The sequence below is a fragment of the Bacillus sp. FSL E2-8900 genome (assembly GCF_037966225.1).
GTDB classification, from domain to species: domain Bacteria; phylum Bacillota; class Bacilli; order Bacillales; family Bacillaceae_G; genus Bacillus_A; species Bacillus_A cereus.
Genome location: NZ_CP150193.1, coordinates 2,223,538 through 2,281,208, shown reverse-complemented (window position 1 = coordinate 2,281,208; position 57,671 = coordinate 2,223,538). Strand labels below are relative to the sequence as shown.

Here is a 57,671-nt window from a genome sequence, read left to right as displayed (position 1 = left end):
CTGTTCTTTAGGAGGATCACAATGGCTGATAAGTATAAATTTTTTATTCTCATTGTTACCGCATTTTTTTCATTCTTTTCTTTAATAAAAGATTTCCGCAACACTTCAAAAAGTTTCTTTTGGGGTAGTTTTATCATTCTTACAAGCTTCATGATACTATTAATACATTCTCTAGATTTAACTCAAATACTTTTTTATCCAAAGCAAATTGCGCTTGAATTTATTACAATACCACGTAAATTATTTCTACCATCTGTCACTGAGGCCGCCAGTTTCCCTCCAACACTAAGATAATAATTTGATTAAGAGCTCTTTCTAAAAGAGCTCTCTTTTTTAACATAAACATACCATATACAAAATCCAACCTTAACCACTTAATTACTTATAAGAACCTAACTTATAAAACGCATAATAATTATACTTATTTACTAGTATACAAGCCGTATCTCTTAGTAGAAGCACAGCATAATATACGATACAGGACAAAACTTTCAAAAAACTTGTCTAAGTTAATTCTCAAAAAGGGGTGAATATAAATGCCTATCGTTAAACCTTTTATAGCCGGAAGACGATTTGTAAGTACAGCCGCAACAGGAACTGCTGCTGGTGCAGATTTAACTTTTGCTAACACAGACTTCACTGATGACACTGGTGCTGTAACAACATTCCCTGCTTCTTATGCCTTTTTAACACTTTATATTAATGGTGTTATTCAAACAGGTGATACTATTACTGGTGTGACTACTACAGCTGCTACTATTGTAGGAGGAGCAGTCCTAGATGGAGGCACTCCTATCGCAATTGAATTTACTATAACGTAAATTTAGTTGTCTTTTTAGAGGTTTCATTAAAAGAAACCTCTAATTTTAAAAATTCACATCAATTTTAGTAGCAACTACATAATACAGTGCAAATACTAGATAGAATGATAGAAATTTATACTCACTCTCAAAAAGAGCACTTATCTGTAGTGATCTTTTTGAGAGTGCAATAATTTTGCGCCTATTTGCTCTTGGAGAACCTACTAAGCAGTTAGCTAACTGCTTTTTCCATATAGTATTTATTATTATTCATAGCTTTATCCGTAATAGTAATGCTTGTGCACTATCTACTATAAATTTTCATATATTGTATTATGCTTGTCCAAAATGTGAAGTTAATACTCACGAAATCTAAATACAAGAAAGGAGTGAAAATATGCGCTCATCCATTCGTAAATTCGCTAATTTTAATTGTGAAGCACAAGCACCTAGTACACTACCTGCCCTAGGTTTTGCCTTCAATGCTACTTCACCTCAATTTGCAACATTATTTACACCACTACTATTACCTAGTACAGGCCCAAATCCTAATATTACTGTCCCTGTAATCAATGATACAATTAGTACTGGAACTGGTATTAAAATTCAGGTAGCTGGTATTTATCAAATTAGCTATACATTAACGATTAGCCTTGATAACGTTCCATTAGCCCCGGAAGCAGCACGCTTTTTCTTGACATTAAATTCATCGACTAATGTTATTGCAGGATCCGGATCCGCAGTCCGTTCTAATATTATCGGAACTGGTGAAGTTGATGTATCAAGTGGGGTCATTCTAATTAACTTGAACCCTGGTGATTTAATTCAAATTGTCCCCGTTGAAGTAATAGGTACAGTAGATATTCGTTCTGCAGCGTTAACAGTTGTGCAAATTCGTTAATAAAGTGAAACTTTAATCAGCCCTCACCAATCGGGCTTTTATGGGCAGTCCGGCCCCCACCTAACTTCTTTGCTTCCGCTGAATTTTAAGGTGGGGGTCTTACTGTCCGGCAAATAGCAGGATAAAAACAAAAGACTTGGCTAATTAACATTTATTGTTCCTTATACACAATATCTTTTTATAGATTTGACACACATTTATATTAAACAAGCATATTTTATTGTATAACTATATAGTCATACAAATCTAAAGCGTTCATAAAAGCACACTTATATGTGTGCTTTATTTTTAATTAAAACCTACAACATTCTCACACAATATCCATATATTATCTTGATTCCTCTCTAAATGTATGGTTTGTCTCAGAGCGCTTTTAACAGCGCTCTTTTTATTTAAACTCCGATTTTTAAAGTTCGATTTTATGATTTACGTTATTATACACATGCTACGCTACTTTTGAAACAAGGTATACATCCAAAGACTGTAAGTGAACACTTCAGTTATAAAGATATGTTCATAACATTAAATCGCTATTCACATGTTTTGCCTGGAATGCAGGTGGATGCTGTTAAAATATGTAGTGAAAGGCCATTTGGATAGTAATATTTGCAAATATAAAAAATGCGGTTTCTCCTCTCAAGAGAAACCGCAACATATCAATGCTTTTACTATATTTTAAACTGACTCGTATACAAATCAAAATAAAACCCTCTATCTTCCATGAGAGATTCATGATTCCCTCTTTCTAAAATATTTCCATCTTTTATAACAAGAATTTGATCAGCTTTTTCAATTGTTTTAAGTCGATGAGCGATCACAAAACTTGTGCGACCTCTCATTAAATTATTTAGTCCTGCTTGTATTTGTAATTCTGTTCTTGTATCAATATTTGATGTCGCTTCATCGAGAATTAATATATCTGCATCTGCTAAAATTGCTCGTGCAATCGCAAGAAGTTGTTTTTGTCCTTGACTTAAATTCGATCCTTCTGAAGCAATTTCTGTTTCATATTGATTTGGCAAATGCTTAATAAAAGAATGTGCAGATGCTGCCTTAGCTGCAGTTATAACTTCTTCATCACTAGCATCTAAGCGTCCATAACGGATATTATCCATAATCGAACCAGCAAATAAATACGCATCCTGTAAAACTACTCCTATTTTACTTCGTAAAGAATTAATATCATAATCTTTTATATCTTTTCCATCAATATGAATTTGTCCTTGCTGTATATCGTAAAAGCGAGTTAACAAATTAATGATTGTTGTTTTCCCTGATCCAGTCGGACCAACTAAAGCAATTGTCTCTCCTGGCTGCGCTTTAAGACTCACTTCTTTTAAAATCGTTTTATTTTCTGCGTAGCCAAATGAAACATTCTCAAGTACAACATGCCCTTTTAAATTTTGTACAACGAATGCGTCTTTTTTATTTTGAATTTCTGGTACCTCATCCATAATTTCAAAAACACGTTCTCCACCAGCAACTGCCGCTTGAATTGTATTCATTAAAGTCGCAAATTGACTTAGCGGTCTTGAGAATTGACGAGAATAATTAATAAAAGCCGCAATAACTCCTACTGTTGTCATTCCGTTTAAAACCATAACTGATCCAGTCCCAATGACAAGCCCCATACCTAAGTTATTAATAAAGTTCATACTTGGAAAAATAAAAGCTGAAAATGTATCAGCCTTCGTAGCTGAAACTCTTAGCTGTTCATTAATTTTATTGAAATTTTGTACAGTTTCTTTTTCTTTTCCGTACAACGTTGTAACATCCGCACCTGTAATTGCTTCCTCAATAAATCCATTTAATTCACCTAAATCTTTTTGACGCTTCGCAAAGTTTTTACCACTATATGCAACTAGTTTTTTTGTAACGTAAAACATAATAGGTACTGTAATTAAAGTTACAATTGCTAAAATCCAATTTAAGGCGAACATTGCAATCGTTACACCTATAAAAGTTAACGCTGATGAAATGATTTGTACAACACTTTGTGTCAAAGCTTGATTCAAATTATCTATATCATTTGTCACACGGCTCATTAAATCACCTTGGGAACGCACATCAAAGAACCGTAAAGAAAGCGTTTGGATTTTCTCAAAAATATCTTGTCGTATTTTTTGAATTGTTTTTAATGCAACGTTAATCATGACAAATGTTTGTAACCATGTTAAAAGTACAGTTACACCGTAAATCACGATAAGTAACATACACATTCTTGCTGTACCACTTAAATCTTTCGGTACAATATATTGATCTATAATGACTCCCATAAAATAGGGACCTAATAATCCAAGTAATGTAGTAACAACGACTAGAAATATAACAAACATAAGAGCAGCTTTTTGATAGCCCATATAGTTCCATACCCGCATTACAGTTCCTTGAGCATTTTTAGCTTTTCCCATCTTTGGGGTGTTTCGTCCACCTTTATTAGCAAATTGCCCTTGAAAATTACGCATGTTCTTCCCCACCTTCTTTATCCAAATTACCACCTTGGGAAAGATAAATTTCCTGATAAACCTCACTTTGTTCTAACAATTGTTCATGTGTACCATTGCCAACTAATTCACCATTATCTAATACAAGTATTTTATCCGCATCCATTATGGAAGAAATTTTGGACGCAATTAATAAAGTTGTTGTGCCTTTATATTTTGTTTTTAAAGCTATTTGAATAGTAGCCTCTGATTTTGCATCAACTGCTGATGTAGAATCATCTAATATGAGAATCGGTGGCTTTCTCACAAGTGCCCTTGCAATTGATACACGTTGTTTTTGTCCACCTGATAGATTTGTCGCGCCTTGTGTTAAATTATATTGATAAGATTCTTCCAGCTTATTGATAAACTCAGTCGCACAAGCTGATGCAGCTGCTACTTCCAGCTCGTCATGTGTTGCATTTTCTTTACCATAACGTAAATTCTCTTCTATACTACCTGAGAACAACAAAGCCTTCTGAGGTACAAACCCTATTGAAGCACGGAGTTTTTGCAAATCATATGTTTTAACATCTATTCCATCTATACATATTTCACCTTGATCCACATCATATAGACGTGGTAACAGTTTCGCTAAGGTAGATTTACCACTTCCAGTTGATCCAATAATCCCTACTTTTTCACCTTTTTGTATGCTAAACGAAATATCTTTTAAAACGTATTCATTATTTTTCGTATAGCTATAACTAACATTTTTAAATTCGATATTCCCCTCGATTTTCTCAGGTTCGATTGCATTAGCTGCGCTTATAATATCAACCTCGGTATTTAACACTTGCTGTACACGATCCGCAGATGGAAAAGCTCGCGCAATTTGAATAAATACCATGCTAATCGACATAAGTGACATTAAAATGATATTCAAGTAATTAATAAATGCCAAAATCGCTCCTACTTGAAGCGTTCCATTGAATACTTTTTCTCCACCAATCCATAATGTTGCGACAATCCCACCACTTACAACTAGCATAATGATTGGCATCATTAAAGAAATAAGTTGCACAGCTCGAATATTTATCTTCGTTAAATTTGTATTTACACTTCCGAATTGAGCGATTTCATATTTTTGTCTTACATACGCTTTTATAACACGTACACCAGATAAATTTTCTTGTAACTTTGTATTCACTTTGTCCAATGCCTCTTGCACCTTTTTAAATGTACCACTTGCTTTGCTTGCAATTAAAATAATCGCAAGTAATAAAATCGGAACAACTACAAGTAATATTGGAAATAACTCTCTTGCTGTTACAAAAACAATAATTATACTTCCGATAAATAACAGCGGACCACGAACGAGAACACGTAATGTCATTGTCATTGCTGATTGAATGGAAGTGATATCATTCGTCACGATCGTTAATAATTTACCTGTTCCAAATGAATCACGATTATTACTAGAAAATGTTTCTATTTTCGCAAACACATCTTTTCGTATGTCAGTAGCGAAATTAACAGCTGCTTTTGTAGAATACATCATACACCCAAGCCCTCCAACTAAACCGAGTGCTGCTGCTCCTATCATAAGAAGCCCCATTTTTATTACATAATTTAAATCCCGATTTGCAATCCCAACATCAATGATATGTTGCATAATAGTCGGTTGAATTAAGTCCATCGCAACCTCAAGTACCATAAATAGCGGTCCAATAATAGCGAAGAACATGTATGGTTTTAAATACTGTAATAACTTACGAAATGATTTCATACATAGTCTCCTTTTCCCATGAAATTACCACTGAATAATTCATATCCCTCCTTATTTAAGCGATATTTTTTGTAATTTCTTCATTACTTCTATTATATTATGTAAATTAATATTTAACATTATTAAATGATAAGTATTAATGACTTTCTGGTCAATACATATGCTTTATATTATGTAAATACAAAAACCGCATTCTTAATGAAAAGAATACGGTTTTTCATCTATAATTCTTCAATTGTAAAATTTAAAAACTCAGTCTCAAATCCCTTATTTTTAGAAGGACTACACGTGTAAAAACCTATTTTAATAGGCTCATTTCCTATATCCTCCATTAAATGAGCGATTCTTATTTGTTCCCATTGATGGCTCTTTTTCACATATATTGTATAATCACCGCGTTTTCGAATAATTCGAAAACGCAGTTGTTGCTTAGCTGCTTCAGTTGGATAATCTTGCGTTGACCAATCAGAATATCCATTATTCGTTACGACAGCACCTAAGTGAGATGGCCCTTCGGGGATATATTCTAAAGATGTTTTTAGCCAACAGTTCTCCGAAATCATAACAAAAAGACCTGCTTGATCGAATTTTGAATTTGGATTCATACGTAACTGAACTTCAGCTTGAAAGTCTGTCATCATCTCATTATAAAACACATGACCATTCATTACTTCAAAACCATAATGTGTTTTTAGCCAAAAATCAGTTTCTGCTTTCGAACGGACAATAAACGCATGATTATCATTAATTTTATAGTAATCAGGTACATTCATTATAGTGAGTTGCTCAATATGTTCTGGTATATACGATATATTCATAGCTCCTCCATAATAAAGCATTTATATAGACATTTAAAACTCCGCTAATACTGGGAATTTATAACCTTTAAAATCTAACTCTTTATCACTTCGAACCATTAAATACTTGCTAGACTGTACTTCTGTAAACTGTACATCCTCAACCCCTAATTGATCCGGAGAAAAATAAAATTCGATTTCCGTAAACCTTTCATTGATTTCTCCACATAATTCATCTAAAACCGGAAGTACTGGCGCAAATACTCCAAATAATTTCAACTTTTCATTGTCTACTTCATAAACGATTAGAGCATCTAGTTTCTCTGAATAATACAATTTCTCATTCCATTCCGAATCATACATATTCAAATAAAATGAAGGATGGAAGTTTAAAGTTGAAAAACTATTTGAAAGTCTTTGGCTACTATCAATAGTTTCATGTATTAACTGTCTATTCTCTATATTATAGAAATCTAACTTTTTAAGTAGTGAATCGTTATTATTAATATTTTTATCATATGGTATAGTCATCAAATATTCCTGCACAACTTTAAACCCAAATGCTGTATATAGTTCAGGTTTTTCTGTAAACAATAATGCACAGTCACATTTCTTATCAATTTCTTCTATCATTTTACCCATTAATTGTGTCATTAGCCCTTGTCTACGGAAATTAGGGTGTGTCATTACTGATTGAATACCCGCTGCATTTATTTTTTCACCATTAATTAATAATGGGAGTGAAAATGCCGCAACATTTGCAATCACTTTATCTTCTTGTAAAAACGATAAAGCTTTATATGTATCATCCCAATATCCTTTATCCGAAAAATCATTCAATGTTTGAGTTTTAATTCCAAACACTTCTTCAAATAAAGGAAATAACTGCTCTCTTTTCGGTTCTTCTATTAGAAGACTTGCCAATTTTTCAACATTCCCCATGTTGTACCTCCAAATATTAAATTCCATTAAATTAGATATACTTATATGACCTACTCTTAAAAATAGAGGTCTTACCAATCAATATACTATCATAAAACATAAAAAAAAGTCTAATTAATTTTATGTTTTGACTATTTGAAAATAAGTCGAATAAAACAATATTAAGATTTCTGGATATTAATTAGTTTATTATATAAAAATAGCGCTTTCTAATTAGCTTTTACTAATAGAAATACACTATTTATAATAAAATATTTTTATTCTTTTATCCCTTCAAGTCTTTCCTTCGTATTAATTTCTTCTCCACTTATACGCTTTTCAAAAGACTTTCTCCAACTATTTGAAAGTGCATTTACTTCTAATATCCTTTTTACCCCTTCAATATTTTGTTTTTCCTTATGCATGATACGATTAGCAAACGCTACTGAAACACCTTTTGGATCAGACTGTAGTTTTTTTAAGGTATCGACTGATGATACCCATCCTTCTTTTAATACACGAAAATAAAATCCTGTATATCCTGTTTCTTGAAAATATAGTGGTAACTTTGGAATATTATATTTTTTTGCTAATTTAAAACAAGGTTGCCTTGGCTGTGTTACCTGTACGATTGCCTGTCCTAGCTCAAACGTATCACCAATACAAACATCCTCTTCGCGCATACCACTAACTGTTATATTTTCTCCGAAAGCCCCATATACAAAATCTTGATTCAATTCTTTTTTCCAATATGGATAGTGATCACCAGTATAAACACAAACTGCTTTATCTACTCCTCCATGATGAACTAAGTCAGCTTGTCCATCCCCATTAAATTTTACAAAGGATAAATATACCGGTTCCTTTACTTGTTTCTTATTTATGCCTGTATGAATTACTTTTCCGCCGTATGTAACCTCTTTTGGTAATCCTATATTTAAAGATAATAATTGATATTCATTAGCCATTCTATTTCCTCCTTTACAGGTGTTACATGTATTTTCTCTCGATTAATTTTTACAAACCTCTCTGTTATATAAAGATGATTATAAAACCTCTAAAACCATTGTTCAATTCAATTATTTATATAATAATGATAGGTATAACCTATTATTATACTTGAGGTGATTCCAATCGAATTACGACAACTTGAATACTTTTTAGCTGTTTCAAAAGAATTACATTTCACAAAAGCAGCTGAAAAATTAAATATTTCACAGCCTTCTCTAAGTCAACAAATACGTGCATTAGAGCATGAAGTAGGAATGCCACTTTTCGATCGAATTGGTAAAAAAATATCATTAACTGAAGCAGGGAAGATTTTATTATCACATAGTAAAACCATTTTTCATGAAGTCGAACAAGCTCGTTCAGCTATTCAAGACCTAAACGGATTACAGCAAGGTTCCTTAACAATAGGGGCTTTGTTAACCGTCGTAAATTATTTACTACCACCAGCTATTTTAAATTTTAATAATTTATATCCTAATATAGAGCTTTCTGTATTAGGGCTTCGTACAGGAGATATTCGTGAAAAATTATTACAAAACGAACTAGATATTGGAATTACATTTCTCCCGGTGCAAGATAAAGAGATTATCTCCATCCCTCTATACAAAAGCGATCTTACATTGGTCGTGCCCACTGGTCATCGATTAGCTGAACGTAATCATGTATCTATTGCTGAATTACAGAACTACCCTTTAATTCTTTTACCTAAAAATTTCTTTTTAACCGAACTAATTACATCTCATTGTCAAAAGTTAAACTTTAAACCAAGGCCAATTTTAGAAATTAGTACGATGGAATCTTTAATCCAAATGGTTTCCAAAGGAATGGGAATTACAGTGTTACCCAAACCATATATAGACTTTTTACAAAATAAAAACATTCAAGCTATTAAAATAGAAAACCCTACTCCAATAATTGAAATAGGGCTAATTTATAGAAAAGATAAATATATGTGTGCTGCAACTCGAGAATTTATTGAGCAACTAAAAATCACAGTACGTTCTTTCCAAAACTAAACAAAAGAGATTATCCTATGAAACCGTTTCACAACAATTTAGTAGAATAATCTCTTTTCAAAACAAAGTAAACATTATATTTAACTCCTATAAACTTTAATGTACCCTTTTAGATATTGGAATATATTTTGTAAAATATGCACCAACTAGCAATAATACAATTGAAAATAACCAAGTAAAAGCACCGCCAAAATGAAACCAATATGCAAACATATTTAAGATTGCAAGTGAAAAGAAGCAAATAGAAGTTACCGCACTTTTCAATCCTTTTATCCCAGACTTTTTTCTCTTTTGATAAGCAATATACATCGCAATGACAAGAAAAAAGATAAGAACAAATGGTAACATAACCTTTAGTATTGATAATCCCTCCAGTATAAATGCACTCTTTACATCACCATCTTATCCCATTTATCTTTTAGGTATCAATTCATTCTTATCTTCCTTCCAAAAGTCAGTATAAGTTTTATTTTTAAAGTTCACGTTCACCTCAGAAAACGGCATACTTCCTCCAACTTTCAATGGATACCAGTCGTTTAAAAGTGGTGATCCGAAACAAATCTTCATTGTACAATCATGTAAATCGAATAATACAGAATGTAAAGTTCCAAACCATTCTTCATAGTTATGCACAGTAAGTCCAGCAGGATATTCTTCTTCTACTAACTTTTTTAAAGACTCTATGCTTACTTGTTCACATCTATTTAAATGCTCATGTAAAAGGTAATATCTCTTTGTTGATTGTTCTAATTTCCTATTATTTAATTTCTGAATTGATGAACTAACTGCATGGTTTGTTGATACAATAAAAGCTTGTTTTTCACCATCAATCGTTATTGTCGATTTATGACCGTCAAATATTTCAATATATGCTGCACTTAAAGGATCAGCTATTATTAAATTAATATTACTAGCAATTGGTATTTCTTCTATTAGTGACTTAGCTTCCTGCACATTTTTACATTTCTCCAACAACAATCGAATTACCGCAAAACACTGTAAACCATTTACCATTGGCTTTCTTGAACCTGCAATGTTTCCTACTGGTTGACCACATGCTGAAAATGTAACAGCTAATCCATGCTCGTTAACCCCTTCCGTTCGGCCAAAATATTGAGTAGAAAAGCCACTATGTGCATACGCACCTTCAACATGAGTTGAACAAAAACGCATATCATCTATTTTTGGTGACAAATCATAATTTCTTAATACATATGTGTGTTTTGAATCTGTCTTTTTAGGTAATACTGCACAATGACTACAACCTGCTTTCAATAGTGTTTGATAGTAATACATCATATTTTTTGAAGGAATTTTTAACACTTCACAAAACCCCTCAATTTCTTCATTTATGCCTGGACAATGTTTGTTTAGTATATTTCTCGATTCTGTCCAATGGTTATTAGATATTACATTTTCTTCGTGTATAAATTGCGGGATGAGATACGGATTTTGTTTCACGAATTCCCCTTGTTGCTTTCCAATCTCATAATAACTTCCTTTTAATGATGAAAAATACCCCTTTACTTGATACATCAAACTCCCCCTCACATTGGATATATCCATATCGTACCAAATGGATTTCATTCATCCTTGATGTTTTTTACTATCTTTCTTTAACACCATTCCATTTTAATATCTCCACTAATAATTATTTACTAGACAATTAAAGTTTTGTTAATATTGCTGTAATAGCTTTATTTCAAAATAAAGTAGTTTGGATATCAAATGAGCAAAATACTTTGTTAAACCCACTTATAAGCAATCATCTAATTCATGAAATCAAAAAACTTATTTATCAAAATAAAAGGAGAATTTATGTATGAGTAGTTGCAAACCAATTGATAAATTAACTATTGAGGACCTAAAACAAAACCCCATTTGGGAATGGGCAATAGATGAAGAGGAAAACGAAGAACATGACGAAACATGGGTAAAACCAGCGGCAACTACTAATTTTACAGAAGAATTAAACGGTTCAATCGTACTAGGCGAATTATTCTTACATAATGGTGAAAAATTCCCTATGATGTGTGAAATTGATATTGAAGGTGACGAGGCCGTAATTCGTTCTGTTGTTTATTATAAGGAAGCAAAAAATGAGTATATTGCTATAGAAGATATTGTGAAAACGGTCGAAATGCCGTTATCGATTATTATTAATCTTACAATTCATGCAGAATCCAAAACCTTACGCTTCACTGCACATAAAGTAGATATTTATAAAAATTCAATAACAACTAATTTAAAGTAAAGTTGGTCGAAATATAGAAAACCATTATGAAATAAAAACTGGGAAATCATTAACGATTTCCCAGTTTTTTAAACTATATTAAAGTATCCCCTTTTCCACTAAAGTCTCTGCGATTTGAACTGAATTCCAAGCCGCACCTTTTAATAAATTATCGGAAACAATCCAGAGGTGGAATCCGTTTGGCGTATCAGGATCTTTACGTATTCTTCCGACAAATGTATCTATTTTCCCTTCTGCATATAATGGCATTGGATACAGCTGTTCACTAGGGTTATCCTGCAAAATAACACCTGGTGCATCCATTAGTACTTCCTTGATTTCCGCAACGGTTACTTCTTTTTCCAGTTCTATATAAACCGATTCTGAATGCCCTGATACAACTGGAACACGTACACAAGTAGCTGCCATTTTCAGGTTTTCATCTTCTAATATTTTCTTCGTTTCTTGAATCATTTTTACTTCTTCAAAAGTAAAATCATTGTCTGTAAATATATCTACTTGAGGCAGTACATTAAACGCTATTGGGTAATGTTTTTTATCTTTTTTCGCCGGTAATATATTACTTTTCACTTCTTCACCAGCAAGCATAGACTTAGCCTGCTCTTGTAATTCATGAATCGCATGAATGCCAGAACCCGATACAGCTTGATATGTTGAAACGATAATTCTTTCTAAACCGAATGATTTTCGAATCGGCTGAAGTGCTGTTACCATCTGTAATGCTGAACAATTTGGAACTGCAATGATACCTTTATGCTGTTTTAAAGTGTGCGCATTTACTTCCGGAACAACGAGCGGTACATCTTGCGCCATTCGGTACTCACTTGTGTTATCAATTACAATCGCACCACTAGAAACTGCATGAGTTACAAATTGTCTAGATACTTCTCCCCCAGCGCTAAAAAAGGCAATATCTACACCTTCAAAGCTAGTTGTTTTTGCCTCTTGTATAATTATCTCTCGTCCTTTGAATCTTACTTTCTTACCAGCGGATCGTTTTGACGAAAGCAATGTAACTTCAACTATATTAAACTTTATTTCATTCTCTAACAGTTCAATAATTTTTTGCCCTACCGCACCTGTAGCCCCAATAACAGCTACATGATAGCCCTTTTTGTTCATCTTTTCTCCTCCAATATCACCTAAATGAATATTTCTACAATTTCATTTTATACAGAATTTAATCATTTGGAAAATTAAAATACATGATATAATCATTCACAAATCATGATAATAAAAGAGGGATCGCTTATGGAAATGAGACATGTTAAAACATTTTGCGCCATTGTGAAGTATGGTAATTTTTCTAAAGCTGCTCATGCGCTAGGTTATGCGCAATCTACTGTTACAGCACATATGAAAGCTTTAGAGAACGATTTACATATTCCACTTTTCGATCGGTTAGGGAAAAAAGTGCTACTTACAAAAGCAGGTCATCAATTTCATCCTTATGCATTAGAATTACTTTCAATATATGAAAAAGCGCAAGAAATCCCCCAAAACACAGATTATTTAGAAGGTACATTAAGTATTACATCTAATGAATCATTAGCGGTATATCGATTACCACAATTATTACGTACTTACAAACAGAAAAATCAGAAAGTAAATATCATGCTTGAAACGAACACAAATGAACAAGCATTACAAAAATTACGTGAAGGAGAAACAGACGCTGTCTTCATAATTGGAGAAAGTATAGAACATAATGATTTTATTACGCGTACTTTTAGTAATGAAACATTTGGATGGATTTTACCAGCTTATTCCTCTGCGCATACAAATCCATTCCAGTTATTACAGGACACCCAGTTCATTTTTACAGAACAAAGCTGCGGCTATAGGCCAATGGTAGATCGTTTTTTACGTCAAAGCGGGAATATTCCAGATAAAACATTTGAAACTTCCAATGTTGAAGTCATTAAACAATCCGTTATGTGTGAGTTAGGCATTTCAATTCTTCCTTATATCGTTGTACAAGAAAGTTGTCAAAAAGAACAACTATGTTTTCAGCCTATCGAAACTCCAACAGTTATTCAAAGTCATGTAATCTATCATAAATCTAGATGGATTTCCCCGGTGTTACAGTCGTTTCTTTCCTTACTTGAACGAGACTAAAATATTAAGACGTACATATAAAAAGAGTAATTGCCTAATAAGCAATTACTCTCTTTCATTAATTAGTATACTATTTATTAGTCTGTCCCCCACCTGCAATTAATTTACTACCTGAATATGTACCTTTGTTCATAAACACTTGATTAATTAATTCTTTTTGCTCAGCTTCCGACATTACTCCTTTTCCTTCTCCTAAATTCCCACTTTGTAATTTCCAAATCTTATTGTGATCCCCATCAACCTTTTCATATTTCCCTTGTTTCCATCGTTCTAAAATTTCTACATATGTACTTCCCTGCACAAGATCATTACTCTTTACAATATCAATTAAGCTTTCAATCCGCTCTTGTGTAATAAAAATATAGCCCCACTTTTGATCAGCTTTCGCTTTTTGATGTGCCATTTCATGTAATGCTGTCTGTATGTTCTCATCTGTCCATTTAAAATTTTTATTAAAACCACTATTTGGCAATGAATAATTGCCATTTTCTAAAAGCTTTGCATCTTCTGCTTTTACGTTACTATCAGCTAATACTTCTACTGCTGGAGCAGCTGGTGATGCCTTTTTCGCAGCTGGTTTACTATTATTTAAATAATGCAGCATACCATATGTTAAACCTACTCCGATTACCGCCATACCAGCTATAACACCTATTATTTTCAAAAATGTTTTCATCTCGCTTGTTTCCTCCCAAATATCTCTGTTCTGACTACCTAATTATTTCTTATATAAAAACTGTTACTTCATTCAAAATATCGCATCCCCTATCATATTATTTATATATACTTCCTCATATTGTATTTCTTTTTCTTTAAAATTGAAAGATTATTCTGTTAAATAATGAAAATATTCTACAAATTTTTCCTTTATATTTATAAAGAAACAAAAAAACAACGAGCGCGTTCTACAACACTCGTTGTTTTTACTTTATGCACGATTTTCTTTTAACCACTTCGTAATAGCATCTAACCTCGAAACATCAAAACGTCTTTCTTCACACATGTTCAAATTTTTTGAGTTTCTCACTATTTCTAATTCATTATTTCTTACACTTTTCGCCTCAATTAATTTACAATACCCATCTGTAACAGTATTTAAATTTTCATAATAACGCTGAAACGATTTTGATATATGTAAATGTTTTTCAAAGTTTCTTCTTCTTTTCGTCTCATCAGATACTTTCCGCTTTCTAAGTTCTTCATCGTTCGTATATAAATAAAAATATTGATCTGGAAAACCAATTTCCCTATTTATCATCTTTTCTTTATAAAAATTTTCTATTAAAGATAATGGCTGATTAAATATATCAAAATGAAAGCACCAATTATAACTAAGTGGTTGATATATATCCCCATCGAGTATTACTAATTCATATTGCTCTGACTTCTGAACAGCTATATTCCAGCGCTCAACTTGTTTTTCAAAATACCATGTTCTATGTTCATTTTTTGGCCTTTCAAATAAAGAATTCACTTCAGGTATTATATAAGCACCATAATTCTTTTCTAATTCACGGCACGTGGTACTTTTACCAACAGCGCTTGCTCCCTCAAATGCTATTATCCCCATAGTTTCCCCCTCTTTCATTAACTAAAATTTCGTTGTTTCGCTTTTCTTCCCCATAACTTTCTCCATAAAACAATTGAAGCGATAGTGAGCATGATTGTTGTAATGATACTACCTTCAATTCCGAACGTGCCTCCATGCAATGTTTCTGGTCCATTTGTTATAGACTTAAAAATTGGAGTAGAATATACAGTTGTGCCACTAACTGCAAAGCCATATACATTATATTGAGCCCAGTTCCAAATTGAGTGCCATGCACATATTCCCCACAGACCATCTTCTTTCAATACGTATAAAGCTGCGAAAACACCCACTAATATTATATTCGATATAGATAATATTGTAATTCCCGGATTAAGTAGATGAAGAAATCCAAATAAAAATGAAGTTACAATTATTCCAACCCATATACGACTTCTAACAGAAAGAACCGGGAATAACCAACCTCGTACAATAATTTCTTCCGTTGCCCCTTGTATTAAAAATGCAACTAGAGATCCTACTATTCCTACTATTACTGTTGAGGTAATATGTTGTACTTGCAATTTCATACTCCCCATTAATAATAGTAGAATAACTGGCGTTGAAATAAATACAAACCCTATTAACGCACCTTTTAAATACTTTCTCATCCATTTCTCTTTCCAAAAGCCAATGGATGAAAAAGGTCTTTTTTCTACAAAACGAACCCATATAAATAAAATAAATATAGCTCCGCCAAACGTTAACACCATTCTAACATTGTCATAAATACCTTTCATGAATATCGTTTCAGCTTTTGGTAAAAATAACATAAATAACATAAAAAGTTCGCCTAAAGTCAAAAATATAATGGCTAATATTACAGCAAAGACTGGATGCACCTTTTTTCTCCCTGCTTTTGCTGCTTCAATTATTATAAATGAATTATTTTTCACTTTCTTTTCTCCTTTTATAATATTTAACTACCAACAGTTAACAACCATATTTTACCATAAAAAATGCAATATTAATATTTACTCTAAGTTTTTCTTACATGATTTTGCATAAATCCAAATTAGGAATAATATATAAATAAAAGAGGTGCCTTTGTGCCTTTACTATTATCACCCAGATTACTCAGTGGTATTACCAGCACTTGCTATTTCCCACCATTTGTTGTAAGATAGTAATTAAGGTCAATTTAACACTATATTTTCTTTGCATATTATCAAGTATCAATCAGGGACATTTTGTACTCCTTATGGGTTTTTGATAATATGTGAACTTTTATTTTCATTCAAATAAGGCCGATCATATTGTAATTTTTCTACTTTTAGGAGGCATTACCATGACATTAACAGGTAAAGTAAAATGGTTTAACAGCGAAAAAGGTTTCGGTTTCATCGAAGTTGCAGACGGTAACGACGTATTCGTTCACTTCTCAGCTATCACTGGCGACGGCTTCAAGTCTCTTGACGAAGGTAACCGCGGACCTCAAGCTAAAAACGTTGTAAAGCTATAATTCAAACAATAAAAAGGTTGTTACCAGCAAGGTTAACAACCTTTTTAATATATAACTAAAATTTTTTACATAAAAGGAGTGGTTACATGTATCGCAATCGAAAGAACGATGTAGCAGAAGTACCACCAGAACAAACCCCTGTTTGGGAATGTGAATCAGAGGATTGTTTAGGATGGATGAGAAAGAACTTTTCATTTGAAGAAGAGCCTAAATGCCCTTTATGTAAAAGTAGCATGAAAAGCGGAGAACGTTTATTGCCTAAATTAGGTTAATTTATAATAAAAAAAAACCTCTTTTAATTAAGAGGGTTTTTTTTATTATAAATTTATGTCTTCAATATCAGTTCGCACTATAGAATACAATAATGCATCGTGTTGCTTATTTCCTTGATGAATATATCCGCGCAATAGACCTTCCTTTTGAAAGCCGATTTTAGATAACATTCTACAAGAAGTAACATTTTCAGGATATGTAATAGCTCCAATTCTAAACAAACCCAAATCTTTAAACCCATAATCAATAATTTCTCGAGCCGCTTCTGACGCATAACCATTTCCCCAATAACGAGGATGCAGGTCATATCCAATCTCAGATCGTTTACTCCATAATTGTAAATTGTTTAGTCCAATTGTTCCTATTAAAACGTTCGTTTCTTTTAACACAATTCCCCATCGTATTGCCTTTTTCTCAAAGTAATTTTTCGAAAAAGATTCGATCATACGTGAAGCTTGTCCAAACTCCGTAAAAGAATTCATACCGTAATAACACGTTACTTCATCCAATGAAAAGATTTCATATATTTTTTGACAATAAGATTGTTCTATTTCAACTAAACGTAAGCGTTCTGTTTCTAATATAGGAAATGCCATAGGATCACTCCTTTCTCTCTACTCATTCATTATATCAGAAAAAATATTTATAATTACTAAAGTCCTTATTGTTCCATAAATCAAACATTTCTAATGACGCATTCCCTCTTTATTCTATATACACGAATTGGATACCTTCTGATTACTACTCAAACATGACGCTATAATTTCCATAAATCGAATTTCAAATTATCAAGAACTGTAAAAAAAATTGTTTCTTCATTTTCTCCTTCCAAACAACCACCCTACCCCATACATTTATGGTAAAATATAGTTAATATATTATTTTATTGTGGAGGTGTAAATTTCCTATGTATATATTCATCGGCTTATCCCTCTTACTCATATTACTTATTTTTTTATTCGCAAAAAAATTCACACCAAACTCTTTCATGATGACTAACTTTAAAGGCAATAGCTTTAAGACATTTTCAATCGGTATTTTAATCGCTGCCATACTCTCACTTTCATATGGAACTTATCATGCAGTAACATATCAACCTAGTTATTTAGATATTAAATTAAAAAATCAAAACTACACTGTTTTCGGTAATGTAGGCGAATTCGGTTATTTCTCCGAAGAATTATTAAAAAAAGATACTGAAGTTCAACTATATTTCGTCTCTTGGAAAAAAATGCAGTTAAAAAATCCGGTAATACTTATAGAATATCCTTCAGGAAAACAAGAAACATGGAAGCCAAATATCGTATTAATACCGATAAGTAAATTACAAGAAAAACATGATATAAAAGATATTTATCAACTATCACCGTATTCATTTAAAGAATCTGGAGAAATAACATTAACAATAAAAGAAAACAATGTAAAAAACAATAAAATTTCCATTCAAATAAAATAAATAAAAACTGTTCCTTCATTTTGCTGAAGGAACAGTTTTTATTTATTCTACAGTATTATTTATTTAATGTAGCCATTATTTCATTGGCAATATTCTTTCCATTTCCAATACACGCACCAATTCCAACACCGTAATATGAGGCACCAGCTAAATATACATTTGGATAAAGATTTGTCATTTTTTCTTGCAATGCTTGAACCGCTTGATTATGTTCTAAATGATATTTCGGCATTAAATCTTTCCAATTTGTAACTTCAACTACTTCTGGTTCACCTTTAATTCCGAGACTCTTTTCAATATCATATAAAGCTACTCGTACTAATTCTTCTTCATTGTAATCCTTGATTGTTTCATATACAGGATTGGTACTCTTATAAAACATTCTAACTAATAATTTTTGTTTACCCGATGTATGTTTCCACTTTCGACTTGTCCATGTACAAGCATCACAATGTAAATCACTGTTTTCCGTTACAATAAACCCCGTACCGTCAGCTGGTAGTTGTTCATCTAGTATGTCAAATCCTAAATAAATACTAATAAGAGATGAGTTTTTAAATGTATTAAACTGCTCATTTAACTCATTAGACTGTAATAAAGTTTGTGCTATATCATGTGGAGCTGCTAAAACAACATAATCAGCTTGTATTGTTTCATGATTTGCAAAAGAAATCTCATATCGATCTTCTTGTTTACTTACAGCCGTCGTTATAGCACCTTTTTTTACGACAGTTTCAGTCAGCACTTCTTCTAAGCGATTAATTATCGTAGATAGTCCACCTTTAAATGATACGAATTTTTTATTTCCTGCTGATTGAAATTGTGTTTTATTCTCTTCAAAACCTTTAATAATACTTCCATACTTATTTTTATAATCCAGTAAATATGGTAATGTAGATGCCATTGTAAGCTCATTCAATTTACCAGAATATACACCTGAAAGCACAGGAGCAATTTGTCTTTCCACTAACTCTTTCCCTAAGAAACTTTCTAAAAATAGAGCAAGTGATGTATCTTTCGTAAACTCTTTATTTTTCGTTATAAAATCTTTTAAAGCTACGATTTTCCCCTTCGTTGAGACTAGCGTACTGCTAAACAACGACCGGGCGCTCATCGGTATCCCAAATATAGTATCAGAAGGAATCGGATGTAACATGTTTTCAGAATATATGTAAGAAATACCCGTTTCATTATATACCATTTCATCTTCTAAATTTAAATCTTTTACAAGTGGCATAACATATTCATTACGAGCAACGATTGAATCCGCTCCTGACTCCATAATGAAATCCTTTTCTTCCACACTATGGATTTTACCACCTAAATACTCTTCTTTCTCAATAAGAATTAAATTTAAAGCGATATTATAATCCTTTTTTAATTTTTCTAAATAAAACATAGTAGAAAGTCCCGTTATACCTCCACCGATAACAACAACTGTTTTCATATGTGCTGCGCTCCTAACCGATACAATTAATAATTCCTTTTTATTATAACCAAAAGTCCTTATATTCGACTAGCAAGTTGTGCATTCTGTAAGAAATTAGACAATATATTTGAATATATTGTCTAATTACCTAATAAAAAGAACTATAACATTTACAAACCCCGTCATAGTTCTCTTTATTTTAAAAACATAAAGTAATTGATTAATTTATCTAGTTCTTGACTCAATGCCAATACTTTTTCATGTTGAATTCCATAATCCGATACTAAATATAAAAGTTCTTCTTTTTTTATTTCAATTACTTTTTCCAATTTCGCTAGTTCCATGTCGTTTTACATCTCTCCAAAAATAAAATGTATGTATTTCAGTATAGCCTACTTACATAATTAGTAAAAGTAAAATACACATGTAAAATCTTACATATTTGAAAAAATAATATACTACTAACAAAAAAAGAAACTAGATTAAACATCCTTTTACAGATCATTAACATTCATTAAGAATGAATAACATAACGGAATTTTTCTAATGTGATATCTTTATAATTTGGAGCTCTCTGTATATGATTAAAATAACTATATGAGAATTTAAATACATGACCAAAATCCCAATCGAATTCACTATAGTCTTTTATCCAAAATATATTTTCAGTTGGTAAAATATTTGCACGTTTAGATTGAATTAAAGGTAATCGATCTATAGGTGAGTGTAAAGTTATTTCCGTATTCAGCTTGAGCTTTTGGCTAGCTCTTAGTACGTATACTAGTTTTAACAGCGGACGTATCCCTCGTTGAAATATATCTATATGTCCTAAATCGTACATTATATTAATTGCGTGGGAGTATGTAAGCAAATGCCCAATTAAATCATGATGTGATTCCGCTCGATAAATACTATTAAATTTCGATAACTCATTTAAAATGAACTGAGATACTTGTGTTGGATTACTCAATTCACTTTGTATCTCCTCTTCAAAACTTAATTGTTTTACTTCTTTCGTCGTATAACCAATCCACGATCTACCCGGAATTGTTTTTCGAAATGATAAAATAAGAGTAGTAATCCCTTCAATTGCTTGATTATCACCCCATTTTTGTAGCTCTTTCATAGCTAATAAACTTAATGACGCATAAATGACGTTATGCCCCACCCAATGAAGCTCATCAATCGTTTGTTCTAAAGATTTTATAATCATATTTTCCGCAATTTTAAAATCTATTTCTTTTTTATCATCAATCATCTCACCAATTTTTTTCTTGTTCAGCATCATCCTTGTTTGCGAATACATATTACGAGCTGTTTCTTCATCAATATTATTATCTTTCATAAAAAAATAACTAGCAATTGCAGCTGCTCCAAAATGTGCATGCCAAATATCATTTGTTTCTTTTTTACATTGAGAAATAATTGAAAGACCGCCTTTTAAAATGCTTTTATTTTCCATTGTTTTCCATTTTTTCTTCTCCTAATAAAAATCACTATATTTTCATCCTAAAGATGGTGTCAGGACAAATAAAATGTGATTCGATTCATCACTTTTATTCAAAAATCGATGCTTCACATTCGGTGGAATACGTACAACATCGCCTTCTTCTAAAAAATATTCTTTTCCCTCCAATTCCACATACACTTCCCCTTTCATAATAACAGCAATCTCTTCCTTATCTTCATGGGAATAATGGCTTTCTGTTGTATTTGCTTGTTTATTTAAATCCATCATTAACATTTCAATACGTGCTTTCATAAAATCAGGTGTTAATACATCATATACAATGTGATCATTGTTTTCCCGATATACTTTTTTTCGATCTTTTTTCTTAGAAATGAGCGAATCTGTATCAATATCGTTAATAAAAAGTGTAAACAGCGGTACATTTAATGCTTTTGCAATTAATTCCAAAACATTTAAAGAAGGATTAGCATGTCCTCTTTCAATTTGGCTAATTAGTGATGTACTAATCCCCGCATAATCAGCGAAATCACGAATTGTCATATTATTTTTCTTACGATAACTTAATACTGTTTGTCCAAGCCTATCATGTATCATAGTAAAACTTCCTTTCGTCCATCATAATGCATGTTTCGTTGTCTTTGTGCTGACATACTAAACAAAGGCAAATAACCCTTCCCTATTATCTCCGGAACTTATATACTTACTTTTGTACATTATATCACATTAAGTTTATTATAATAAACATTCTATCGGAGGGACAAACTTTGAAATCAACTATTCTTTCATATTGCATCTTATTTTTTGGTGTATTCGCCTTATCAACTTCAGCAATTTTTGTAAAATTGGCAGATGCTCCTGCGACAATCATTGCTTTTTACCGATTATTCTTTGCCACACTAATTCTGTTACCGTTATTACTATTTAATAAAAATAGTCGAAATGAGCTAAAAACTTTAACGAAAAAACAATGGGCACTTGGATTCGTATCTGGGCTATTTTTAGCTGCACATTATGTACTATGGTTTGAATCATTACAATATACTTCTGTAGCAAGCTCTACAGTTATCGTAACGTTACAACCTTTGTTCTCAATGATTGGTGGTTATTTTTTATTTAAGGAGAGATTTACGAAAGGAGCAGTTATTGGTTGCCTCATCGCTATTTCAGGTAGTATCATCATTGGCTGGCAAGATTTCCAAATTAGTGGAGAAGCTTTATATGGAGATATTTTAGCATTTATTGCTGCCGGTATCATTACTGCTTATTTTTTCATTAGCCAACACGTTCGTAAAGATTTGTCACTTATACCCTATTCAGTAATTAGTTATGGAAGTAGTGCTGGCTTTCTTGGCATATTTGCTTTCACGCAACAAGAATCTTTCATCCATTACTCTACACAAACTTGGTTGTGCTTTATTGGATTAGCTTTCATTGCTACAATTTTAGGACAAACCATTTTTAATTGGTTATTAAAATGGATGAGTGCTACTGTAATTTCAATGAGTATTTTAGGTGAAACAATTGGCACTTGTATACTAGCGTACTTTATATTACATGAGACCATTTCTTTACAACAAGGACTAGGAATTACCGTTATTTTTATTGGTTTAGTATTATTTTTATTGCAGCCAAGTTCTAATAAAAAAGCATGACAGTATACTGTCATGCTTTTAACTATTCATTATGTACAATTAAACCATTCGGTCTAAAACGACTCATCATAATTTCATTAATAAACTTTCCATGAGCTTTCAAATTCCCTATCTTTACTCCCTCTTCTACAAATCCAAATTTTTCATATAAAGCTTTTGCTTTTGGATTCGTTTCTAACACACCTAGTTCTACTCTCTCTAACATTAACCAATTATCAGCCAGATCAAGCATCTTCGTAAGAAGTGCTCTCCCAATTCCTTTATTATGATATTCACTGTCTACTCCAATGAATAAATCGCCTGAATGAGATCTTCGGCCCGGACTTTGTGTTAAACCTACAAACCCAACAACTTCTCCATCATATTCTGCAACAAATTCAAATTGATTTGGTGCTAAATTTCGAATTCTATTTTCCATAGCTTCTACACGCATGCTAGGTAAGAAAACCATATACGGTAAAACGTCATCCTGTATACATATACGATGAATTGCTCTAGCATCTTGTATTTCTACTGCTCTAACGTTGATTCCCATCTTTCTCTCCTCCATATAAATAACAATATATTTGTGTGTATTCTAGAAACGTTCACGAATGACCTTCTCGCCCGTATTTCTTTATGTCATTTTTACATAATTATTTCGATATAATACTTAATTTCCAAAAATATTAACGACTATATGGATTTGGTTAACTTTTCACCTTGTTATATAAATCAAGCAAATTTTCAATCAGAATACCATTTAGTTTCATGCCGACTATATCACAATTTTCTATTTCAATATTTTTCAGATTACTATTACTTATAGTGCTACCTTCCAAATCACATTTATCGAATACAATAGGTTCCTTCTCATCTCCGAGACTTGTATTTTTAAATTGTACTCCACCTAAAGTCACCAAATTAAATTTACTGCCAGAAAGATTTAAATCTGCATATGATGACCTTCTAAAATTTATATTTCTAAACTTGGATTGACTTACATTACAATTACTCATATTCATATTCATTATATTGCTACCAACAAATGAACTGTTTTTTAAATTCACTTGATAATACTCTGTATTTGCTAAATTACAGTTTTCGTATTGACTATTTTTCATATCTTTATTTGTAACTACACTCGCTTTGTTTGAGCTTGTTTTTATTCTTTTCACGTAACAATACTCATCTTCCGATTCAAAAATCATTTGGTAACCCATCTTTTTATAAAAGTGATGATTGTTAATTTGTCTACTAGATGTTTCGAGATCCCAAATCTTTATGTTCGGATATTCCTTTTCTATTAATTTCATAACATGTGATCCAATTCCTTTTCCTTGATAAACAGGATCTACAAAAATACGATCAATTCGACCGTACGACTTACCAGAAATCGTAACTATTATCCCTCCTATTATTTCTTTATCCATTACAACTTTGAAAGAATCCAATTCTTCAATGGAATATTCCATCATTTCAACTGAAGAATATCCTGGCGGTTGAATGTTATAATCAATGACATCATCTTGGCCGTATAGCCATTGTTTTGCTTCTGCATCAAATGTTCTTTTCATTATTTCTGTTAATTTCTCAGCATCTAAAATTGTAGCTTTTTCTATAGATATTTTCGTCATTTTCGTTTTCCCCTTCATTATTACAAACCAACCATTTTTGTGAATGGCATAATTATCAATTCACTTTATTACCCCCTATTAAAACATTTATATCCTTATTTTTTTAAAAACAAAGAAAATTAACACTAATCACCCTCTTTACTATTAAACTACAAATCACCCTATATTTTCCACGATTACTTAATATTAATGAATAATAAAAAGAGACCATGTAATATAAACATGTTCTCTTCTTTTATTCATTTTCAATTTTATCCCGCTATTTGCCGGGCAGTAGGACCCCCACCTCAAAATTCAGCGAAAGCAAAGAAGTTAGGTGGGGGTCGGGCTAATAATCAGCGGGGGCTGACACCCCACTGATTAAAGTTTCACTTTATATAATTAAAAATTAGATATTACTTAAGCCACTCGTTGCAAGTATTACTTAACTGCTGTAAATCTTCTATAAATTGACTCGCATCATATCCATCACAAACCGAATGATGTACTTGTAATGAAACTGGTAGCATAACCTTGTTTCCATCGTTAAAATATTTCCCACAAGTTATAATTGGCAATAGAAAATTTTCATCATTATTAATATTAAGATTAAATCCAGTAAAACTAGTCCAAGGTATGCTAGAAATCGGAAATACATTAGGCGGAATATTTTCTTTCGTGAAAAGACCATGAACACTAGCATAGCATCTCATATCGTCTTCATAATTATTATAAAAAGTGCGGAAATCACTTGAATAATCCGTCCATATACTTGAAAAAGACTTATCATCTTTATGAAAGATTGTATAACTCGGTATCATTTCCTCCCAATAGCCTACAACTCCTTCATCGTTAAAACATGTTCGAAATTTTTTATGATTATTTACTACTCTAGAAATTAAATATATAAAAACGGGATAAAATTTTATTCCCTTTTGATATACTTCCCCTAATAACATCGTGATATCAACATTCACAGTCATACTAAATGTACATTTCAACTTTAAATAATGCTCAAAATGCTGCTCTCTATTCCAATCTTCTCTATCAATTACATGAAACTTCATTCTAATAGCCTCCTAAAATTTTCTTTTTATTTTAGAAGGCTAATTCCCTTGCTTTCACCATAATTGTTCACTCCTAACAGTTTATACATTTGACCCTAATTATTTATTTAATTATATAACATATGTAAGAATCAATTCACATATTTCTGGAAATCCATCCACATACTATAGATAAATCAAATGAAATTTGGAGGATACATACATGAATGAAAAAAATATGAATAAAAAAGAAAATGTTACTGAAAATACTACATCTATTCAAAATAATAATACTGCAAACCTTACTATTGAAGAACAAGCAATGAACGGCTTATACGGAATGCCCGAAACAACAATTGAAGATGCTGATCACGCTGCAGCTGATGATTTGACTTCAAAAAATTAATTAACTACATTGAAAAAAGCCAAGGGAAATATCCTTGGCTTTTTTCACTATGCATCCACCTTTTGTATTTCTTCACTCTTTCTTGAAAGTTTACCTGGCCAAAAAGCAAATCGACCTAAAACTACTGTAATCGCGGGTACAAGTAACGGTCTTACGATAAACGTATCTAGTAATACGCCAATTGCAGTTACAATACCAAATTGAACTAATACTTGAATTGGAAGTGTACCTAACACAGCAAAAGTTCCTGCTAAAATTAAACCTGCCGATGTAATAACACTACCTGTTTGTATTACACCATTTTTTACTGCATCCAAGTGATTTTGTGTCTTTCTGTTTTTCCATATTTCTGAAACCATAAAGATATTATAATCTTCACCTAAAGCAACTAAAAATACGAATGCGTACAACGGTATCGCACCTTGAATGGCCGGCGCTCCCATACCGTAATGAAGTAATATCCATCCTGCTCCTAACGCTGAGAAGAATGATAGGACAACAGTTACAATTAAATAAATCGTCGCAACAACCGATCGTAAATAGACAAGTAATAGTAAAGCGATAATGCTAATCATTACTGGAATAATTACTGATTCATCACGTTCCGTAATTTGCTTTGTATCATATAATGAAGCTGTTTCTCCACCAATCCACAATTGCTCTTCAGCATTACTAATCCCAGCATCTTTTAATACTTTTTCTACATTACTTTTCAATTTAGGAATTTGATCTAACGCTTCAATTGAGTATGGATTTTCCGCTAAAGAAACTTCATACATTTGTATTTGCTTATTTTCTTTTCCCTTTTTTGGCTCTTTCACTGTATTTACGAAAGAAAATTTCTCTAGTTCTTGTTTAATAGGAAGCTCTTTGCCTTTCGTATCAACAACAACTTTTACTGGTGCTAGTTCACCAGCTGAGAAATGATCACTAATTAACGTAAACCCTTCACGAGAAGGCATATCCTTTGGAAACGACTCTAATAAGTCATATGTGTATTGAATACGTGGTACGAATGAAGCCAATCCGCCTAATACAAATACAGTTAGCATAATTATTGTCCACGGTCTTCGTACTACAATATCTCCAAGTTTTTTACTAAAGGAGCCTTTTGATTTTTCAACTTTTACAGCCCTCTTTTTCTTTCTTGCAAACTCCTCATTCATTGAAGTTGTTCTCGGTATAAACGGGAAAAATGCAATTCTACCGAATATTAATAATAGTGCTGGTAAAATCGTTAAAGCAGCGATTCCCATTATAAATACAGCAACACTAAATGGTACTGCAAATCGATGAAAGGCTCCATAATGAGCAAGTAGTAATGTTCCTAATCCAAGTACAACAGTTAATGCACTCATTATAATTGCACCGCCAGAAGCTTTAATCGCAAGTTGTAATGCTTTATATTTACTTTCTTCTTCTAACAAGTACTCTCTATATCTCGAAATTAAAAATAGACAATAGTCCGTTCCAGCGCCAAACAATAATACTGTCATAATTGATATCGCTTGGGCATCTACTTTAATCCATCCGTGATCAGCTAAAAAACCGAGTGTAGGACTAATAATACCGTATGCAAAGCCAACAACAAGTATAGGTAAAATCGCTAAAATTGGTGAACGATACAGTAAAATTAACAAAACTAACACTAGTAGTACAGTAGCCACTAACAATTTCACATCTGCTTGACTAAATAAACTAACTGCATCCGTTTGAATACCTACAGGTCCTGATAATCGAACATGTAAACCAGATTCACTTATTTTTTGTTTAAATGGATCTTCATCCACCTTACTATTCACTATTTTTCTAAACTCTTCAAGATTTCCTTTTAATATATCCGTACCAGCAGATTTATTAAAAAATACCGGTGTAACAAATGATGTACCATCTTTTGACGCACTTTTTAATAATACTTGCTCTGGGATTGTATCAAATGGTGGTAACGTTGATTGTTCTTTTAAAGGACTAGATTTTAACTCTTTATAAACATCTTGTATGAGTTTATAATCCTGTGACTGTAATCCACCATCTCTATACCATACTACTAACAATGGATTCCCTGCATTATTCGGAAACTCTTTTTTCATAAGCGCTTCCGCTTGCTGTGACATAGCTGTTTCAGGTAAATTTTTCGGATTCGGTTCTTTCGTACTGTTTACTTGTGGTAACGTAAATGAAAGTAATAATGTAATAAGAACCCACACCGATAAAGTGATCCACTGCGTATTTCTCCCTGCTACAAGCCTCCCTAACATATGTAACGGGTGCTTTTTCATAAAAACCCACCTTCCTTTTTTCCTCCATTATTAATTATATATACTGGTCGGTTAATTAATCAAGAATGATTGAAAATTATGTTATAATTATCTCAATCATAAATGTCAGGAGCGAATGTATTTGGAACAAAAACAACGTCCTCTCGGAAGGCCGCGTCAAAATAAAAATACAAAATCTACAAAAGAAACCATTTTAGAAGTAGCAACCCGCTTATTTCTTACACAAAATTATCAAGTCGTTTCTATGGATGAGGTCGCAAAAGTTTGTGGTGTTACGAAAGCAACTGTCTACTATTACTATTCAACAAAAGCCGATTTATTTACCGCTACTATGATCGAAATGATGGTACGTATACGTGAGAATATGTCTCAAATACTCTCTACAAACAAAACTTTAGAAGAAAGATTATTAGACTTCGCTAAAGTTTACTTACACGCAACGATGGATATTGATATGAAAAATTTTATGAAAGATGCAAAACTGTCGTTATCTGAAGAACAATTGAAACAATTAAAAAATGCTGAAGATAATATGTATGAAGTACTAGAAAAAGCACTCGATAATGCGATGCACATCGGAGAAATTCCGAAAGGAAACGCTAAATTTGCGGCTCATGCTTTCGTATCTTTATTATCTATTGGGAATTTTAAAGATGAAAATCACAATCCTATTCTTGCAAATATAGATGAATTAGCACAAGAAATCGTTTCTTTTTATTGGAACGGATTAGGTCATTCATATTAAACTAATTTGCTTTAATAAAAGAGCATGTTTGAATTTTTTCAAACATGCTTTTTTATCATTTAAGTGTTTTATTTATATACCAACAATTAGACTACACTTTAGCATCCATTATTAAAAAATTATTATCTTTACCTTTTACAAATTTTGAAGTTGAACATTTATATTCTCCTTACTTAATCCCCCATGGTAACAAACTACAGATTCAATATCTAGATTTAAATACTTCTTCAAAGACTGCCGTGCTTCCATAATATTTAAAGTTGTTGGGGCATGAACTCCTCCTAACACTCCATTCACACTATACATCGAGTCTCCAGCGACAAGAATTTTACTTTGTTTCAAATATAAACTAATATGCCCCGGAGTATGCCCTGGAGTATGGAGAATTAGTATTCCACCGCAATACGGAAGTTCTTGCCCGTCAATCACAGTGTCACTCACTTTTCCTTTTGGTCGGTTCTCTATATTTCCGTCCTTCAATAAAGGTAAATCCCCCTCGATATATGGCTTATCTAGTTCGTGCGCATAAACTTTAATATTACTTCGACAGCGCTGCAACAACTCCGGAAGACTACCTATATGATCAATATCCTGATGCGTCAAAATCACGACTTTTAACTTATCAAATGATACCCCAACCTTTTCCATCTCTACTTGTATATCTTCAATTTGTCCTGGGAAACCCGTATCTATTAATACTGCCATTTCATCATTCCATAAAAGAATTGGATGAATAACAAATTCTTGAAATTCAAGTTGTAACATTTCTATCCCTTTAGCAATCTCCATACAGCCATTCTCCTTTATGTTGAAGTTTGAAAATATGTACGAGTAAACTGAAAATATAAAGTGAAACTTTAATCAGTGGGGGTTTTACTACCCGGCAAATAGCGGGATAAAGCACCTCTATCTTATAATATGTTTTGTCATCCCAATAGAGAATGCTTCAAACCCTATAGATTCATAGTAAGATTGCAACTTTTCTACACACATAAGTTGTGGAATAACCTTGTTTTGTTCACAGTGCTGGATTAATCGTTTCACTATTTCTTTTCCGATGCCACTAGACTGATATTTTGGCAATACACCAACTCCACAAATAATGCCTGTTATGACTCCATCTGATATGACACGCCCCATCCCTACCAACCTCTTATCATCAAAAACATAAATTGCATACCAACTTTGCTTACACATTCGTTCTAACTCGTTAACCGTTAATTTAAGAGAATTCCATCCTAAAGATTCGTATAAGGATAATAATCCATTAAAATCTGTAGGATGTTCACTTGTGTAGCGTATACTATTTTCCATGTAAATACTCCCTATTCTCTGGCTTGTTTATATTTCATAAAATTCCTTTTACACAAATCTGATCGATGTAAAAATAACTAGAACAAACTTCAATAAGAAAGATAGAATTCCTTCTCAATATAAAATAAAAAGAAGTTATCTCACTTAAGATAACTTCTTTTTATATAAGACTCTCATTATATTATTAACCAAAAAATATACAACTGCATACGATTAGCACAAACAAAACTAATAAACCATTTGAGAAATAACCCATTGAATACTACCCCTTTATTAAATTATGTAAAAGATTTTATCATAAAATGATTTACAACTTAATAACTGAAAAAGACATTGTATTCATTAGTTATATATGTTTAGTAATATTTTATTTTCGGTTATATTCTCGTTCCCTGAAAGTGCTTATCATACTCTTCTACTTCAGTTCATATAAGTTCAAAATATTAAATAATAAGTAAAAAAGACCTCCACCTTACGAGATCTTTTTTACTTATTTTCCAAATACACTAATTGATTCTTCCTCAATTACAAGTAAACAATTAGCATATTACATGATTTAATATCCCAATAGCCAATTCAACTCTATTAATTCGGTTCGACCTTAATATCCCCCTTTTATTCCAAAAACTCAATAATCGTTTCACATACTTTATCCATCTCCTCGATATCTGGGAAATGTCCACTATTTTCAAATATAACAAGTTTACCATTTTTCAATTGTCTCGTTATTCTATAACTCATTCCTACACCCGTGTTATAGTCATGCGCTCCAACTATGACACACGTATCAATTTCTAAACCTTTAATACGCTCAATAAGCGGTAAAGATGCTTTTGTTCCAAAAATAACTTTGCTCATCTTCCCTGTATTACTTAACTGACTTTCCTCCCAAAGACTCCGATTTAGCTTTGCAAATTCTTCATTTTTAAACAATAGTCGATCTACATTTTCTGTATCAACTATACTCCAAACTTGATTATATTTTTCTTTTAGCGCAATTTTCGACTTACTTATTTTCAATATTTGTTCTTTCATTTCCCCTTTCGTTACTTGTAGAAAACCTTCTATCTGCACAGTATACATATCATTTAAATCATCTAACGATGGTGCTTGCAATACCATTTTTTCAACATTTTTCGAATATTTCAAAGCATACTCTAAACAAAGTTGTCCACCAAAAGAATATCCTAACAAATTTATCTTCTCTACATGTAATTGCTTTCTTAATTCCTCTAAATCTTCGACTAGAGTATTGATTGAGTACTCACTGTCATCTTGTGGTGCCTCACTTCGTCCGCAACCTCTTTGTTCGTAATAAACTACAGTCATATTTCCTTCTAACTTCAAACCAAGCGCTCTTTCGAATACATAATGATTACCACCTGGACCACCATGTACTATAATAAGAGGGACTGTATTATGAGCTGTCCCTGCAACTTTACACCAATGCATAATCCCATTGATTTTCAAATAGTGTATACCATCTTGCAACATTAACTGATTCATTTATCCTCTCTCCTCATCGCTCACTTATTACTATCTAAATGTATAAGTTCTGACCATTTACACTTTTCCCCTTTATATTCTTTAGACACTATCCTCATTTATATGAATAGCTTTCTTATTCAAAAATAGATTTTTAAAAATTCCTACTCCCACAATTAATAAACCTATACCAACTAATTTATTTACTTGTAATGGAACACTCTCCATTCCAAATAATCCGAATGTATCAATGCATAACGCAACGACCAATTGAGTAATAAGACTAATTAGCACCGTATATGCTGGGCCTAAGCTCTTTATTGCACCCATTATACAAATAATTAACCCGATACCAAACAGTCCACTTACATAAAACAAATAATTTGTAGTATACACTTTAATGTTAATACTGTTTTCTGTAATGATATAAAATAGAATAGAACTAATGAGACCTATTCCAAGGACACATGTAGTTGTTAACCACTGTCCTACATTTTCATTTACTTTTGCATTAAAAACAGATTGTACGCTAATTAATATTCCTGCTAATATAGCTAAACTAAATCCAATCAAAATCTTCCTCTCCCTTTCATTGCTCATATATATTATCTTTAGCGACTTCCTTCATTCTAGAAAAATCTTTAATTACAATAACTCCATTACTCTTTTCAATTAGTTTTTCATTATAAAATCTTTGTAATACCCGAATTACGTGCCTATAACTTACCCCTATAAAATCTGCAATACTCGTTACTGAAGTTGCATCCAAATCCCCTTTATACATATTCCCGTTACTATCTGTTGAAATTGAAAGCAAATAACTAGCTACACGTACTTCTACAGGATAAAGTAAATTAAGAGCAGTAAAACGAGTCGATATTTTTAACGTGTTGGCAATGTTTTCAAGCAAGAACTTCATAAATATAGGATCATGTAATAACTTGTTTCTAATAACCGTATTAGAAATAGAGATTGCTACAACATCTGAACAAGCCTCAACGACATTATGTGCTTTGCTATTTTGAATTAATTCAATATCACCAACAATGGCCAATGGATTGATAAAGCGAAGGATTAGTTTCTTCCCTTCAGGTGTAATCGTGTAAACTTTTACTTTACCTTTAACAACAAAATATAAACGATCCATTTCGTCATCTATATTGCAAATAAGCTCGCCTTTTTCAAAGTGATTTAATTGAAAATAAGCTGTATCTATTTCTGAAAAAATCTCGAGCGTTTTATTGGTTCTCAAATAATGCGTAATTAAAGCTGATTTATCCTCCATATTCATTTCTCCTTTCATTTACATATTAAATACAACAATACCTATAATCATTACTATTGTTCCCACAATATGATATCTCTCCATCTGTATCTTTTTTATATGAAACAGTCCTTTCATTTCAATAACTGTTGCCGTTAACAATTGAGCAACCATTAGTGTGCCAGCTGTCAATGTAACTCCTAGTGAATATATCGCCATCGTTTCTGCACAAATAATGAATCCACCAAATGCACCCGCTGCTAAATATACTTTTTTCACACTCTTTAAATCTGTTACTTTCTCTTCTTTCTTTAACAAAAATACAGTTGTTGCAATAATGAATCCAATTAAATGGGTTATAATACTCGTCGACCATATACCGATATGTGAACTAAGTTTCGCATTAAAGGTTCCTTGAAGTGTTATAAATATCCCCGCAAAAACAGCAAATATAATACCTTTCAAAAAATCATCTCCTCATCCTTTATTTCTGACTTAATTAAAAACCATCATCCTATAATCGCAAAAGGACAAATGTCACATCACTATGAAAATAACTTGGAATGAACAAAAAACACACCTCAAAAATGCGAGATGTGTTTATGTTGATTATTCATATATAAAGTTTTATAAATTTAAATTACGCTACATTAAAAGATTTCTTTTTCATAACAAACTTTGCAAATAAGAAACGTACAAGCGGTCCCATAATAATTAATTGTAATGGATATGCCATTATGAAATTTTTAATAAAAATCGAAAAATAAATTGAAACAAATGAATCTCCTTTTAGTCCACCATGTAAATGCATCATAGCCATACCGAAAAATGACATAAAGAACACCATTCCAATTACCATAGTTGTCGCCATTGCAACGATAATATTTATTTTCTTAGATTTATCAAATGGCAACATGAATACAATTTTTTTCGCACAAGGTCCAACTATAAATATTTCAATTAATAGCGCAATAATAAAGCCAATTAATAGTTCTAATGCAATCTCTTTAATATAAATTGATCCTCCTGTTTCATTCATTAGTAAATTGTAAAACGTCATTACGATAACCATTCCAAGGCACATCATCATGCCAAATTGGAGGTTTTCCTTTCTTGTTGTTGGCAAATTTCATCATCCTCTCTCTTTGAGTCTTTGTCATTATATCGACATTGCCCCCCCCTTCGTAAGTGAACATTTTGTGAACAAATTTAAAACGTTTTCATGTATTTTCTTTACTTTCAACTCAAATTCTCACTTTTACTTATAAAGGTTTTATATATTTCAATGTTGAATTACTAAATTTAACATTGCATTACATTATTACTAGGAGGATAACCATGAATGAAGCAGAATTTTACGCATATCACATCGTAACAAGGAAAAAAATGCATATCGGACAAATCATTCCTTTTAACAAAAATCAACACAATACTCTATACCATTTCTTTTTTGAAAGAGAACAATTAAATGCTAATGGTGAAGATGGCATACAAATTTTAAATAAACACTATAAAAATAACGAATTACATATAAATAATGAAAATGCTAAAGTAGTTATGAATTATATGGATCAAACAATTAGAGCAGTTAGAGAAACAATTGTAGAAATGGTTAGACTACAAGAATTCCCTGAATACCCTTCCAGATTATCTTGTTTATACGCTGCTAAAAGCTATGAGGATGCTTTGAAATGGAGAGCGCTATTTGATTCTTACAATCGAGAAGTTTTGCAGATTGTTAAACTACGAGTAATCGGAAGTTCTTTTGAAGGTGACGGGAATCTTTTACCGAAAGAAGATGGTATTCCTTTTTCTCAAAAAATCGAACAAGCTAGAGAGTATTGGAAAGGAAATATTAGAAATGAGCTTCCTGAGCTACTGATTAATGGAGAAATTGAAGTGGTGGAAATTATTGATGACTTCTCCTCAATTCATATTTAATTTCTAACTAAATCATATAGGATGGAGATTACAATGAAGAAAAAAGTGTACTTCAATCATGATGGCGGCGTAGATGATTTAATTTCATTATTTTTATTACTTCAAATGGAAAACGTTGAACTTACCGGTGTATCTGTTATCCCAGCAGACTGCTATTTAGAACCCGCAATGTCTGCCAGTCGTAAAATTATCGATCGTTTCGGCAAAGGTAATATTGCCGTAGCCGCTTCAAACTCTCGCGGGCAAAACCCGTTTCCGAAAGACTGGCGGATGCATGCATTTTATGTAGATGCTTTACCAATTTTAAATGAGTCTGGAAAAGTTGTAACACCCGTGGTGGCAAAGCCTGCACATCACCATTTAATAGAAACACTTCTACAAACGGAAGGAAAAACAACTTTATTATTTACCGGGCCCCTAACTGACCTTGCTCGTGCATTATATGAAACTCCCATCATCGAAGATAAAATTGAACGTCTCGTTTGGATGGGTGGTACATTTCTTACAGCAGGCAATGTACATGAACCAGAGCATGATGGAACAGCTGAGTGGAATTCGTTTTGGGACCCTGAAGCAGTGGCTCGTGTATGGGATGCACAAATTAAAATCGACTTAGTGACACTAGAAAGTACAAACCAAGTTCCGTTAACTATAAACATACGTGAACAGTGGGCAAAAGAACGAAAGTATATTGGTATGGATTTCCTTGGTCAATGCTATGCAATGGTTCCCCCTCTCGTTCACTTCTCAACGAACTCTACCTACTATTTATGGGATGTACTAACTACCGCGCTTGTCGGAAACACTAACCTTGCAAAAACTGAAACAATTAATAGTATTGTTCATACATACGGACCAAGCCAAGGACGTACAGAGGAAACTACTAATGGACGACCTGTAAATGTCGTTTACGATGTAAAACACGATGTTTTCTTTGAATATATTACTAAATTAGCTAAAAAAGCTGCTACTTGAAACCTCAATAACACGAAAAAAATTTATTAAGAATGATATACTTTAATTAATATAACATGAGGTGATAAGATGGATTATGAGTTACTAAAAGAACGAATAGAAATTATAACTTCTAGAATTAAATACATAGGTGGTGAAGTTCAAGAAGTTTATATAGATGAACCATCTTCCCTTGAACAAATAATCCAAGTAGAAGAAAAACTGGATATTAAACTACCAAATAGCTTCAAAAAAGTACTTTTAGAGTTCTCAGGAAATTTTAGCTTACGCTGGTTTTTACCTGACGATGTAGAGCTACCAAATGAATTTACTGATATTTTTTGCGGAACACCCCACTGGAGTTTAGAAAGTCTTTCTAAATTCGAAAAAGAACGTAAAGACTTGGTTGACGAGTTTTTTTCAAATTTAGATGATGAATATGATGTAGTTTGGCACAACAAATTAGCATTTTGTGAAGTGGGAAATGGAGATTATTTAGCATTTGATATGAAAGATGATATAGATGCTCCAATAATTTACCTAAGCCACGACGATGGAGAAGGACATGGGTATAAGATTGCGAATAATTTCATTGAATTCATTGAGAATTGGTCAAGAGTAGCTTTTGTAGGATGCGAAGATTGGCAGTGGTTACCTTTCACTACCAGTTTTGAAAGTGGTATAAATCCAGATGATGAACCAGCCAAAAAATTTAGAAATTGCTTGGGACTTAATATTTAAAAGAGTATTGAATTAAATTTCAATACTCTTTTTGTGCAATTTAATTATATTTGATTAATGTAGTGTCTTACAGATTATTCATTTCATAACCATTGACAAAATACGTTATTGTTTCTAACTCATCTTCATTTAATTCTCTATCTAGTTCTTGTTTGTACGCTGCCTTTATCTTCTCTTCATCGCCCTTATGAGCTTCTGTATAAGTTCCTACTGCTTTTAACAAGCGAATCTCTTGTAAAAACTCCTCTCGATTTATCGCTTCCCCATGAGAAAGAATATATGTCTCAGCATCAAATTTTTCTAATTCATCTATTAATGCAAACGTTCTTTTCGTCGTATAGTTCCACTTCGAGGAAAAAATATCTGCATATATACAGTCCCCTAAAAACAATATCTTTTCTTCTTTTATGTACATAACAACTGAATCATGTGCATGATCTCCGCCCACATGTTTTAACACGCATGTCACCTCACCAAGATCTAATTCCATTTGATCCTGGAACGTTAAGGCCGGAGGAATAATGTTAATATTTCTCGCTTTTTCTTCAAACTCTTTCTTGATGCAATCCGCACAAAATTCAATTTCAGTACCCTCTTTTACGCGTGCATCCAACGCTTCATCTGTCCATTCATAAGATACTATTGTCTGCATTTCTTTTTTCGTTTCAGCGTGCGAAATAGTTAATGCATTCCGTAATACAGATAATCCAAAAATATGATCCCAATGCCAATGCGTTAGTGCTACAAAATCAGGATTTGATACATTTTGTTCTTTTAACATTTCTAAAAATAATTGTGCATGTTCTTCTGAATTCCCTGCATCGATCATTAACGTTTTTTCTTTTCCAACAACCATTCCTAATATAGGTCTATCTGTTTCAGAAACAGGTGTCATATACCAAAATGAGTTTCCTATTTTTTTAATTTGTTGCATAACCAATTCCCCTTTTCATTTCCTCACTTAAGTTTAATATATAGATTATAACGAATCACTACTTTTTTCTCTATACTCAAACACAATTACTTGGACTAATCTAACTTTTCTTTTCGTAAGCTAAAAATAAGGGAATAGAATCGGAGTGTGATACTATGGAACGTTTATGGATCCCAATGATTGTAACATTTTTTTCGTTCGGTGGATTGCTATTAGGCGGTGCTGTTGGAGTAGCAACACGCCAACTCATTGAAGAAAAGATGCATCGTTTATACGCATTATGTGGCGGTATTTTGTTTGGGTTATTGTCACTTGAAATTATTCCTGAAACATTTTCAAGCTATGAAATGATTGGACCTATACTTGGTATAGCTATCGGTATTTTAGTTATGGGCTTATTAGATAACTATTGTCACCATCCAATGATACATAAAAAAGATCAACAAGCATGGCAAACCTTTCTTTTTCTCTCTTTCGCTATATTTATTCATAATATACCGAGTGGATTTGCGTTAGGTACAGCTTTTATAAATCATAATGACTCTGCCATTCCCTTTTTAATAGCAATCGTCGTTCACCATATTCCAGAAGGATTAGCTTTAATTATTCCATTTCTTTTTACAAAACATAAATATATTTCCTTTTTATTAACAACTTTATTACTTTCTCTTATTCTCGGTACTGGCACAGTTTTTGGCATTTTGATGGAAGGAAAAGCTCTTCACCTGCAAGGCCTCATTATGGGAAGTGCTATTGGTTCACTTGGATATGTCACAATTCATGAAATGCTTTGGAAAGCTAAGAAACAGCTCTCTTTCCTTACATTTCTAATGTGGGCAACTAGTGGTTTTTTACTAATAACAGTGTTCACTTTATTCGCTGGTCATCATTAAAGTTGCTAAAGTGAAACTTTTGTTCCTCCCACACTGATTCTTGGATTACAAATAACCAGATAAATTTTCTTATTTGTATATTTTTCCTATTTTTCCAAAACATAATGTTATCTACCTATTATAAGGAGGAACAATTATGTTTGGGAAAACAGCCGGTGAAGCATTAGTTGATTTATTAATTGACTGGGGAGTAGAACACATATACGGCATGCCTGGAGATTCCATTAATTCTATCATTGAAGCTTTAAGAAAAAAACAAGATAAAATTAAATTCATTCAAGTTCGCCATGAAGAAGCTGGTGCATTAGCAGCGGCTGCCTATGCGAAATTAACAGGAAAACTTGGCGTTTGTATGGCAATTGCAGGACCTGGTGCTATTCATTTATTAAATGGTTTATATGATGCGAAACTCGATAAAGCCCCTGTTCTAGCAATTTCAGGTCAAGTAGAAACCGATTTACTTGGAACGGACTTTTTCCAAGAAGTAAATTTAGAAAGATTGTTTGATGATGTTGCGGTTTATAACCAGCGTATTATGTCAGCAGAGCAACTACCTGCCGTAGTGAATCAAGCAATTCGAATGGCTTATACGAAAAAAGGTGTATCCGTTCTTACAATTCCAGATGATGTCCCTAAATTCGAAGTAAAAAATGGTGCCCGTGTTACAAATACTTCTTTTACTTTGCCTGAGTTGTTTCCACAAAAAAACGATTTAGATGCAGCGAAACTCGCAATAAATGAAGCGAAAAGGCCTGTGATTTTAGCTGGAAAAGGAACAAAACATGCGAGAGAATCTTTACTTGCATTGGCAGAACATATTGGTGCTCCAATCGTACTTACATTACCAGCTAAAGGAATTATTCCTGATGAACACCCTCTTTGTATTGGTGGATTAGGATTAATTGGAACGAAACCTTCTTATGAAGCAATGAAGCATGCAGATACTTTAATTATGGTCGGTACTTCTTATCCGTTCACCGGCTTCTTACCTGAAAAAGCAAAAACAATTCATATCGATACAGATCCTGCCCAAATCGGGAAACGTTATGCGACAGATATTGGTTTAGCTGGTGATGCTGATAAAACATTACGATGGTTAATTGAAAATGTTGAAGAACACACAGACCATTCCTTCTTAGAACATCACCAAGAAATGATGAAAAAGTGGGAAGAAAAATTACACGATCAAGAAGAAGACTCTTCCATTCCAATTAAACCACAACGCGTTATGCATGCTCTGCAGCAAGTAGCACATGATGACGCAATTCTATCAGTCGATGTCGGAAATGTAACAGTATGGACCGCAAGACACTTCCGTATGACAAACCAGCAATTTGTCATTTCTAGCTGGCTCGCAACACTTGGTTGCGGTTTACCTGGTGCTCTTGCTGGAAAAATTGCATTCCCGGATAAACAAGTATTTGCAGTTTGTGGTGATGGCGGATTTGGAATGACGATGAATGACTTCGTAACAGCTGTAAAATATAAATTGCCAATCGTTGTCGTCGTATTAAACAATAATAAAATTGCGATGATTAAATTCGAGCAAGAAGTTATGGGTAATATCGAATTCGAAACAGATTTAACGAACCCTGATTTTGCAAAATATGCAGAGGCGTGTGGAGGTATTGGATACCGTGTTGAGAATTTAGATGAACTCCTTCCCGCTTTCGAAAATGCAGTAAAACAAAATAAACCGTGTATTATTGATGTAGTTGTAGATGCTAACGAAGCACCAATGCCAGCAAAAATCACATTTGGTCAAGCCGCTGGTTATACGAAGCATATGATAAAAGAATTATTTGAAGAAGGTAAGATTGATTTACCTCCACTTTAAACGAAAAAAGATAGCTGAAAACAATTTGTCTTCAGCTATCTTTTTTATTTTTGTATCTCTCTATAAAAAGAAAAGTCATTCATAGTTGGTTGTACTTGTTTCTCTACTTGTAATTCTTTACTTTCCCTCTCTAGCTTTCTCACATTTCCTAACTTAATCGCATCTTGCATGCTATTACTAATTAGATTTCCAGCTAAAATTGTCATACTATAAAAAGCAATCGGTATAAGTACAATCCATGTATGAGTAGTTAAATGACGGAAGTTTTGACCAATTAGGCCGGTCCATTCTTTTGTTACACTATCTGCCTCTGTACCAAAGATAATTGTTCCACCAAAAAATAACTCTAACAAGCCAAGATGCAAGAGAAGTAATAAAGTACTCACAAATTGTTGAGCAACAAGTAAAAAAAATGATGGTAATACGTGTGGCCATACGTGATTTTTCACTCTATGCCATTTACTGCCCCCAAGCACAGTTGCTGCCATCATAAATTCTTCTCTTTTTATCCGACGGACTTCCTGCGCTGTATATAACATAATTGTTGGTACCGCTAAACACGTAAGGATAACCATTTGAAATATTACCCTTAAATGAAACGGCTCTGGTACTGTCCCATTTTCAAACACTAAAACTTCCTTTAACACAAAAAAAGAAATCATAACCATAGGTACAATGCTGAACGGATCAAAAAAAGATGCTATAACTGGAAAAGAACGTTTGCTATACATACCAAGAAGCAAACCAATACCTCCTCCAACTATAACTCGTAGAATCGCTATAATTACGCTCGCACCAACTGTCCATTTCGCTCCTTCTATTATTAGCTGGAAAAGATCGCGTCCTTTCTCATCACTACCGAACCAAAATTTATTCGACGGTGAAAATGGAGCAGCCTCTAGTTCTCCTTTTTCGTTATACATCATCGTAAGTTCACGGATATTCCCATCGAAAAATAAAGTATTTCCAATACTAACAATCATAAGTACGCTTAAAAAAGTAACACCAAACCAAAATCTCACATCTCTTTTTACAACTTGCCACATGCTAAACACGCTCCTTTATTACATTTTGTAAAAACGTATGTAATAAACGAAATAGTATAAAAAGCGGTACGTATAATATAATTAAACTTACTGTAAATATTTCTAATTTCGAATTTTCTTTTACAAAAACAAACATACCGTACGTATTAAATATCCATTCAATAATATATAAATTTGATAACATAAATAAAATATTTGTTTTTGCATAATAGATTGTTGTTAACAAAACATTTCTTGAAATATGATTTGTTAAAATATGTCGTAAACTAAGCCCTTTACTTTTAGCAAATATACTATAATCTTTCTCTAATTCTTCTCTGAAACGTAATAGTAGTAGCTTAATAAATAATAGTGTTGTAGGCAAAGTTAGACATATTATTGGCAATAGGCGAGCCCTTTCCTCCCCAATCCCCGCTAGTTTTACTGGCATAAAGCCTGTCTTTTGAAAGATTATTACGACTAGAAGTTGCGATAATAAAATTATTAAAATATCTGGGATGCTTTCAAGTACAACAAAAATCCCATTCCACATTCGTTGCTTTGATTGAGACCGTTGTAATACCCACACAACGAGAACATACGCAATAAGTAATGACAGTAAAAATGCCGAAATAAATACAAACATTGTCTCTAAATAATGAATCCATATTTGCGGAAATAATTTCCTCGAATCTCGAAATCCATATGTAATTTCCCAAGGTTGGAGTAACTTTCCTCCAATAAACACAATCGTGTTCCAAAAACCAATTAAATCAATTTGTAATCCCTTAAATAATCGAGGGAGCGCACCTAAACAGATTATACATAGAATTGCAGCGAATAATTGTAAACAAGTAATCCCACACCACTTAGCAGTTCGCATCAACATAACTATTACCCCTTTAAAAAAGAATATTCAGAAAAAAACAAACATCTTCAACCATACCTTGAATTCGCTTTTTCCCACTTAGTAAAATAGCTTGGAATAAACACGTAACAAAAAATAATCAACCAAACACGATAAATCCCAAAAGTAATTTTTTTAAAGTTTCATTTTGGTATATATACCTAATCCCTTCTTTAAACTCTGTTATTAACATCTTCAAATTAACTTCTTTCCATTTTGTTCTACCATTTGGTAAACGAACTTTTTCTGGAATGGAGATCGTTTGAATCAAAATACCACTCGTAATAAAAGTAAGTGTATTTACTAAAATGCTCCCATAAATTCCAAAAGTCCAGTACACCATCGTTGCAATTCCTACACCAAACAAAGCATACAAACTATTTACCATTTGATTAATACCCGCTGCTGCACCGTATTGGTCTGATTCAACTACTCCCTGTATCATCGATTGTTCTGATGGAGAGAAAAATTGTATACATGCATTTTCCAAAAATAAAAATATAAAGACAAGTATAATCATCCCGTAATAAAGCGAAATTAGGATTCCAATATTACAGAGCGAACAACATATGTTACTTACTGTACATATACGTTGTCTATCAAAACGATTCACTACTGTCCCTACTAATAGAAAAAAGATTAATGCAGGTAATGCAATCATAATTTGTGTCATCGTTGCGTAAACTGGTTGTTTTCCGTATTGATCTAGCAAATAAAACATTAAAGAAATTCCAGCAATCATAGAACCGAGTCGCTCTAAAATATTTGCTAGAAAAAAACGTGCATACACTTTGTTGCGAAATAACTGTAGCATTTCTTTCATACTTCGTATCCTTTCTCTCGACAAAATAGTACTGTTTTAGTCATTTATTGGAAGTTACATTATATTTTTCGACCATTATCCAATCTTTTCCTTCTTAATAAAAAACATAAAAAAAGAGCCCTTATTCTCAACACAAGGACTCTTTTCATAAACTATTTAGCTACCTCTTCTTTCGGCATTACCATACCTTTATAAAGTTGAACAGTTATCCAGTAATAAATGAAATAAATGACTAAGAAAATTCCTATTGGCACCCACACTTTTACAAACGGGTCAACTAATATAAAGCTGAATAAGTTAAGCCCTACTAAAACGTGAGAAATGCCAATGATCGCTGGGAAGATAAATAAATATGAAATTTCTTTATATATACTTTTCGTTAACATGCTACGTCTTACACCGATTTTTCGTAACATTTCATAACGGCGTACATCACGAGAAGCACCTGTTAATATTTTGAACATAAGGGAACTCGCCATCATTGCTAAAAAGGCAATTCCGAGGAAAAATCCCATAAACATTGTTCCGCTCATGAAGCTGTTCATAAACTGATAAATTGTCATTTTCGTAAATAAGTCTACCTTTTCACCTGTTACTTTTTCAATTTGTGCTTTTTGTCTCTTGTCTATTTCGATCAATAACAGTTTATATTTTTTCATATCATCTACTTTTGCTAATGTTACAGTGTGTTCTGTTCCTTGAATTCCTTTATAATGCTCTTCGTCTGCAATTCTTACTGGTTTTCCGTTAAATTGATTATGCGTAATTTGTATCTCTCTTACAACTGCGTCTTCCCAATCCTTTGGCATACGAGGGAATTTTACTAATTCAGGAGCCTCTAAAGCTGAATATATAGGTTCTGTTAAAGGTTCAGTCACACGTTTACGAACAGGTTCTTTTAACGTTTTTGTATCAAAATGGTCTGAAACAAGTGGTGGTTTCGCAGTTAAGTCGTTACGTAAATAATAAACCGCTTCTCCATCTACTTTATATTTGTACTTGCTTTCTTCAACAATTTCCATTTCTTTCAAGGCAGCTTTGTCTTGATCATTCGGATCATGAATTACAACATCATATACACGAGAAAAGTCTGTCATAATACCTACATTTTTTTGGAAAGCCATACCTGCCGTCATCGCACCTGCCCCTAATGCAATTAACATCGCTACAGTACCTAATACTCTCGATAAACTATTTACTCGAAAGCGTAGCTGTGCATATGTAAAACTATTTAGACCAGTTTCATTTCGTTTTTTATTCCCCTTAATTTTCATCACAAAAAATGGGAGTAATGAACTAAAGATAAAATATGTTCCAAGTGTTGTAACGATGGTTGCTATAATAAAACCTAATTCAGCATATATTTTTACATTGATCATAAAATAGTACCCTATACTTACTAGTAATACACCAAGTACTGTCATTATAATAATGCGAGTTTTACTTTTCTTCACTTCATCTAGTGTTTCATCTTCACGAATTAACTCTAGTTCAGTTTTACGTAACAATCGGACACTGTTCATTAAGCCAGTAATGAAAAATAGTATTAAGAAGAAAATAGCTGTAACTAAAATTGCTGGTGTGTATACAGATGCATAACTACCTTTTGCTGAAATTTCCATTCCATTCATTAAAAAGTTTCCTGCTACACTTGCAAGTAACATCCCTACTAAAATACCGATAATAATACTGACAATCCCCATACCGAATGTTTCAATAAATAATAACTGTGCTACTTTTTTCTTTTTTGCACCAAGCATCATGTACATACCGAGTTCTTTTCTTCTTAATGTGAGTAAGAAAGAGTTGGCATATATAATATAAAATACAGTAATGAAAGATAATAGTATTGCACCTACCCAGAATACGAGTCTAATACTACTAATAAGACTATTATCCTTCGTAAATTCACTATTCATCGCCATCGTTTGGAACATGTAAAAAATACTAATGCTAATAACGAGACCAATAAGTAAAACCATATAATCTTTTAACATCTTTTTCATACTATGACGTGATAATTTAAATAACATAGTTTCGCCCCCTACTTAGACTCAGCAGCTGAGCCCATATGAGCGAGCACACCTAAAATGTCTTGATAGAAATTCTCTCTAGTGCCTTGACGATTTAATTCTTTATAAAGAAGACCATCTTGAATAAATAAAATACGCTCACAATAACTTGCACTAAATGCATCGTGTGTAACCATCAAAATACTTACATTGTGATTTTCATGTAAATCTTGCATCGCTTCTAATAAACTTTTTGCGTTTTTACTATCAAGCGCACCTGTCGGTTCATCTGCTAATACAATTGCTGGATTATGTACTAAAGCTCTGGCCGCCGCTGTTCTTTGCTTTTGTCCTCCAGAAACAGCCGTCGGATATTTTGTTAAAATTTCGGTGATGCCTAATTTCTTCGCAACGTCATTTACCTTTCCAGTAATCTCACTTGACGGTACGCCTTGCAAAGAAAGTGGTAAAGCTATATTTTCATAAATTGATAAGTTTTCTAGAAGATTAAAATCTTGAAAAATGAAACCTAATTTTTGAGAGCGAAAATCAGATAACGCATTGCCCTTCATAGAAGTAATATTTGTACCAGCTATCGTCACACTACCACCTGTCGCTTGGTCAAGTGTACTTATCACATTAAGTAAAGTTGTTTTTCCAGACCCAGAAGGTCCCATGATCCCGACAAATTCTCCTTCTTTAATACTTAACGATACACCCCTTAATGCTTTTGACTGATTCTCATTTCTTTTCCCATACGTTTTTTCTACACTTTCTACAGTAACTACATTTGTTGACATCTCTTTCACTCCATCCCTTTTGTATAAAATTAATTTCTCACATATTTCTTATTATTTTGTCATGTGAATCCTTAAGAATTTTTTAATTATTCATTTAAGAAGAGTTACACCTGTAACATGAACCTTTTTCCTACTTCATATTCTCATTTTTCTACAACTCGTTCCCTCGATTTCGCTTACATTTACCTTACATTTTTGTAAGATAAAAAAGAAAACACACTAATTTCTAATAGTGTGTTTTCTTTACAATCAATATTTTCTATTCTTTATTTCTTCTTCAATACTTGCCACAAATACATCTAGCGCAATAACTTCTGACTTCTCTTCCCCATATTTACGTACATTTACAGCTCCGTTTTCCATTTCCTTATCCCCAATAACAAGAACATACGGTACTTTTTGCATTTGTGCTTCTCTTATTTTATATCCTAATTTTTCATCTCGTGCATCTTGTTCAACACGAACTCCAGCTTGTGCTAATTTATGTGCAATCTCATTGGCATATTGTTCATGTACTGCATTTGAAACTGGAATTACTTTCACTTGAACTGGTGCCACCCATGCCGGGAACGCACCTCCAAAGTGCTCAATTAATATTGCTAAGAAGCGATCTAATGACCCTAAAACTGCCCTGTGAATAACAACTGGTCTTTTCTTTTCATTATTTTCATCTATATAATTTAAATCAAATTTCTCTGGCATTTGGAAATCAAGCTGGATTGTTCCGCACTGGTGACTTCTATTTAAAGCATCTTTAATATGAAAATCAATTTTCGGCCCGTAAAATGCGCCATCACCTTCATTTAGTCTATATTTATAATTTAGCGATTGTAATACATTTTCTAATGCCGCTTCTGCTTGCTCCCATAATTTATCATCACCCATTGAATCTTCTGGACGAGTAGAAAGCTCTACTTCATACTCGAATCCAAAAGTTTTATATACGTAATCAATTTGCGCCATTACGGATTTGATTTCATCTTCAATTTGTTTTGGAGTTACAAATAAATGTGCATCATCTTGGCAGAAAGTACGTACTCTTAATAATCCGTTTAACGCACCACTAAATTCATGACGATGTACTTGACCAAATTCACACATACGAATCGGTAATTCACGATAAGAATGCAATTTATTTTTAAACATAAGCATGTGTCCTGGACAGTTCATCGGTTTTAATGCAAAACTTTTATTATCTACTTCAGAGAAATACATATTATCTTTATAATGTCCCCAGTGCCCTGATCTCTCCCATACTTCTTGGTTCATCATGAACGGAGTGCGTACTTCTTGATAATTGTACTCTTTTTGAATTTCTCTTAAAAATGCTTCCAATTCGTTACGAATCATTTGTCCTTTCGGTAAATAAAACGGCATTCCCGGAGCCTCTTCAGAAAACATAAATAACTCAAGCTCACTGCCTAACTTACGATGATTTCTTTTTGCTGCTTCTTCAACGAAATGTAAATACTCTTCTAATTCTTTTTGAGAAGAGAATGCAACACCATATATGCGCTGAAGCACTTGGTTATTACTATCACCTCGCCAATATGCACCGGAAACGTGAGTTAATTGAAATGCTTTCAAATAACCTGTAGATGGTAAATGTGGTCCTCTACATAAATCTACAAATTCACCTTGTTTATATAGTGTTACACTTTCCCCACTAGGAATTGCTTCTAAAAGTTCTAATTTCAAGCGGTCGTTCATTTCTTGAAACAGTTTAGCTGCTTCTTCTCGAGAAACCTCAACTCGTTCTATCTTTATATTTTCATTTATGATCTTTTTCATTTCTTTTTCGATTCTCCGTAAATCTTCTATGTTTACACTACTTGGAAGATCCATATCATAATAAAATCCATTTTCAATAACAGGTCCTACTCCAAGATTTATATCACCATACAATCTTTTTACAGCTTGCGCTAAAATATGTGCCGCGGAGTGTCTTGCAATTTCTACCCCTTCATTTGAATCTATAGTAATGATTTCCACTTCCGCATTTTCTTCAATATTTCGGCGTAAATCATATAATCCATCATTTACTTTCCCCGCGACTGCTTTCTTTTTCAAACTACTGCTAATGGATCCAGCAATTTCTTCTAAAGTAACTCCATTTACAAATTCTTTAACGCTACCATCTGGAAATTTAATTTCAATCATTTGTTCTTTCATTTTTCATCTCTCCATTTCATAATAAAAAGCACACTCATCCCTAAAATAGGGACGAGCGTGCTTTTACCCGTGGTTCCACCCAGATTCCCATTGTAAATATACAATGGCTTCGTTTACGGTAACGTCGTTTACACGGCACTAGATACTTCATTTCCCTAGTGCAGCTCTAAGGTGGTAAGTTATTTTTCTGCGTTAGGAAGTTCTCAGCTTTCCTTCCTTCTCTGTATAACCGGGGAAAATAACTCGTGTCCTTTTCTTCGCTTATTATGAAATTGAATGCAAAAAAGCATATTCATCCCTAAATATAGGGACGAATATGCTTATATCCGTGGTTCCACCCAGATTCCCATCACAAAAAACATAATGGCTTCTTTTGCGATAACGTCGCATACACGGCACTAGATACTTCATTTCCCTAGTGCAGCTCTAAGGTGGTAAGTTATTTTTCTGCGTTAGGAAGTTCTCAGCTTTCCTTCCTTCTCTGTATAACCGGGGAAAATAACTCGTGTCCTTTTCTTTGCTTTTTGTAAAACATCCATTTATTGTTATTTAATATATCTTATTCATTTTATTTTTGCAAGTGTTTAAAAAAATTATTTATTTAATTTAAAAAAGTGAAACCAATTTTTTTTGGTTTCACTTCACAATTTTACCAATCTTGTGGTTCGTAATTTAAGTCTGCAAATAGACGTCTTTTCTCTTTCTTCGTTAAATCTCTCCACTGCCCAACTGGTAAATTATTCAATTCGATATTCATAATTCTCGTACGTTTTAACATGTATACTTGATAACCTAAAGCTTCACACATACGGCGAATTTGACGATTTAGCCCTTGTGTTAAAATAATTTGGAACTCATATTTTGATAACTGTGTAACCTCACAAGGAAGCGTTTTTGTTCCTAAAATTTTAACACCCGCTGCCATTTTCTCTAAGAAATCAGGTGTAATTGGCTTATCTACTGAAACGATATATTCTTTCTCATGTTTGTTTTCAGCACGTAAAATTTCATTAACAATATCACCATCATTCGTTAACAAAATTAAACCGTCTGAGTCTTTATCAAGACGTCCAATGTGACTAATTCGTAAAGGATGGTTCACTAAATCGATAATATTACCTTTTACTGATTTTTCACTCGTACATGTAATACCTACTGGTTTATTTAAAGCGATATATACGTGATCTCGAGCAATTCGAAGCTGCTCTCCATTTACTCGTACATCATCACCTGGGTTCACTTGGTCACCAATTTTTGCAACCTTACCGTTAATAATTACTCTTCTCTCATTAATTAGTTTATCCGCTCCACGTCGAGACGCTTTTCCAGCTTCACTAATAAATTTATTGATACGCAAATTAGGCACATCCTTTTCTAAAAAAAATTTCAAGCTCACACTGCTTCTACCGTACAATACAAAAGGGTAAGCCTCCTATTATAACTTAAATATATTAACATGAAAGGGTATATAACGTCTTCTATTAATTACTTGTTTATAAGAAAATATCTTTATTATACATTCATTTATCCACTTTTTCAGCGTTTAATATACAAGCCATTCTTCCTTACATACAGCTTGTTTTCCTTTTATCTCTTCTATCTCTTCATGAATATTAGCTAATTTATATAAACCTGGGAAAATCTCTTCCACATAATGTTGATGCGTCTTTTCATCTTTCCAATACGTTAACACTATGTAACGATTTTCATTTTTTAAAGACTTCCCAACTACTCCACCTAACATTCCTTTTGCTTTTTCCATTCCTTTATTCCAAATTGTTTCTTGCTTCTGTAAAAAATGATTTTCCTTTTCCACCTTTACATCACATATAGCAATTCTTACGAATGATCCTTCTGTAACAACGTCTTTCAAATGCGTATCAGTTATATCATACAACGTTTGAAATAATTCAATTTCACATGAAAGAAACGTATCCTCTTGATTACTATTTAAATAAATTGTATCGTGAGCACCATTCATAAATGATTGATATGTACTTCTATCTTCCCATAAAGTAAATACACATGCCTCATCTTCATACCATCCACCAAATTGTCCATGAAACCCATCTAGGTGCCGTATATCACACCATTTTCCTTGCGCATTTGAAAACAATTCCTTTTTCTCTTCTTCCACCTTACAGTAGATTGTTTTTAGTAGCATTTTTAATTCCCCCTTATGATCCAATCCATTTCCCACTCGCCATACTTTCTATTTTTCCATATACACAAACATTAATTTTTTGTTATCAACTCCATTACTTAATCAAAATTTGATGCCCTCCGTAAATGTTGTAAGTTGATTACGAGAATACTTACCGTGTAAAAATACATCTAAAATATAAAAATTAAAATCTCTTACTTTGTTTTCTTATCCCAGTTATAGTTTACATAATATAATTATGTATTGCTATTTATATCATTCAATAAAATATACTATTTTATTCTATACGCATACTATTTTAAATTCAAACAATTCAGAATTAAAATCCAAAAAAGATAGAAAGTAAACAATCCTACATTATCATCTACTCCCTATCTCTCTTATCATCAATTATTTTTCAAATAAATAATACGTAATTTCTCCTGGATAATGTAATACAGTTACCTTCCGCTCCTCTTTTTTAAAACTAACAGTATGCCCGTTTTCCCCTAAGTTCTCCCATCCATTTGCCTTTGTAATAGGCATTACACTTATATATTGATAGTCCTCTTCATTATCATCGTTAATATGGATTGCTGACATTGGCACTGGAAAATCTTTAATTTTAGATTCTTTGTCTACATATATGAGTGCAAATAAACCAACTAATAACATAGCCATTGAAATACTTAAAACCAGTTTTCTTCTATTCATTTTCACTAAAAACCCTCTTTTCTCGCATATAACTTTCATCATTTTACTAAATTTAATTATTCACGTATAGAAAAGACATAATTTAAATTATTTCTAACCTATTTTCTCTACTTTAAACAACATTATTGTTATATATTATAATTATAAGTTTTTAAATTTTGGAGGCGTTACATATTGCAGAAATTACTTTTTACTAAATGGACAGTTGTTATTTCTATTTTCATCATTTTTGGTACAATTTTCTACGTTACTAATGTTAATAATAACAGCGAAAAAGCAACTGTAGAAACAGCGGAGACAAAAACTTTCAAAACGAAATTACAACCTAAAATTAATGAATTGACTACTCATTATAATGACATCATCGAAAAAGATTGGTTACCTGCCTGGGAAGAGATTAACACGAATGGAGATTCAGTAGATCGAAATAAACTATTAGTTACAATGAGTGCTGTTTCCAAACAGTACGAAACAATTATGAACGAAATAGACACGCTTAAAATTGAAGAAAACATAACAGATATAGATATACAAAAACAACTACTTCAATTCACAACTCAGTTTAAATCCGCATCAAATTTCATGAAAAATGCAGCAAATTTAATTATAGACGGAGCAAATAACTCTACTCCAACCAATGAAACTATTGAAAAAACAAAACAAGCTTTAGGACTTGCGGATCAACATATTGTCATCGCTTTATCTACTTTAAATGAAGTTGAAGATAAATTAGGACTTACAAAAAAATAAAACTATTTACTATTTTAAAATAAAAAATGATTGCAATTCACAATTTGTATGTCTATAATGTTTTTATTGATTTACAATCAATGTGTTTATAAATTTTATAATTCGGATGAACCATTCAGGAGAAGGTCTATTGATCTACCGACGGGGCAAAAAGTTGTTATACCAACTTTGAAACTCTCAGGTCTTGGTTACAAGTAGAACTGCATGGGGACGAATCTCTGGAGAGACTCCCTCTCGCTTTCATAGAGCGCGGAGGAAAACGAGCACCGAAGGAGCAAATCCGCTACTTTAGCGGATAATCTCTCAGGTAAAAGGACAGAGACAAGCGAAAGAAAAAGCCGATTGTATCGGTTTATTTTTCTATCCCTTGTTTCTCCAGAGACCATTTCATTTACTTGAAGTGGTTTTTATTTTTTCTAAAAAAGGAGAATAAAGATGGAGACAGTAAGTAAAGTATTAGAACAACTAAATCAATACGTGTGGGGATTACCAACTTTGTTGCTACTCGTTGGAACAGGTATCATTCTCACAGTGCGTTTAAAAGGTTTACAGTTTAGTAAACTATTATACGCTCACAAACTAGCATTTAAAAAATCAGAAGATGCCTCTTCTTCTGGAGATATTAGTCACTTCCAAGCACTTATGACAGCTATGGCCGCAACGATTGGTATGGGAAATATAGCCGGTGTTGCAACAGCTGTTACAATTGGTGGTCCTGGTGCAATATTTTGGATGTGGATTACCGCTTTATTCGGTATGGCAACAAAGTATGCAGAGGCAATACTTGCAGTGAAATACCGTGTTAGTAATGAAAATGGTGAATATTCAGGTGGACCAATGTATTATTTAGAGCGTGGTTTAGGTAAGAAATGGCTTGCTATATTATTCGCTATATTTGGTACAACTGCTTCTTTCGGTATTGGTAATATGGTGCAATCTAATTCAGTTGCAGAGGCAATGCGAATTAATTTCTCTTTCCCTCCTGCTTTAACTGGTATAGTAATGTCATTTTTAATCGCAATTGTTATTTTAGGCGGTGTAAAAAAAATCGGGAAAGTGACGGGATATGTCGTTCCTATTAAAGCTTTCTTTTATATAATTGCTGGTCTTATCATTATTTTCTATCACTACGACCAAATTCCAGAAGCATTTTCACTTATTTTTTCTGGTGCATTTAATGGTACAGCAGCTGCTGGTGGTTTTATCGGGGCAACAGTTGCATCAGCTATCCAAATCGGAATGGCGCGTGGTGTATTTGCGAACGAAGCTGGTTTAGGGAGTGCACCAATTGCTGCTGCGGCTGCAAAAACTGATTCGCCTGCAAAGCAAGCTTTAGTTTCAATGACTGGTACTTTTCTAGATACGTTTATTGTATGTACAATTACAGGACTAGTATTAATCACTACAGGCGCTTGGAAATCTGGTAAAACTGGCGTTGAAGCTACAACACTTGCGTTCCAATCTGTATTTGGTACTGCTGGTAGTATGATTCTCGGTATCGCAATTATTTTATTTGCCTACTCTACTATTTTAGGTTGGTCGTATTATGGAGAAAAATGTGTAGCTTATTTATTCGGAGAAAGTGCAGTTAAATATTATAAAGCAATCTTTATTGTCATGATTGCAATTGGTGCTAATTTAAAGCTAGGAATCGTATGGACATTTGCTGATATTGCAAATGGACTTATGGCAATTCCAAACTTGATTGGTCTAATTGGATTAAGTAGTATTGTTGTTGCTGAAACGAATCGTTTTTTACAAGCAGAGAAATTGAAAGAAAATAATAAAAAACAGGCAAGTTAATCTATGAAAAAAGGAATGACTCATACATGATGAGCATTCCTTTTTTCATCCCCTCTTTTACTCAATTACTATCATTAAAAATATATTTATATCAATATTTACTCCTTTTTATTCCTCCAAAAGTTTTTCACATAAATGTCATAAATCGTATGGTCTAACTATATAGTTGAAAAGGAATGCGACATTAAAGTGTCGCTGAAAAACTCATCCAAGAAAAGGGAGGAAAAATCTTTTGAAAAACAAAATCATTGTTTTCCTATCTGTTTTATCATTTATTATTGGTGGTTTCTTCTTTAACACGAATACTTCAAGTGCTGAAACATCATCTACTGATTACGTTCCTAACCAATTAATCGTTAAGTTCAAACAAAATGCATCTTTAAGTAATGTGCAATCTTTTCATAAATCTGTCGGAGCTAATGTCTTATCTAAAGATGATAAGTTAGGTTTTGAAGTCGTACAATTTTCAAAAGGTACTGTAAAAGAAAAAATAAAGAGTTATAAAAATAATCCAGATGTGGAATATGCAGAACCGAATTATTACGTTCACGCCTTTTGGACTCCAAACGACCCATATTTTAATAATCAATATGGATTACAAAAGATTCAAGCTCCACAAGCTTGGGATAGCCAACGAAGTGATCCTGGTGTAAAAGTAGCTATTATTGATACAGGAGTTCAAGGCTCACACCCTGATTTGGCTTCGAAAGTAATTTACGGGCATGACTATGTTGATAACGACAATACATCTGATGATGGTAATGGTCATGGTACACATTGTGCTGGAATTACTGGAGCACTTACGAATAACAGCGTCGGAATTGCTGGTGTTGCCCCACAAACTTCAATTTATGCTGTCCGCGTATTAGATAATCAAGGAAGTGGTACTCTTGATGCTGTAGCGCAAGGTATTCGAGAAGCTGCTGATTCGGGTGCAAAAGTAATTAGTTTAAGTTTAGGAGCTCCAAATGGTGGTACTGCATTACAACAAGCCGTTCAATATGCATGGAATAAAGGCTCTGTTATAGTTGCAGCTGCTGGAAATGCTGGAAATACAAAAGCTAATTACCCTGCTTATTACAGCGAAGTAATTGCAGTTGCTTCTACAGATCAATCAGATAGAAAATCTTCATTCTCTACTTATGGTAGCTGGGTAGATGTTGCAGCACCAGGTTCAAATATATATTCAACATATAAAGGAAGTACGTATCAATCATTAAGTGGTACATCTATGGCAACACCTCATGTTGCAGGAGTCGCAGCTCTTTTAGCAAATCAAGGATATAGCAATACACAAATCCGCCAAATTATTGAGTCTACTACTGATAAAATTAGTGGTACAGGTACGTACTGGAAAAACGGTAGAGTCAATGCATATAAGGCTGTACAATACGCTAAGCAATTACAAGAAAATAAAGCTTCTTAATAAATAAAGTAAAATTTTAATCAGTCGATCTACCATTAATGCCGGATAAAATAGAAGGAGAGGCTTCTACAATTAAAGCCTCTCCTTTTTACAAACTATATTACTCTCCCTGCTTTTTAACCATATGTAAATACAGTACAAAATCCATCATTGTCGACGAATGACCAAGTTGACGGATCATCGCTGTTATATTTCCTCTATGATATGTACCATGATTTACGACATGTTGCACTAATTCTAAAATCGAAGTTTCTAATTTCCCTACATATGGATTCTCAATAACAAATACAGCATTCACATCTTGTATTGTAATTAAAAAATCTTTATATTGATTTGCCATGTTTTCAAACATTTTTTCTAATTCATGTAACGATTTAGTTTCAATTTGTTTTCGTAAATCTTCTCGGTCTTGTATTGCTTCATTCATACTTTTACCATGCAATATATGTAACCACACTTGATCTGTAATATAAATATGCACAAAAGTATCCTTAATGGATGGGAATACACTCTGTATCTGCTCATTAAAAATCGTCTCATAGTTTGGTAACTCTTTTAATCGATTGAATAATCTAGTATTAGCCCAAGCATGGTAATCACACTGTTTTAATATATAATCTTTCAACTTATATTACCTCCTTATTGTATGAAACGAATGGTTTGTTTCTTCATTTCTGATTCTCTATCAGCCTTTGCAATCCCTTTTTCTTTCATTTCATGCTTATTTATCGTTTTATATTTTACATACGTATAAAATTCCGTTTGAAATGGAAATGGTGTAATCCGAATCGTTTCCTCGTCCACCCATTCAGCTTGAATAAGTTTCTCCTCTTTACTATTAAACATTTCTGTTCCTTCAAAACCATCTTTAAATAAGTCAATTTCATCTTTCTTTTTGACACCAGGCTTATTCATACATACGTATAAAGAAAGTTCATCACAAAACTTTAATAATCTATAATGTTTATCGAACATCGCAAACTGTTCCTTTGTTAACGTTTTCAAGATTCTTTTTTGTCGTTCTAATTCATGTTTATAAAATGACATCATCTCTTCATCTTCCTCGTTTAGTGGAAATGATAAAAAATGTTTACTACAAAGCAATGCCCCGTATGGATTAGAATTTTCAATTTCATTCAAACCAATCGTATAAAAAACAAAACGTAATGGGCTTGGACAATCCATAAATGTATATGGAATATTTTTAGCATCATTCAAAATTGGTACTTTATCAAGCACTATCCATCCTCTGTCATGCTCATATATTGCATCAACTGTTTCTTTTAAATATATTTTACTTTCAAAAAAGTCTTCTTTTATATGTTTTGCAATCTCTCCAGCTAAAAAACCATGATCATGTTGACGAATTAATATACTTTCCTTCTCATTTTTTTCACGAAAAATCATTCATATACTCCCCCTCATCCTCATATTAAAGCTTTTTATATGCATCGATTCTTAATTAATCCCTAAATAATAGAAGGGATTCAGTCTCTTGCAACGAAATTAACATAATTATATAGTATTCTTTCTAATCATAGTGATAGCTTTATCTTTACTATCTATTATACTAAAACATTCATTCCAAAAATTTTTTTATGAGGTGAAAACATGAACAAAACAGAATTAATTAAAAACGTAGCTCAATCAGCTGATATTTCTCAAAAGGACGCTTCTGCAGCTGTACAATCCGTATTTGACACAATTGCTAATGCATTACAATCTGGAGATAAAGTTCAACTAATCGGGTTTGGAACTTTTGAAGTGCGCGAAAGATCTGCTCGTACAGGACGTAATCCGCAAACTGGCGAAGAAATTCAAATCGCTGCTGGTAAAGTTCCTGCATTTAAAGCAGGTAAAGAATTAAAAGAAGCTGTTAAATAAACAAGAAACCAGCCATTTTATAGGCTGGTTTCTTGTTTTTATTTAAGCAATTGCTTTATATTCTCTGCATGATACACTTCACAAATATAAAATACACATTTGCAGTTACTTACAATTTGATACTTTCTAGTTGGATACACATTCGCTGTAACAGAACATCCATCAAACAATTCAATAATATTTCCAGATGGCTGATATCCTTCATATAATACGTTTCTTCTTACTTCCATCTTTTCTATAAGCTTTTCAACAGGAATATTTCCACTCTCTAATTCACTCTTTATTGCGTCCGGTAAAAACGAAGTGTCTGCAAAAATTAGATTTTCAGATAACACCTTGCCTTTATAACTAACATTAGATACACGGTAAAGAAATGTTCCATCTTTATCAAAGAAATTCTTTGCTTCTTTCGGAATG

Annotated in this window: 60 protein-coding genes, 1 pseudogene, 1 riboswitch and 2 other annotated features (1 of these 64 running past the window's edge); of the genes and pseudogenes, 21 read left to right on the top strand and 40 right to left on the bottom strand. The window is 32.7% G+C overall.

Annotated features, from left to right (window positions below; genetic code table 11):
* Positions 1 to 21: 21 nt before the first annotated feature.
* From NST90_RS11800 to exsF, 3 genes are all read left to right on the top strand, one after another.
* Positions 22 to 294, top strand: a complete 273-nt coding sequence (locus NST90_RS11800) for a hypothetical protein (protein WP_044307228.1) — start codon at positions 22 to 24, stop codon at positions 292 to 294.
* A gap of 242 nt (positions 295 to 536) precedes the next feature.
* Positions 537 to 821: a DUF4183 domain-containing protein gene (locus NST90_RS11795; RefSeq protein WP_001123247.1), complete on the top strand. Its 285-nt coding sequence runs from the start codon at positions 537 to 539 to the stop codon at positions 819 to 821.
* Between the two features lie 376 nt (positions 822 to 1,197).
* The gene (exsF, locus tag NST90_RS11790) at positions 1,198 to 1,701 is read left to right on the top strand and encodes an exosporium protein ExsF (RefSeq protein ID WP_001257875.1); all 504 of its coding nucleotides are present in this window, start codon (positions 1,198 to 1,200) and stop codon (positions 1,699 to 1,701) included.
* A 668-nt stretch (positions 1,702 to 2,369) separates the two neighbouring features.
* On the opposite strand, the gene NST90_RS11785 is transcribed toward exsF, so the two are convergent.
* The 5 genes from NST90_RS11785 to NST90_RS11765 all read right to left on the bottom strand — a co-directional run bounded on the left by NST90_RS11785 (position 2,370) and on the right by NST90_RS11765 (position 8,599).
* Positions 2,370 to 4,166 (bottom strand): ABC transporter ATP-binding protein, encoded by a 1,797-nt coding sequence (locus tag NST90_RS11785; RefSeq protein ID WP_001243564.1) that lies wholly within the window; start codon positions 4,164 to 4,166, stop codon positions 2,370 to 2,372.
* Positions 4,159 to 5,913 carry an ABC transporter ATP-binding protein gene (locus NST90_RS11780; protein WP_000834780.1) on the bottom strand — a complete coding sequence of 585 codons (1,755 nt, stop codon included), beginning with the start codon at positions 5,911 to 5,913 and terminating at the stop codon, positions 4,159 to 4,161. The genes NST90_RS11785 and NST90_RS11780 overlap by 8 nt, the downstream gene beginning before the upstream one ends.
* Positions 5,914 to 6,134: 221 nt before the next feature.
* Complete coding sequence (locus NST90_RS11775; RefSeq protein ID WP_001027670.1) at positions 6,135 to 6,731, bottom strand: DUF1349 domain-containing protein; 597 nt, start codon at positions 6,729 to 6,731, stop codon at positions 6,135 to 6,137.
* A 33-nt stretch (positions 6,732 to 6,764) separates the two neighbouring features.
* Positions 6,765 to 7,652 (bottom strand): GNAT family N-acetyltransferase, encoded by an 888-nt coding sequence (locus NST90_RS11770; protein ID WP_000528664.1) that lies wholly within the window; start codon positions 7,650 to 7,652, stop codon positions 6,765 to 6,767.
* Positions 7,653 to 7,909: 257 nt separating this feature from the next.
* Entirely contained in the window at positions 7,910 to 8,599 is a 690-nt protein-coding gene (locus tag NST90_RS11765; RefSeq protein ID WP_001263000.1) for an MOSC domain-containing protein, read from the bottom strand.
* A 156-nt stretch (positions 8,600 to 8,755) separates the two neighbouring features.
* On the opposite strand from NST90_RS11765, the gene NST90_RS11760 reads away from it, so the two are divergent.
* Complete coding sequence (locus NST90_RS11760) at positions 8,756 to 9,658, top strand: LysR substrate-binding domain-containing protein (protein ID WP_000612238.1); 903 nt, start codon at positions 8,756 to 8,758, stop codon at positions 9,656 to 9,658.
* A gap of 96 nt (positions 9,659 to 9,754) precedes the next feature.
* On the opposite strand, the gene NST90_RS11755 is transcribed toward NST90_RS11760, so the two are convergent.
* Positions 9,755 to 10,006, bottom strand: coding sequence for a hypothetical protein (locus tag NST90_RS11755; RefSeq protein WP_000936605.1), 252 nt, complete (start codon positions 10,004 to 10,006; stop codon positions 9,755 to 9,757).
* Between the two features lie 63 nt (positions 10,007 to 10,069).
* A complete protein-coding gene (locus tag NST90_RS11750) occupies positions 10,070 to 11,194 on the bottom strand; it encodes a C45 family peptidase (protein WP_044307217.1) in 1,125 nt (374 codons plus the stop codon).
* Between the two features lie 286 nt (positions 11,195 to 11,480).
* Between NST90_RS11750 and NST90_RS11745 the strand changes: the two genes are divergently transcribed.
* Complete coding sequence (locus tag NST90_RS11745) at positions 11,481 to 11,912, top strand: hypothetical protein (protein ID WP_044307218.1); 432 nt, start codon at positions 11,481 to 11,483, stop codon at positions 11,910 to 11,912.
* 78 nt (positions 11,913 to 11,990) lie between these two features.
* Here the strand turns inward: NST90_RS11745 and NST90_RS11740 are convergent, their stop codons facing one another.
* Positions 11,991 to 13,034, bottom strand: a complete 1,044-nt coding sequence (locus NST90_RS11740; protein ID WP_046392685.1) for an aspartate-semialdehyde dehydrogenase — start codon at positions 13,032 to 13,034, stop codon at positions 11,991 to 11,993.
* Positions 13,035 to 13,163: 129 nt separating this feature from the next.
* Here NST90_RS11740 and NST90_RS11735 point away from each other — a divergent pair, with 129 nt between their 5' ends.
* On the top strand, positions 13,164 to 14,030 hold the full coding sequence (locus NST90_RS11735) for a LysR family transcriptional regulator (protein WP_000425902.1): 867 nt from the start codon (positions 13,164 to 13,166) through the stop codon (positions 14,028 to 14,030).
* A gap of 70 nt (positions 14,031 to 14,100) precedes the next feature.
* Here NST90_RS11735 and NST90_RS11730 read toward each other — a convergent pair whose 3' ends face one another.
* The 3 genes from NST90_RS11730 to NST90_RS11720 all read right to left on the bottom strand — a co-directional run bounded on the left by NST90_RS11730 (position 14,101) and on the right by NST90_RS11720 (position 16,514).
* Positions 14,101 to 14,706, bottom strand: a complete 606-nt coding sequence (locus NST90_RS11730) for a PRK06770 family protein (RefSeq protein ID WP_000846982.1) — start codon at positions 14,704 to 14,706, stop codon at positions 14,101 to 14,103.
* Between the two features lie 252 nt (positions 14,707 to 14,958).
* The gene (locus NST90_RS11725; protein ID WP_025709627.1) at positions 14,959 to 15,618 is read right to left on the bottom strand and encodes an AAA family ATPase; all 660 of its coding nucleotides are present in this window, start codon (positions 15,616 to 15,618) and stop codon (positions 14,959 to 14,961) included.
* Entirely contained in the window at positions 15,618 to 16,514 is an 897-nt protein-coding gene (locus NST90_RS11720; protein WP_000794820.1) for a type II CAAX endopeptidase family protein, read from the bottom strand. Before NST90_RS11720 ends, NST90_RS11725 begins: the two co-directional genes overlap by 1 nt.
* A gap of 392 nt (positions 16,515 to 16,906) precedes the next feature.
* Between NST90_RS11720 and NST90_RS11715 the strand changes: the two genes are divergently transcribed.
* A complete protein-coding gene (locus NST90_RS11715; RefSeq protein ID WP_283748177.1) occupies positions 16,907 to 17,080 on the top strand; it encodes a cold shock domain-containing protein in 174 nt (57 codons plus the stop codon).
* Between the two features lie 86 nt (positions 17,081 to 17,166).
* Positions 17,167 to 17,352, top strand: coding sequence for a cold-shock protein (locus NST90_RS11710; RefSeq protein ID WP_000286203.1), 186 nt, complete (start codon positions 17,167 to 17,169; stop codon positions 17,350 to 17,352).
* A gap of 45 nt (positions 17,353 to 17,397) precedes the next feature.
* Here NST90_RS11710 and NST90_RS11705 read toward each other — a convergent pair whose 3' ends face one another.
* Positions 17,398 to 17,949 carry a GNAT family N-acetyltransferase gene (locus NST90_RS11705; protein ID WP_000885398.1) on the bottom strand — a complete coding sequence of 184 codons (552 nt, stop codon included), beginning with the start codon at positions 17,947 to 17,949 and terminating at the stop codon, positions 17,398 to 17,400.
* Between the two features lie 311 nt (positions 17,950 to 18,260).
* Here NST90_RS11705 and NST90_RS11700 point away from each other — a divergent pair, with 311 nt between their 5' ends.
* Positions 18,261 to 18,809 (top strand): hypothetical protein, encoded by a 549-nt coding sequence (locus NST90_RS11700; RefSeq protein WP_000275232.1) that lies wholly within the window; start codon positions 18,261 to 18,263, stop codon positions 18,807 to 18,809.
* Positions 18,810 to 18,864: 55 nt separating this feature from the next.
* Here the strand turns inward: NST90_RS11700 and NST90_RS11695 are convergent, their stop codons facing one another.
* The 4 genes from NST90_RS11695 to NST90_RS11680 form a co-directional block, all read right to left on the bottom strand.
* Positions 18,865 to 20,256, bottom strand: coding sequence for a protoporphyrinogen oxidase (locus NST90_RS11695; RefSeq protein WP_000860337.1), 1,392 nt, complete (start codon positions 20,254 to 20,256; stop codon positions 18,865 to 18,867).
* Positions 20,257 to 20,432: 176 nt separating this feature from the next.
* Positions 20,433 to 20,582, bottom strand: a complete 150-nt coding sequence (locus tag NST90_RS11690) for an aspartyl-phosphate phosphatase Spo0E family protein (RefSeq protein ID WP_000417698.1) — start codon at positions 20,580 to 20,582, stop codon at positions 20,433 to 20,435.
* A gap of 170 nt (positions 20,583 to 20,752) precedes the next feature.
* Entirely contained in the window at positions 20,753 to 21,700 is a 948-nt protein-coding gene (locus NST90_RS11685; protein ID WP_000428899.1) for a hypothetical protein, read from the bottom strand.
* Between the two features lie 42 nt (positions 21,701 to 21,742).
* Entirely contained in the window at positions 21,743 to 22,303 is a 561-nt protein-coding gene (locus NST90_RS11680; protein ID WP_000581028.1) for an XRE family transcriptional regulator, read from the bottom strand.
* A gap of 170 nt (positions 22,304 to 22,473) precedes the next feature.
* On the opposite strand from NST90_RS11680, the gene NST90_RS11675 reads away from it, so the two are divergent.
* Positions 22,474 to 23,361, top strand: a complete 888-nt coding sequence (locus NST90_RS11675; protein WP_000843092.1) for a DMT family transporter — start codon at positions 22,474 to 22,476, stop codon at positions 23,359 to 23,361.
* Between the two features lie 22 nt (positions 23,362 to 23,383).
* On the opposite strand, the gene NST90_RS11670 is transcribed toward NST90_RS11675, so the two are convergent.
* The 3 genes from NST90_RS11670 to catA all read right to left on the bottom strand — a co-directional run bounded on the left by NST90_RS11670 (position 23,384) and on the right by catA (position 26,023).
* A complete protein-coding gene (locus NST90_RS11670) occupies positions 23,384 to 23,896 on the bottom strand; it encodes a GNAT family N-acetyltransferase (protein WP_000512619.1) in 513 nt (170 codons plus the stop codon).
* A gap of 154 nt (positions 23,897 to 24,050) precedes the next feature.
* Complete coding sequence (locus NST90_RS11665; RefSeq protein WP_043924656.1) at positions 24,051 to 24,995, bottom strand: GNAT family N-acetyltransferase; 945 nt, start codon at positions 24,993 to 24,995, stop codon at positions 24,051 to 24,053.
* Between the two features lie 377 nt (positions 24,996 to 25,372).
* A complete protein-coding gene (catA, locus tag NST90_RS11660) occupies positions 25,373 to 26,023 on the bottom strand; it encodes a type A chloramphenicol O-acetyltransferase (protein ID WP_000668526.1) in 651 nt (216 codons plus the stop codon).
* Positions 26,024 to 26,225: 202 nt separating this feature from the next.
* Here catA and NST90_RS11655 point away from each other — a divergent pair, with 202 nt between their 5' ends.
* Entirely contained in the window at positions 26,226 to 26,408 is a 183-nt protein-coding gene (locus NST90_RS11655) for a DUF4021 domain-containing protein (protein WP_016122477.1), read from the top strand.
* A gap of 47 nt (positions 26,409 to 26,455) precedes the next feature.
* Here the strand turns inward: NST90_RS11655 and NST90_RS11650 are convergent, their stop codons facing one another.
* Positions 26,456 to 28,687 carry an MMPL family transporter gene (locus NST90_RS11650; protein WP_044307222.1) on the bottom strand — a complete coding sequence of 744 codons (2,232 nt, stop codon included), beginning with the start codon at positions 28,685 to 28,687 and terminating at the stop codon, positions 26,456 to 26,458.
* 121 nt (positions 28,688 to 28,808) lie between these two features.
* Here NST90_RS11650 and NST90_RS11645 point away from each other — a divergent pair, with 121 nt between their 5' ends.
* Positions 28,809 to 29,432, top strand: coding sequence for a TetR/AcrR family transcriptional regulator (locus NST90_RS11645; protein ID WP_000436025.1), 624 nt, complete (start codon positions 28,809 to 28,811; stop codon positions 29,430 to 29,432).
* A 135-nt stretch (positions 29,433 to 29,567) separates the two neighbouring features.
* On the opposite strand, the gene NST90_RS11640 is transcribed toward NST90_RS11645, so the two are convergent.
* From NST90_RS11640 to NST90_RS11610, 7 genes are all read right to left on the bottom strand, one after another.
* A complete protein-coding gene (locus tag NST90_RS11640) occupies positions 29,568 to 30,221 on the bottom strand; it encodes an MBL fold metallo-hydrolase (RefSeq protein ID WP_025709635.1) in 654 nt (217 codons plus the stop codon).
* A 117-nt stretch (positions 30,222 to 30,338) separates the two neighbouring features.
* Entirely contained in the window at positions 30,339 to 30,746 is a 408-nt protein-coding gene (locus NST90_RS11635; RefSeq protein WP_000431735.1) for a GNAT family N-acetyltransferase, read from the bottom strand.
* Positions 30,747 to 31,361: 615 nt separating this feature from the next.
* Complete coding sequence (locus NST90_RS11630; protein ID WP_044307223.1) at positions 31,362 to 32,252, bottom strand: alpha/beta fold hydrolase; 891 nt, start codon at positions 32,250 to 32,252, stop codon at positions 31,362 to 31,364.
* Between the two features lie 81 nt (positions 32,253 to 32,333).
* Positions 32,334 to 32,804, bottom strand: a complete 471-nt coding sequence (locus NST90_RS11625) for a DMT family transporter (protein ID WP_000579025.1) — start codon at positions 32,802 to 32,804, stop codon at positions 32,334 to 32,336.
* 16 nt (positions 32,805 to 32,820) lie between these two features.
* Positions 32,821 to 33,516, bottom strand: coding sequence for a Crp/Fnr family transcriptional regulator (locus tag NST90_RS11620; protein ID WP_006918616.1), 696 nt, complete (start codon positions 33,514 to 33,516; stop codon positions 32,821 to 32,823).
* A gap of 18 nt (positions 33,517 to 33,534) precedes the next feature.
* Complete coding sequence (locus NST90_RS11615; protein ID WP_006918615.1) at positions 33,535 to 33,960, bottom strand: DMT family transporter; 426 nt, start codon at positions 33,958 to 33,960, stop codon at positions 33,535 to 33,537.
* A gap of 175 nt (positions 33,961 to 34,135) precedes the next feature.
* Positions 34,136 to 34,621 (bottom strand): hypothetical protein, encoded by a 486-nt coding sequence (locus NST90_RS11610; RefSeq protein WP_016122471.1) that lies wholly within the window; start codon positions 34,619 to 34,621, stop codon positions 34,136 to 34,138.
* A 212-nt stretch (positions 34,622 to 34,833) separates the two neighbouring features.
* Here NST90_RS11610 and NST90_RS11605 point away from each other — a divergent pair, with 212 nt between their 5' ends.
* The 3 genes from NST90_RS11605 (at position 34,834) to NST90_RS11595 (ending at position 37,131) form a co-directional block, all read left to right on the top strand.
* Positions 34,834 to 35,436: a DUF2441 domain-containing protein gene (locus NST90_RS11605; RefSeq protein ID WP_001001045.1), complete on the top strand. Its 603-nt coding sequence runs from the start codon at positions 34,834 to 34,836 to the stop codon at positions 35,434 to 35,436.
* A 21-nt stretch (positions 35,437 to 35,457) separates the two neighbouring features.
* Entirely contained in the window at positions 35,458 to 36,411 is a 954-nt protein-coding gene (locus tag NST90_RS11600) for a nucleoside hydrolase (RefSeq protein WP_113303728.1), read from the top strand.
* Between the two features lie 69 nt (positions 36,412 to 36,480).
* The gene (locus tag NST90_RS11595) at positions 36,481 to 37,131 is read left to right on the top strand and encodes an SMI1/KNR4 family protein (protein ID WP_025709637.1); all 651 of its coding nucleotides are present in this window, start codon (positions 36,481 to 36,483) and stop codon (positions 37,129 to 37,131) included.
* Between the two features lie 67 nt (positions 37,132 to 37,198).
* Here NST90_RS11595 and NST90_RS11590 read toward each other — a convergent pair whose 3' ends face one another.
* The gene (locus NST90_RS11590) at positions 37,199 to 38,065 is read right to left on the bottom strand and encodes an MBL fold metallo-hydrolase (RefSeq protein ID WP_001184097.1); all 867 of its coding nucleotides are present in this window, start codon (positions 38,063 to 38,065) and stop codon (positions 37,199 to 37,201) included.
* A gap of 155 nt (positions 38,066 to 38,220) precedes the next feature.
* Between NST90_RS11590 and NST90_RS11585 the strand changes: the two genes are divergently transcribed.
* Both NST90_RS11585 and NST90_RS11580 read left to right on the top strand, forming a co-directional pair.
* Entirely contained in the window at positions 38,221 to 38,958 is a 738-nt protein-coding gene (locus NST90_RS11585) for a ZIP family metal transporter (protein ID WP_000440615.1), read from the top strand.
* Positions 38,959 to 39,094: 136 nt separating this feature from the next.
* Positions 39,095 to 40,795, top strand: coding sequence for a pyruvate oxidase (locus NST90_RS11580; RefSeq protein WP_000467225.1), 1,701 nt, complete (start codon positions 39,095 to 39,097; stop codon positions 40,793 to 40,795).
* Positions 40,796 to 40,839: 44 nt separating this feature from the next.
* On the opposite strand, the gene NST90_RS11575 is transcribed toward NST90_RS11580, so the two are convergent.
* From NST90_RS11575 to NST90_RS11535, 9 genes and pseudogenes are all read right to left on the bottom strand, one after another.
* A complete protein-coding gene (locus NST90_RS11575) occupies positions 40,840 to 41,841 on the bottom strand; it encodes an ABC transporter permease subunit (RefSeq protein ID WP_000267878.1) in 1,002 nt (333 codons plus the stop codon).
* A 1-nt stretch (position 41,842) separates the two neighbouring features.
* Positions 41,843 to 42,709, bottom strand: coding sequence for an ABC transporter permease subunit (locus NST90_RS11570; protein ID WP_000929104.1), 867 nt, complete (start codon positions 42,707 to 42,709; stop codon positions 41,843 to 41,845).
* Between the two features lie 121 nt (positions 42,710 to 42,830).
* Positions 42,831 to 43,559: pseudogene (locus tag NST90_RS11565) on the bottom strand (MFS transporter); the annotation flags it as partial.
* 143 nt (positions 43,560 to 43,702) lie between these two features.
* Positions 43,703 to 45,583, bottom strand: a complete 1,881-nt coding sequence (locus NST90_RS11560; RefSeq protein WP_006918597.1) for an ABC transporter permease — start codon at positions 45,581 to 45,583, stop codon at positions 43,703 to 43,705.
* 11 nt (positions 45,584 to 45,594) lie between these two features.
* Positions 45,595 to 46,362: an ABC transporter ATP-binding protein gene (locus tag NST90_RS11555; protein ID WP_000106426.1), complete on the bottom strand. Its 768-nt coding sequence runs from the start codon at positions 46,360 to 46,362 to the stop codon at positions 45,595 to 45,597.
* 249 nt (positions 46,363 to 46,611) lie between these two features.
* Entirely contained in the window at positions 46,612 to 48,534 is a 1,923-nt protein-coding gene (gene thrS / locus NST90_RS11550) for a threonine--tRNA ligase (RefSeq protein ID WP_000663097.1), read from the bottom strand.
* A gap of 44 nt (positions 48,535 to 48,578) precedes the next feature.
* Positions 48,579 to 48,801, bottom strand: a binding site (T-box leader).
* Between the two features lie 36 nt (positions 48,802 to 48,837).
* Positions 48,838 to 49,061, bottom strand: a binding site (T-box leader).
* A gap of 122 nt (positions 49,062 to 49,183) precedes the next feature.
* Positions 49,184 to 49,891: a 23S rRNA pseudouridine(2604) synthase RluF gene (gene rluF, locus NST90_RS11545; RefSeq protein ID WP_283748178.1), complete on the bottom strand. Its 708-nt coding sequence runs from the start codon at positions 49,889 to 49,891 to the stop codon at positions 49,184 to 49,186.
* A 186-nt stretch (positions 49,892 to 50,077) separates the two neighbouring features.
* Positions 50,078 to 50,698 (bottom strand): YdbC family protein, encoded by a 621-nt coding sequence (locus NST90_RS11540; RefSeq protein WP_243512449.1) that lies wholly within the window; start codon positions 50,696 to 50,698, stop codon positions 50,078 to 50,080.
* Positions 50,699 to 51,088: 390 nt separating this feature from the next.
* Entirely contained in the window at positions 51,089 to 51,433 is a 345-nt protein-coding gene (locus tag NST90_RS11535) for a hypothetical protein (RefSeq protein WP_048558420.1), read from the bottom strand.
* A gap of 132 nt (positions 51,434 to 51,565) precedes the next feature.
* Here NST90_RS11535 and NST90_RS11530 point away from each other — a divergent pair, with 132 nt between their 5' ends.
* The 3 genes from NST90_RS11530 to NST90_RS11520 all read left to right on the top strand — a co-directional run bounded on the left by NST90_RS11530 (position 51,566) and on the right by NST90_RS11520 (position 55,370).
* Positions 51,566 to 52,141, top strand: a complete 576-nt coding sequence (locus tag NST90_RS11530; protein ID WP_001170892.1) for a hypothetical protein — start codon at positions 51,566 to 51,568, stop codon at positions 52,139 to 52,141.
* Between the two features lie 208 nt (positions 52,142 to 52,349).
* Positions 52,350 to 52,470: riboswitch (glycine riboswitch) on the top strand.
* A 106-nt stretch (positions 52,471 to 52,576) separates the two neighbouring features.
* Positions 52,577 to 53,944, top strand: a complete 1,368-nt coding sequence (locus NST90_RS11525; protein ID WP_000451035.1) for a sodium:alanine symporter family protein — start codon at positions 52,577 to 52,579, stop codon at positions 53,942 to 53,944.
* Between the two features lie 232 nt (positions 53,945 to 54,176).
* The gene (locus NST90_RS11520; protein WP_000790937.1) at positions 54,177 to 55,370 is read left to right on the top strand and encodes a S8 family peptidase; all 1,194 of its coding nucleotides are present in this window, start codon (positions 54,177 to 54,179) and stop codon (positions 55,368 to 55,370) included.
* Positions 55,371 to 55,470: 100 nt separating this feature from the next.
* Here NST90_RS11520 and NST90_RS11515 read toward each other — a convergent pair whose 3' ends face one another.
* Both NST90_RS11515 and NST90_RS11510 read right to left on the bottom strand, forming a co-directional pair.
* Positions 55,471 to 55,995, bottom strand: a complete 525-nt coding sequence (locus tag NST90_RS11515) for a DinB family protein (protein WP_000656267.1) — start codon at positions 55,993 to 55,995, stop codon at positions 55,471 to 55,473.
* Positions 55,996 to 56,009: 14 nt separating this feature from the next.
* Complete coding sequence (locus NST90_RS11510) at positions 56,010 to 56,777, bottom strand: DUF3891 family protein (RefSeq protein WP_000577291.1); 768 nt, start codon at positions 56,775 to 56,777, stop codon at positions 56,010 to 56,012.
* 204 nt (positions 56,778 to 56,981) lie between these two features.
* Here NST90_RS11510 and NST90_RS11505 point away from each other — a divergent pair, with 204 nt between their 5' ends.
* Positions 56,982 to 57,254: an HU family DNA-binding protein gene (locus NST90_RS11505; protein ID WP_001043905.1), complete on the top strand. Its 273-nt coding sequence runs from the start codon at positions 56,982 to 56,984 to the stop codon at positions 57,252 to 57,254.
* A gap of 38 nt (positions 57,255 to 57,292) precedes the next feature.
* On the opposite strand, the gene NST90_RS11500 is transcribed toward NST90_RS11505, so the two are convergent.
* Positions 57,293 to 57,671 carry the 3' portion of a hypothetical protein gene (locus tag NST90_RS11500; protein WP_000959126.1) on the bottom strand. It continues 164 nt past the right edge of the window, so only the last 379 of its 543 coding nucleotides appear in the window; its start codon lies off the right edge, out of view — the gene reads right to left on this strand; its stop codon occupies positions 57,293 to 57,295.

Bases quoted from the DNA above. Each gene is read 5' to 3' on its own strand.
- NST90_RS11800 (WP_044307228.1), top strand. From the start codon at position 22: ATGGCTGATAAGTATAAATTTTTTATTCTCATTGTTACCGCATTTTTT.
- NST90_RS11795 (WP_001123247.1), top strand. From the start codon at position 537: ATGCCTATCGTTAAACCTTTTATAGCCGGAAGACGATTTGTAAGTACA.
- exsF (WP_001257875.1), top strand. From the start codon at position 1,198: ATGCGCTCATCCATTCGTAAATTCGCTAATTTTAATTGTGAAGCACAA.
- NST90_RS11785 (WP_001243564.1), bottom strand. From the start codon at position 4,166: ATGCGTAATTTTCAAGGGCAATTTGCTAATAAAGGTGGACGAAACACC.
- NST90_RS11780 (WP_000834780.1), bottom strand. From the start codon at position 5,913: ATGAAATCATTTCGTAAGTTATTACAGTATTTAAAACCATACATGTTC.
- NST90_RS11775 (WP_001027670.1), bottom strand. From the start codon at position 6,731: ATGAATATATCGTATATACCAGAACATATTGAGCAACTCACTATAATG.
- NST90_RS11770 (WP_000528664.1), bottom strand. From the start codon at position 7,652: ATGGGGAATGTTGAAAAATTGGCAAGTCTTCTAATAGAAGAACCGAAA.
- NST90_RS11765 (WP_001263000.1), bottom strand. From the start codon at position 8,599: ATGGCTAATGAATATCAATTATTATCTTTAAATATAGGATTACCAAAA.
- NST90_RS11755 (WP_000936605.1), bottom strand. From the start codon at position 10,006: ATGTTACCATTTGTTCTTATCTTTTTTCTTGTCATTGCGATGTATATT.
- NST90_RS11750 (WP_044307217.1), bottom strand. From the start codon at position 11,194: ATGTATCAAGTAAAGGGGTATTTTTCATCATTAAAAGGAAGTTATTAT.
- NST90_RS11745 (WP_044307218.1), top strand. From the start codon at position 11,481: ATGAGTAGTTGCAAACCAATTGATAAATTAACTATTGAGGACCTAAAA.
- NST90_RS11740 (WP_046392685.1), bottom strand. From the start codon at position 13,034: ATGAACAAAAAGGGCTATCATGTAGCTGTTATTGGGGCTACAGGTGCG.
- NST90_RS11735 (WP_000425902.1), top strand. From the start codon at position 13,164: ATGGAAATGAGACATGTTAAAACATTTTGCGCCATTGTGAAGTATGGT.
- NST90_RS11730 (WP_000846982.1), bottom strand. From the start codon at position 14,706: ATGAAAACATTTTTGAAAATAATAGGTGTTATAGCTGGTATGGCGGTA.
- NST90_RS11725 (WP_025709627.1), bottom strand. From the start codon at position 15,618: ATGAAAGAGGGGGAAACTATGGGGATAATAGCATTTGAGGGAGCAAGC.
- NST90_RS11715 (WP_283748177.1), top strand. From the start codon at position 16,907: ATGACATTAACAGGTAAAGTAAAATGGTTTAACAGCGAAAAAGGTTTC.
- NST90_RS11710 (WP_000286203.1), top strand. From the start codon at position 17,167: ATGTATCGCAATCGAAAGAACGATGTAGCAGAAGTACCACCAGAACAA.
- NST90_RS11705 (WP_000885398.1), bottom strand. From the start codon at position 17,949: ATGGCATTTCCTATATTAGAAACAGAACGCTTACGTTTAGTTGAAATA.
- NST90_RS11700 (WP_000275232.1), top strand. From the start codon at position 18,261: ATGTATATATTCATCGGCTTATCCCTCTTACTCATATTACTTATTTTT.
- NST90_RS11695 (WP_000860337.1), bottom strand. From the start codon at position 20,256: ATGAAAACAGTTGTTGTTATCGGTGGAGGTATAACGGGACTTTCTACT.
- NST90_RS11690 (WP_000417698.1), bottom strand. From the start codon at position 20,582: ATGGAACTAGCGAAATTGGAAAAAGTAATTGAAATAAAAAAAGAAGAA.
- NST90_RS11685 (WP_000428899.1), bottom strand. From the start codon at position 21,700: ATGGAAAATAAAAGCATTTTAAAAGGCGGTCTTTCAATTATTTCTCAA.
- NST90_RS11680 (WP_000581028.1), bottom strand. From the start codon at position 22,303: ATGATACATGATAGGCTTGGACAAACAGTATTAAGTTATCGTAAGAAA.
- NST90_RS11670 (WP_000512619.1), bottom strand. From the start codon at position 23,896: ATGGGAATCAACGTTAGAGCAGTAGAAATACAAGATGCTAGAGCAATT.
- NST90_RS11665 (WP_043924656.1), bottom strand. From the start codon at position 24,995: ATGAAGGGGAAAACGAAAATGACGAAAATATCTATAGAAAAAGCTACA.
- catA (WP_000668526.1), bottom strand. From the start codon at position 26,023: ATGAAGTTTCATGTAATTGATAGAGAAGATTGGAATAGAGAGCAGCAT.
- NST90_RS11655 (WP_016122477.1), top strand. From the start codon at position 26,226: ATGAATGAAAAAAATATGAATAAAAAAGAAAATGTTACTGAAAATACT.
- NST90_RS11650 (WP_044307222.1), bottom strand. From the start codon at position 28,687: ATGAAAAAGCACCCGTTACATATGTTAGGGAGGCTTGTAGCAGGGAGA.
- NST90_RS11640 (WP_025709635.1), bottom strand. From the start codon at position 30,221: ATGGAGATTGCTAAAGGGATAGAAATGTTACAACTTGAATTTCAAGAA.
- NST90_RS11635 (WP_000431735.1), bottom strand. From the start codon at position 30,746: ATGGAAAATAGTATACGCTACACAAGTGAACATCCTACAGATTTTAAT.
- NST90_RS11630 (WP_044307223.1), bottom strand. From the start codon at position 32,252: ATGAATCAGTTAATGTTGCAAGATGGTATACACTATTTGAAAATCAAT.
- NST90_RS11620 (WP_006918616.1), bottom strand. From the start codon at position 33,516: ATGGAGGATAAATCAGCTTTAATTACGCATTATTTGAGAACCAATAAA.
- NST90_RS11605 (WP_001001045.1), top strand. From the start codon at position 34,834: ATGAATGAAGCAGAATTTTACGCATATCACATCGTAACAAGGAAAAAA.
- NST90_RS11600 (WP_113303728.1), top strand. From the start codon at position 35,458: ATGGAGATTACAATGAAGAAAAAAGTGTACTTCAATCATGATGGCGGC.
- NST90_RS11595 (WP_025709637.1), top strand. From the start codon at position 36,481: ATGGATTATGAGTTACTAAAAGAACGAATAGAAATTATAACTTCTAGA.
- NST90_RS11590 (WP_001184097.1), bottom strand. From the start codon at position 38,065: ATGCAACAAATTAAAAAAATAGGAAACTCATTTTGGTATATGACACCT.
- NST90_RS11585 (WP_000440615.1), top strand. From the start codon at position 38,221: ATGGAACGTTTATGGATCCCAATGATTGTAACATTTTTTTCGTTCGGT.
- NST90_RS11580 (WP_000467225.1), top strand. From the start codon at position 39,095: ATGTTTGGGAAAACAGCCGGTGAAGCATTAGTTGATTTATTAATTGAC.
- NST90_RS11575 (WP_000267878.1), bottom strand. From the start codon at position 41,841: ATGTGGCAAGTTGTAAAAAGAGATGTGAGATTTTGGTTTGGTGTTACT.
- NST90_RS11570 (WP_000929104.1), bottom strand. From the start codon at position 42,709: ATGTTGATGCGAACTGCTAAGTGGTGTGGGATTACTTGTTTACAATTA.
- NST90_RS11560 (WP_006918597.1), bottom strand. From the start codon at position 45,583: ATGTTATTTAAATTATCACGTCATAGTATGAAAAAGATGTTAAAAGAT.
- NST90_RS11555 (WP_000106426.1), bottom strand. From the start codon at position 46,362: ATGTCAACAAATGTAGTTACTGTAGAAAGTGTAGAAAAAACGTATGGG.
- thrS (WP_000663097.1), bottom strand. From the start codon at position 48,534: ATGAAAGAACAAATGATTGAAATTAAATTTCCAGATGGTAGCGTTAAA.
- NST90_RS11540 (WP_243512449.1), bottom strand. From the start codon at position 50,698: ATGCTACTAAAAACAATCTACTGTAAGGTGGAAGAAGAGAAAAAGGAA.
- NST90_RS11535 (WP_048558420.1), bottom strand. From the start codon at position 51,433: ATGATGAAAGTTATATGCGAGAAAAGAGGGTTTTTAGTGAAAATGAAT.
- NST90_RS11525 (WP_000451035.1), top strand. From the start codon at position 52,577: ATGGAGACAGTAAGTAAAGTATTAGAACAACTAAATCAATACGTGTGG.
- NST90_RS11510 (WP_000577291.1), bottom strand. From the start codon at position 56,777: ATGATTTTTCGTGAAAAAAATGAGAAGGAAAGTATATTAATTCGTCAA.
- NST90_RS11505 (WP_001043905.1), top strand. From the start codon at position 56,982: ATGAACAAAACAGAATTAATTAAAAACGTAGCTCAATCAGCTGATATT.